The sequence below is a fragment of the Pedobacter sp. Leaf194 genome (assembly GCF_001423945.1).
Lineage (GTDB): Bacteria > Bacteroidota > Bacteroidia > Sphingobacteriales > Sphingobacteriaceae > Pedobacter.
The window spans coordinates 1-57671 of sequence record NZ_LMPU01000004.1 but is presented as its reverse complement, the minus strand read 5'-3'; the positions used below and the strand labels follow the sequence as shown (position 1 = coordinate 57671).

50 protein-coding genes and 1 tRNA gene (1 of these 51 running past the window's edge) are annotated in these 57671 nt (G+C 38.9%); 31 read left to right on the top strand and 20 right to left on the bottom strand.

All coding sequences use genetic code 11. From position 1 onward, the window contains the following. Positions 1 to 78: the end of a hypothetical protein gene (locus tag ASG14_RS07460; protein WP_056870447.1), read on the top strand. 408 nt of this gene lie to the left of the window's left edge; only the last 78 of its 486 coding nucleotides appear in the window; its start codon lies off the left edge, out of view; the stop codon is at positions 76 to 78. A 706-nt stretch (positions 79 to 784) separates the two neighbouring features. On the opposite strand, the gene ASG14_RS20015 is transcribed toward ASG14_RS07460, so the two are convergent. Then, a complete protein-coding gene (locus ASG14_RS20015) occupies positions 785 to 1267 on the bottom strand; it encodes an anthrone oxygenase family protein (protein ID WP_082491438.1) in 483 nt (160 codons plus the stop codon). 587 nt (positions 1268 to 1854) lie between these two features. On the opposite strand from ASG14_RS20015, the gene ASG14_RS07450 reads away from it, so the two are divergent. Continuing rightward, a complete protein-coding gene (locus tag ASG14_RS07450) occupies positions 1855 to 2103 on the top strand; it encodes a hypothetical protein (protein WP_056870445.1) in 249 nt (82 codons plus the stop codon). A 498-nt stretch (positions 2104 to 2601) separates the two neighbouring features. On the opposite strand, the gene ASG14_RS07440 is transcribed toward ASG14_RS07450, so the two are convergent. The 6 genes from ASG14_RS07440 to ASG14_RS07415 all read right to left on the bottom strand — a co-directional run bounded on the left by ASG14_RS07440 (position 2602) and on the right by ASG14_RS07415 (position 10627). Further along, positions 2602 to 3762 (bottom strand): serine hydrolase, encoded by a 1161-nt coding sequence (locus tag ASG14_RS07440; protein ID WP_056870443.1) that lies wholly within the window; start codon positions 3760 to 3762, stop codon positions 2602 to 2604. Between the two features lie 388 nt (positions 3763 to 4150). Further along, positions 4151 to 5512: a DUF3526 domain-containing protein gene (locus tag ASG14_RS07435; protein WP_056870442.1), complete on the bottom strand. Its 1362-nt coding sequence runs from the start codon at positions 5510 to 5512 to the stop codon at positions 4151 to 4153. Positions 5513 to 5516: 4 nt separating this feature from the next. Continuing rightward, positions 5517 to 6962 (bottom strand): DUF3526 domain-containing protein, encoded by a 1446-nt coding sequence (locus ASG14_RS07430; protein WP_056870441.1) that lies wholly within the window; start codon positions 6960 to 6962, stop codon positions 5517 to 5519. Then, complete coding sequence (locus ASG14_RS07425; RefSeq protein WP_157274863.1) at positions 6962 to 9469, bottom strand: TonB-dependent receptor; 2508 nt, start codon at positions 9467 to 9469, stop codon at positions 6962 to 6964. The genes ASG14_RS07430 and ASG14_RS07425 overlap by 1 nt, the downstream gene beginning before the upstream one ends. Positions 9470 to 9478: 9 nt before the next feature. Next, entirely contained in the window at positions 9479 to 10174 is a 696-nt protein-coding gene (locus ASG14_RS07420; RefSeq protein WP_056870453.1) for an ABC transporter ATP-binding protein, read from the bottom strand. 84 nt (positions 10175 to 10258) lie between these two features. Continuing rightward, positions 10259 to 10627 (bottom strand): hypothetical protein, encoded by a 369-nt coding sequence (locus tag ASG14_RS07415; protein WP_056870440.1) that lies wholly within the window; start codon positions 10625 to 10627, stop codon positions 10259 to 10261. Between the two features lie 1057 nt (positions 10628 to 11684). Here ASG14_RS07415 and ASG14_RS20385 point away from each other — a divergent pair. From ASG14_RS20385 to ASG14_RS07365, 7 genes are all read left to right on the top strand, one after another. Beyond that, positions 11685 to 12020: a hypothetical protein gene (locus ASG14_RS20385; protein WP_162238716.1), complete on the top strand. Its 336-nt coding sequence runs from the start codon at positions 11685 to 11687 to the stop codon at positions 12018 to 12020. Next, complete coding sequence (locus ASG14_RS07390; RefSeq protein ID WP_056870435.1) at positions 11939 to 12526, top strand: hypothetical protein; 588 nt, start codon at positions 11939 to 11941, stop codon at positions 12524 to 12526. The genes ASG14_RS20385 and ASG14_RS07390 overlap by 82 nt, the downstream gene beginning before the upstream one ends. Then, on the top strand, positions 12516 to 12968 hold the full coding sequence (locus tag ASG14_RS07385; protein ID WP_157274862.1) for a hypothetical protein: 453 nt from the start codon (positions 12516 to 12518) through the stop codon (positions 12966 to 12968). The genes ASG14_RS07390 and ASG14_RS07385 overlap by 11 nt, the downstream gene beginning before the upstream one ends. A 194-nt stretch (positions 12969 to 13162) precedes the next feature. Then, positions 13163 to 14122, top strand: a complete 960-nt coding sequence (locus tag ASG14_RS07380; RefSeq protein WP_056870433.1) for an NADP-dependent oxidoreductase — start codon at positions 13163 to 13165, stop codon at positions 14120 to 14122. Positions 14123 to 14133: 11 nt separating this feature from the next. Next, complete coding sequence (locus ASG14_RS07375) at positions 14134 to 15042, top strand: AraC family transcriptional regulator (RefSeq protein ID WP_056870432.1); 909 nt, start codon at positions 14134 to 14136, stop codon at positions 15040 to 15042. 69 nt (positions 15043 to 15111) lie between these two features. Further along, the gene (locus tag ASG14_RS07370) at positions 15112 to 15489 is read left to right on the top strand and encodes a DUF4260 domain-containing protein (protein WP_056870431.1); all 378 of its coding nucleotides are present in this window, start codon (positions 15112 to 15114) and stop codon (positions 15487 to 15489) included. A gap of 272 nt (positions 15490 to 15761) precedes the next feature. Further along, positions 15762 to 16319, top strand: coding sequence for a hypothetical protein (locus tag ASG14_RS07365; RefSeq protein ID WP_056870430.1), 558 nt, complete (start codon positions 15762 to 15764; stop codon positions 16317 to 16319). Between the two features lie 132 nt (positions 16320 to 16451). On the opposite strand, the gene ASG14_RS07360 is transcribed toward ASG14_RS07365, so the two are convergent. Next, a tRNA-Ile gene (locus ASG14_RS07360) sits at positions 16452 to 16525 on the bottom strand. 303 nt (positions 16526 to 16828) lie between these two features. Between ASG14_RS07360 and ASG14_RS07355 the strand changes: the two genes are divergently transcribed. The 5 genes from ASG14_RS07355 (at position 16829) to ASG14_RS07335 (ending at position 27360) form a co-directional block, all read left to right on the top strand. Beyond that, a complete protein-coding gene (locus ASG14_RS07355; RefSeq protein WP_056870429.1) occupies positions 16829 to 18058 on the top strand; it encodes a Pycsar system effector family protein in 1230 nt (409 codons plus the stop codon). Further along, positions 18058 to 20094: a polyphosphate kinase 1 gene (gene ppk1 / locus ASG14_RS07350; protein WP_056870428.1), complete on the top strand. Its 2037-nt coding sequence runs from the start codon at positions 18058 to 18060 to the stop codon at positions 20092 to 20094. The genes ASG14_RS07355 and ppk1 overlap by 1 nt, the downstream gene beginning before the upstream one ends. 75 nt (positions 20095 to 20169) lie before the next feature. Further along, the gene (locus ASG14_RS07345; RefSeq protein ID WP_056870427.1) at positions 20170 to 21075 is read left to right on the top strand and encodes an SdiA-regulated domain-containing protein; all 906 of its coding nucleotides are present in this window, start codon (positions 20170 to 20172) and stop codon (positions 21073 to 21075) included. A 79-nt stretch (positions 21076 to 21154) separates the two neighbouring features. Continuing rightward, the gene (locus ASG14_RS07340; RefSeq protein WP_082491442.1) at positions 21155 to 24760 is read left to right on the top strand and encodes a BamA/TamA family outer membrane protein; all 3606 of its coding nucleotides are present in this window, start codon (positions 21155 to 21157) and stop codon (positions 24758 to 24760) included. Between the two features lie 194 nt (positions 24761 to 24954). Continuing rightward, positions 24955 to 27360: a GAF domain-containing protein gene (locus tag ASG14_RS07335; protein WP_056870426.1), complete on the top strand. Its 2406-nt coding sequence runs from the start codon at positions 24955 to 24957 to the stop codon at positions 27358 to 27360. A gap of 32 nt (positions 27361 to 27392) precedes the next feature. Here the strand turns inward: ASG14_RS07335 and ASG14_RS07330 are convergent, their stop codons facing one another. Then, positions 27393 to 29339 carry an LTA synthase family protein gene (locus ASG14_RS07330; protein ID WP_056870451.1) on the bottom strand — a complete coding sequence of 649 codons (1947 nt, stop codon included), beginning with the start codon at positions 29337 to 29339 and terminating at the stop codon, positions 27393 to 27395. Between the two features lie 124 nt (positions 29340 to 29463). Then, positions 29464 to 30066, bottom strand: coding sequence for a GIN domain-containing protein (locus tag ASG14_RS07325; protein ID WP_056870425.1), 603 nt, complete (start codon positions 30064 to 30066; stop codon positions 29464 to 29466). 246 nt (positions 30067 to 30312) lie between these two features. Between ASG14_RS07325 and ASG14_RS07320 the strand changes: the two genes are divergently transcribed. Next, complete coding sequence (locus ASG14_RS07320) at positions 30313 to 30669, top strand: two-component system response regulator (protein ID WP_056870424.1); 357 nt, start codon at positions 30313 to 30315, stop codon at positions 30667 to 30669. Here ASG14_RS07320 and ASG14_RS07315 read toward each other — a convergent pair. Both ASG14_RS07315 and ASG14_RS07310 read right to left on the bottom strand, forming a co-directional pair. Next, positions 30666 to 31973 (bottom strand): AarF/ABC1/UbiB kinase family protein, encoded by a 1308-nt coding sequence (locus tag ASG14_RS07315; protein WP_056870423.1) that lies wholly within the window; start codon positions 31971 to 31973, stop codon positions 30666 to 30668. The two genes, ASG14_RS07320 and ASG14_RS07315, sit on opposite strands and share 4 nt — an antisense overlap. 3 nt (positions 31974 to 31976) lie before the next feature. Further along, positions 31977 to 32630 carry a TetR family transcriptional regulator C-terminal domain-containing protein gene (locus ASG14_RS07310; protein WP_056870422.1) on the bottom strand — a complete coding sequence of 218 codons (654 nt, stop codon included), beginning with the start codon at positions 32628 to 32630 and terminating at the stop codon, positions 31977 to 31979. A gap of 203 nt (positions 32631 to 32833) precedes the next feature. Between ASG14_RS07310 and ASG14_RS07305 the strand changes: the two genes are divergently transcribed. The 4 genes from ASG14_RS07305 (at position 32834) to ASG14_RS07290 (ending at position 38770) form a co-directional block, all read left to right on the top strand. Beyond that, the gene (locus ASG14_RS07305; RefSeq protein ID WP_056870421.1) at positions 32834 to 33688 is read left to right on the top strand and encodes an HD domain-containing protein; all 855 of its coding nucleotides are present in this window, start codon (positions 32834 to 32836) and stop codon (positions 33686 to 33688) included. Positions 33689 to 33775: 87 nt separating this feature from the next. Further along, positions 33776 to 33964, top strand: coding sequence for a hypothetical protein (locus ASG14_RS07300; RefSeq protein WP_056870420.1), 189 nt, complete (start codon positions 33776 to 33778; stop codon positions 33962 to 33964). Positions 33965 to 34256: 292 nt separating this feature from the next. Continuing rightward, a complete protein-coding gene (locus ASG14_RS07295; protein WP_162238715.1) occupies positions 34257 to 37751 on the top strand; it encodes a PKD domain-containing protein in 3495 nt (1164 codons plus the stop codon). Positions 37752 to 37753: 2 nt separating this feature from the next. Next, the gene (locus tag ASG14_RS07290; RefSeq protein WP_056870418.1) at positions 37754 to 38770 is read left to right on the top strand and encodes a type IX secretion system membrane protein PorP/SprF; all 1017 of its coding nucleotides are present in this window, start codon (positions 37754 to 37756) and stop codon (positions 38768 to 38770) included. Positions 38771 to 38788: 18 nt separating this feature from the next. Here ASG14_RS07290 and rpoN read toward each other — a convergent pair whose 3' ends face one another. After that, positions 38789 to 40261, bottom strand: a complete 1473-nt coding sequence (gene rpoN, locus ASG14_RS07285) for an RNA polymerase factor sigma-54 (protein WP_056870417.1) — start codon at positions 40259 to 40261, stop codon at positions 38789 to 38791. A gap of 167 nt (positions 40262 to 40428) precedes the next feature. Between rpoN and mscL the strand changes: the two genes are divergently transcribed. After that, complete coding sequence (gene mscL / locus ASG14_RS07280; protein ID WP_056870450.1) at positions 40429 to 40878, top strand: large conductance mechanosensitive channel protein MscL; 450 nt, start codon at positions 40429 to 40431, stop codon at positions 40876 to 40878. A 39-nt stretch (positions 40879 to 40917) separates the two neighbouring features. Here mscL and ASG14_RS07275 read toward each other — a convergent pair whose 3' ends face one another. Next, entirely contained in the window at positions 40918 to 41790 is an 873-nt protein-coding gene (locus ASG14_RS07275; protein ID WP_056870416.1) for a ChaN family lipoprotein, read from the bottom strand. Between the two features lie 130 nt (positions 41791 to 41920). Between ASG14_RS07275 and ASG14_RS07270 the strand changes: the two genes are divergently transcribed. The 7 genes from ASG14_RS07270 to tsaB all read left to right on the top strand — a co-directional run bounded on the left by ASG14_RS07270 (position 41921) and on the right by tsaB (position 46405). Next, complete coding sequence (locus tag ASG14_RS07270) at positions 41921 to 42685, top strand: LiaF domain-containing protein (RefSeq protein ID WP_056870415.1); 765 nt, start codon at positions 41921 to 41923, stop codon at positions 42683 to 42685. Positions 42686 to 42900: 215 nt separating this feature from the next. Then, a complete protein-coding gene (locus ASG14_RS07265; RefSeq protein ID WP_235528537.1) occupies positions 42901 to 43962 on the top strand; it encodes a sensor histidine kinase in 1062 nt (353 codons plus the stop codon). Then, on the top strand, positions 43940 to 44674 hold the full coding sequence (locus ASG14_RS07260) for a LytTR family DNA-binding domain-containing protein (RefSeq protein ID WP_056870414.1): 735 nt from the start codon (positions 43940 to 43942) through the stop codon (positions 44672 to 44674). Before ASG14_RS07265 ends, ASG14_RS07260 begins: the two co-directional genes overlap by 23 nt. 150 nt (positions 44675 to 44824) lie before the next feature. Next, complete coding sequence (gene rpmH, locus ASG14_RS07255) at positions 44825 to 44983, top strand: 50S ribosomal protein L34 (RefSeq protein ID WP_010601723.1); 159 nt, start codon at positions 44825 to 44827, stop codon at positions 44981 to 44983. Between the two features lie 67 nt (positions 44984 to 45050). Next, a complete protein-coding gene (locus ASG14_RS07250; protein ID WP_056870413.1) occupies positions 45051 to 45449 on the top strand; it encodes a ribonuclease P protein component in 399 nt (132 codons plus the stop codon). Continuing rightward, positions 45433 to 45663: a membrane protein insertion efficiency factor YidD gene (gene yidD, locus ASG14_RS07245; protein ID WP_056870412.1), complete on the top strand. Its 231-nt coding sequence runs from the start codon at positions 45433 to 45435 to the stop codon at positions 45661 to 45663. Before ASG14_RS07250 ends, yidD begins: the two co-directional genes overlap by 17 nt. A gap of 55 nt (positions 45664 to 45718) precedes the next feature. Next, positions 45719 to 46405, top strand: a complete 687-nt coding sequence (gene tsaB, locus ASG14_RS07240; protein ID WP_056870411.1) for a tRNA (adenosine(37)-N6)-threonylcarbamoyltransferase complex dimerization subunit type 1 TsaB — start codon at positions 45719 to 45721, stop codon at positions 46403 to 46405. Between the two features lie 3 nt (positions 46406 to 46408). On the opposite strand, the gene ASG14_RS07235 is transcribed toward tsaB, so the two are convergent. Together ASG14_RS07235 and ASG14_RS07230 are read right to left on the bottom strand one after the other, a co-directional pair. Continuing rightward, positions 46409 to 47818, bottom strand: a complete 1410-nt coding sequence (locus ASG14_RS07235; RefSeq protein ID WP_056870410.1) for a DUF5723 family protein — start codon at positions 47816 to 47818, stop codon at positions 46409 to 46411. 27 nt (positions 47819 to 47845) lie between these two features. Then, entirely contained in the window at positions 47846 to 49414 is a 1569-nt protein-coding gene (locus tag ASG14_RS07230; protein ID WP_056870409.1) for a hypothetical protein, read from the bottom strand. Positions 49415 to 49506: 92 nt separating this feature from the next. Between ASG14_RS07230 and ASG14_RS07225 the strand changes: the two genes are divergently transcribed. Further along, complete coding sequence (locus ASG14_RS07225; protein WP_056870408.1) at positions 49507 to 49893, top strand: DUF423 domain-containing protein; 387 nt, start codon at positions 49507 to 49509, stop codon at positions 49891 to 49893. Beyond that, positions 49893 to 52373 carry a primosomal protein N' gene (gene priA / locus ASG14_RS07220; protein WP_056870407.1) on the top strand — a complete coding sequence of 827 codons (2481 nt, stop codon included), beginning with the start codon at positions 49893 to 49895 and terminating at the stop codon, positions 52371 to 52373. The genes ASG14_RS07225 and priA overlap by 1 nt, the downstream gene beginning before the upstream one ends. Here the strand turns inward: priA and ASG14_RS07215 are convergent. Beyond that, on the bottom strand, positions 52370 to 53056 hold the full coding sequence (locus ASG14_RS07215) for a hypothetical protein (protein ID WP_056870406.1): 687 nt from the start codon (positions 53054 to 53056) through the stop codon (positions 52370 to 52372). The two genes, priA and ASG14_RS07215, sit on opposite strands and share 4 nt — an antisense overlap. Before the next feature lie 190 nt (positions 53057 to 53246). Here ASG14_RS07215 and ASG14_RS07210 point away from each other — a divergent pair, with 190 nt between their 5' ends. After that, positions 53247 to 53903 carry a protein-L-isoaspartate(D-aspartate) O-methyltransferase gene (locus ASG14_RS07210; protein WP_056870405.1) on the top strand — a complete coding sequence of 219 codons (657 nt, stop codon included), beginning with the start codon at positions 53247 to 53249 and terminating at the stop codon, positions 53901 to 53903. Between the two features lie 59 nt (positions 53904 to 53962). Here the strand turns inward: ASG14_RS07210 and smpB are convergent, their stop codons facing one another. Beyond that, the gene (gene smpB / locus ASG14_RS07205) at positions 53963 to 54412 is read right to left on the bottom strand and encodes an SsrA-binding protein (RefSeq protein ID WP_056870404.1); all 450 of its coding nucleotides are present in this window, start codon (positions 54410 to 54412) and stop codon (positions 53963 to 53965) included. A 214-nt stretch (positions 54413 to 54626) separates the two neighbouring features. Here smpB and ASG14_RS07200 point away from each other — a divergent pair, with 214 nt between their 5' ends. After that, positions 54627 to 55103, top strand: a complete 477-nt coding sequence (locus ASG14_RS07200) for a redoxin domain-containing protein (RefSeq protein ID WP_056870403.1) — start codon at positions 54627 to 54629, stop codon at positions 55101 to 55103. Here ASG14_RS07200 and ASG14_RS07195 read toward each other — a convergent pair. Both ASG14_RS07195 and ASG14_RS07190 read right to left on the bottom strand, forming a co-directional pair. Then, complete coding sequence (locus ASG14_RS07195) at positions 55093 to 56955, bottom strand: Nramp family divalent metal transporter (protein ID WP_056870402.1); 1863 nt, start codon at positions 56953 to 56955, stop codon at positions 55093 to 55095. The genes ASG14_RS07200 and ASG14_RS07195 overlap by 11 nt on opposite strands. Then, complete coding sequence (locus ASG14_RS07190; RefSeq protein WP_056870401.1) at positions 56942 to 57604, bottom strand: metal-dependent transcriptional regulator; 663 nt, start codon at positions 57602 to 57604, stop codon at positions 56942 to 56944. The genes ASG14_RS07195 and ASG14_RS07190 overlap by 14 nt, the downstream gene beginning before the upstream one ends. Positions 57605 to 57671 lie beyond the last annotated feature (67 nt).

Here is a 57671-nt window from a genome sequence, read left to right as displayed (position 1 = left end):
ACTTCAACATGGAAACAGGCGAGCAGCAACTTCAAGATAAGATTACCCATATATCAAAACTTATTTATAATCAGTTAATTAACATATTTTTTGCTAGTTTTACTAAAACATTTCTATGATGGTCAGAACAGGGATAATTCGCTAATATAATAGATTTGCGAAAATCGGTATTATTGAAGACGGCAACAAACAAAGAATTAAATTCTATTCTAATTTAGATACTTTATCCTTTAAAATTGGTGACCTCGTTCATTTCGAGATTAACCTGTCCTGAACAAAAGATATATTGAAGTTGGTGCTTTTGTTACCGCTAATATAATAGATTTGCGAAAATCGGTATTATTGAAGACGGCAACAAACAAAGAATTAAATTCTATTCTAATTTAGATACTTTATCCTTTAAAATTGGTGACCTTGTTCATTTCGAGATTAACCTGTCCCAGAATGGCCTATATGCAATTAATGTTTTGAATATAATCGAGATAAATGGCATATAGGTCAATTTGAGTTAAACCAATCTCATTCCGGTTGGGTCACCTTGAGCTGTAAAATCCTCAATTAGTTCTTTTTTTGAGACGGAAAATCCTTAAGTACTACTCTAATTTACATCACCGACCAATACTGCTTTCAAAAAATTCTCTTTAGTATGTATTGATTGTATTTGAGTAACATTATAATTACACTTTCATCCATCTAGGAATAAAGTCGAAAAGTTATAAACTTATAGCGTTTTATTGGGTATTCTCATCGATTTTTTACTCATCCACCTTTTTTATCGTTCTATTTATTTACCCTCAGCTTTGGGTAAATAAAATTTATCAACAGCTGCAAAAGAGCATATTACACCAATAAAAAGCACAAACGATCTAACCCAATTCATATTGCTCCATTCAGAGGATAATATCTTAAGGGTTTCTGTATCTGGTGTCGGTTCAGACATCATCAGGTCCGTCCTAGGATGAAAGTAGGTGAAAGAAAACACATCTCCCAATACATAACAAATTAAAGCGACCCCTAGATGGAGCCTAATGTATTTTGATTTTTGCCAGCATAAGATCAATGATAGTAATGTCAAAACCTGGGTTACAGGAGAAAATAATCTAAAGAAATTTCCAGGATTTATAGTCTTAAAAAAGACTTTCGCTGCTAACACGGAATTAGGGATATCACTTGCCGTAGCATTTGCAATAATCAGAGAGTTGAAAATATTTGCGAATAAGACTCCGCACGCTAAGGCAACTGAACTTAGCAAGATTACTTTTTTCATGATTTACGATTTCGATAATTTGAAATTAGTTAAAATATTTAACAGTTTAAAAATCAACGTTCCCGATAAATTGAGATGATGGTCAATTGAGCGAACAAACCCCGGGTATCAGAATTTAATTCAATTGTTACCGTTCAAGAATGTGCTTATTAAATGTTTTATCTTGTGAGACAATTTTTCTCTTGGCCGTAATTGGTGCAATTAAACTTACAGCTAAAAGAAAAATATGCATAGGGGATGAATACTTTCGTTTTTTGAGGCAACTATTTAGTTTTTCCCTGGTGTTCTATTTATATAATAACTTACAATCATATGATTGCTTTGGTTGCAAAGTTTAGGTAATGAGCTTTAATTCTAGTTAATGCATTTATTTTGACATAATATTTTCTAAAGATGATAAAACCGACTATAAAGTTATAGAGGAATTGAATAACAAAAGTTGTAAGTAAATGAGTAAAAATGCTATTCATAAGGAAAGAAAAACCAAATTATATATCCATCCAGATATTGCAAGCAAGATTTACTATATTTAAATCTTAGTTATAACAATTAAATAGCAGACAGTCCAATCTTTAAATATTTAAGTTATGAAATTCGGTCAATTTTTTTTGGGTTTAATAGTTGGTGGGATAGTTGTTTTTTTATTGTTAAAATACAGTACGAATGCTATGAATTCTCCAGTCATAGCCCGAGAAACATCAGCTGACACCCTTTCCGCATCAGGAAATTGGATGTGGCCAGATAGCTTGGATGCCATGGTAGCTGCACCAAGTAATCACAGTTTGGTTTATGAAGACAGCAATGTTCGAGTTTTGATGGTAAAACTTGATAGTTAGAAATCTGAACCAATTCATACTCATAAATGGAGCAGCATAATGTGGATTGCTAAACCTATAGTTCCATGTCAAATAACCAATTATAAAAAAGCTAATGGAAAGCTAGTTAAAACAGATAGTTTGTTAATTAAGGAAATGCCAATCAATTTGGGCCAATTAATCGGGCCAGAAGCTCCAACTTCCATCACTAATCAAAGCAATTCGAATGGTGAAGCGTACAGAATTGAATTTAAAAAAGACTTTAAAAAATAAATTCTTTTTAACGCTTGTTTCCACTATTCTTTTTTGTGGCAATAGAGCGAACTTTTGTTGAAACTCAGGCGTAAGTAGCCTAGGAAATCAATATTTTCGTTTTCTGAGACAAATTTGAAAACTCCTAGCAGGTCGATTTTCTTCCCTTCCAATATTAGATGTATATATTAATACAAAAATAGGTAGGCAACCTACCGAGTGCATACAACGAGATAAAATCTTGTTATCGGTAGTTTTCTAGTTGCGTCAGTGAATCGTTGTCCGTTGTGCTTTTATCTTCTTAGCCCAGCACTCATAAATAGGATACCAAACATGGTCACCGTTAGAGCCATTGCTAAGCAATACTAATCCACTTTTTGTCGGTAAATGCAAAAACATGGCAGCGCTCCAGCCTTCGTTCTCACCGGTGTGTCCAATCGTTCGAAAATTGTCATAATTCAAAAACCGGTATCCAAGACCACTTTCTCCTTCATTAGATGATGGGAGAATAGGTTGTTCCATTAATTGTATTGTCTCTGGTCTCAAAACATTGTGTAATTGCCTGGAATTAGTTGTAATAGATAATTCGGCGAAGTGGGCTAAGTCTACCACCGTTGTTTGTAATCCTGCTGCTGCCTGTTCTGTAAATATTCTATTTTTTATCGGATTACCCAAAGTGTCGTAAGCGGTTGCAGAACTTTTCATCATTTCTTCTCTCCATTCATAACTTGTATGATTTAATCCTAAAGGTTTGAAAACATTTCTTTTCATGTAGCCTGCAAATTTTTCTTTTGTCTTTTCTTCAAGAAGTAACTGCGCAAGAGTATAACCTCCTCCAGAATAGTCCCATTTTGTTCCTGGCTCGTTTATAAGTCGTACACTTTCTCGGTTTCTTTTTGTTTTACCATCAAGAGATTCCTCCAAACTTAACAATTGTGTTCCCTGTTCAACGCCTCCGTAGCCATGTACAGAAAGTCCTGCTGTATGACTTAATATTCTTCGTAGTGTTACCTTTGATACATCATATGAAGATTTGGGTAATTTCCAACGGGTTAAAGATTGATCAACAGGGTCATCTAATTTTAAAAGCCCTTTTTCTGTCAACTGCATAAATCCCCACGCAGATATTACTTTGGATATTGAACCAATGTTAAAGATTGTCTGAGCAGTTACAGGTTTTTTATTTGCCACATCAGCATATCCAATACACTGTATCCATGCAACTTTTCCGTTTTGGATAACAGCCACTGCCATCCCAGGAACATTGTTCTTTTGGGTGAGGTCTAAACCAAGTCTTTGGATTTCGTAATAGAGTGAGTCTGATTTTTCGTGTACACCATTTTCTTTAATGGTCTCTTTCGTTGTCGAGCAAGAAAAGAGAGTTATAATAAACGCTACAAATAAGAATTTAAATTTATTAATGCTCATTTACGCTTCCATTTATTTTGTAATACTTTATGGCCTCAGTAAATATACTGTTTTAAGTAAAGATAGGATCTAAGAATGACCGCTAACGCAACATTCGCTGGTTTTATCACCCTTCTTTTTGTGAGACATTTTCAATTTGTGCTAATTGTTATTTAAAGCTTATAGCTGAAAGTAATACATATGAATACGGATAACATCTATTGTAAAATAAATACGCGGAGACTATGACTTTCGGCCACAGTCCCTTATCGCATTTATTGAATCATTCGAAGGTAAGCATTCGAAATACGTTTTGCATGCTCGGACCGGCTGCACGAATACCAGTCATGACTTCGAAACTGATCGTAATGATTTTTTAACCTTGTTTACCATGGAATGCATATCAGAATTATTTAACAATTTGGATTTCCCTGAGATTTCTCAACGTCAATGTCAGAAACAGTATGGTGAGCAAACTCAATGATGCCAATCTTGTCCAATCTTTAATGGTATCTGGCGTAAATGCCTCAAGTTTAGTGGAGCTTACCTTAGTTGTTTCTATTCCATGTTCTAAAAATATTGCAGGGTAAAACTGTAGTCTGGTTTTCTCGTGAAAAGATCGGTATGCTTCCTGGAATGCGAGATGAGCATTCAAATCTGTTCCGGCAACCTCATCGATTCCCAGTTGAGTTTGAACGGTTGGTAGAAAAAGTGCTGCAATTGAAGTAAAATGCTGCCTTAGCTTAAGCTTTTGGGCTACTGATTTTCGGCTTTCAAAAGCCTGATCATCGCCCATCTGCTGCATGCCATAATACCAAAACCAGCTAAACGTCTCATCAGCGGGAAATGGATATTGCTTCAATTGAGGGTAATGCTCAAAAAATGGTTTCATGGTGACCTCTTTTGGCATGTCCCATTTTTCATGGTAACCCTCACGCTGATTGATCACATTTTGCAGCGCTTCGGGAACTGAATATCTCTGGGTTAGTGCCAGATTCAAACTGGCGGGCAATACCACACATAATAATACCCACATGGCAACCAAAACGGAAGCGTTGTAGCTGGAAGACTTGCTTAAACTAACCACAAAAAATGAAACGGCGAACCAAAAGGCGAGGTACAGCCAGGTAATAGCGGTTACTGCAAACAAATTTTGATCAATCGGCAAATGAAGGAATATTAGGGCGGCTAAAAACAAAACGATAGAAGTTAAGTAAATCGTCACCATCCTGACCATAAATTTTTTCCAGATTAACTTAGAAAGTTGATTTGTCTGGGATTTCAAGAGTGGCCAGATTCCCGACTCACGCTCTTCAGCGATTAAGTTGTACACTAGAGCAATAATTACCAATGGAAAAAGATAGATGAACACGAAACTCAGATCCATATTGCCAAATAATAAGCTCACAGGATTGCTGATTTCGGTATCATAAAGTTGGCCTTCCAGAGCCAGCATCGTGGCAGAAATGAGGTATGGATTTACATCCCGCTGGCCATTGGCAAATGCTGCCCATGGCTGAGGTACATTAGCCATTGAAAACTTATTGTGAAAAAAGAAAAGGCCAATGTCATTACCAAAGTGTTTTACATTATTTTGGGTATTCTTCTGCTGCAGCACTGCGGCCTTTTCGATTGCCCGGTTTTGCTTATCGATAAAGGTTTTGCCAAAATACAAGCCAGCAAATCCGGTAACCAGCAACACCAATATGCCAATCCATGCTGAAGTACTTCTGAAAAAAAGTTTGAATTCTAAATTATAGGTATTTTTCATTTTGCTAAACTGTTTTGATCCAACGAGGGGAATATTGAAGTAAAAGAATAACCATTACTAGCCAAAGCGCCAGGGCAGCAAGAGCAACGCCTTCCTGTTGCACTACCTTTCCGTAAAACTTAAACTTATAATTAAAATCAGGCTGTTCTGCCCAGTTAGAGCGGCTGATGGAAAGCGGTTTATCGTGTTCACCCGGCTTCTCATTACTGATCTTATCGATTTGAAGTTTGTTCATTTTTTGCGCCAATCCATAGCGGTAAGCTTCGGCCTGATTCTGGAAATCTACGAAAGTCTCAAAATCTGAAGCAGTTAAAGCCATTGAAACCTGCTTTAAAGCCAGGTATGGGTTAAGCAAGGCTACCATAGCGGTAATGCTGTTTTGCCGCTGAAATTTTTTGTTCAGTTTTTTTTGGTGAGCCGAGTAGATACCTGAGGTGATCCGTTCTCCTTCTGCCATAATCAAACCGCCGTAATTAAAAGGCAGCTTTTTCACGTCATCTACACGGTAAGCTTTGAGCAACGAATCTTTTATTCCGGAATAGTGAGGGTCATTTGCATCATGACTATCACCTTGCTTTTGAACATCGGAGCTAATCTGGTCCAAAAATTCAAGCTTGGATGGAACCGGAAAAATCCTGTTCCCAACGGCCTGTGTAATCCTCGGAACGATGATGATCAGCACAATCCAGGCAGCAAGCAGCGAAGTTAGTACCGTTCTGGAGCTTTTGGAAAATGCAGAAACCAAAACGGTTATCGCTACTATGATGAAGAAATATGCGGAGTAGCAGATAATCAATATCAGCAGCCTAATGGCCGAATCGCCGCTTACTGCCCAACCGCTTAAAGATGCCCATAGCAATATGGTCAATAGAATCAGCGGAATAAATATAGAAAGCACTACGGCTAAAATTCCAAAGGTTTTACCCCATAAAAGTTTTTTCCAGCTTACCTTTTGGCACAGTAAAATCTTCAGCGTTCCTGATTCCCTTTCTGCAGCAATGCTATTGTATCCAAGAAAAATAATCAGCAGCGGAACAAGAAGCTGCAGCACCATGGCTACGCTTATTTCGCCAAATCGCAGCATACCGTTGGAAAATCCAGCTTCGCTAAAGTTGACCGTGTTTTGTTTGTGTGCCTCCAGGAAAATAGAAACACCGGCGAAACTTTCTATTCCAAAATCAAAAAAGCTCAGTTCATGCTTTTCCCTGAAAGCAAGATATCCGTAATGGGCCATCCGGTGTGGATGTTTGTCCGGCTTGGCCAGCCATTGTGCCCGAACAAGTTGTTTGTAATGCAGACGCTGGCTATTTTGCAATTTAAAATTCTGCCATCCTACATAGGTTGCCAGGCAAAGCGAAAGGCCGAGCAGAACCGCTAAGGCCAACGTTGCCCGATTGGCTATTATACTTTTGTAGGTTTGCCGGGATATGGTAAAAACAATATTTTTCATTAAATACGATAAGTTATATTAAACATCACATTTCTTGGTGTACCTGGAAAAAGACGCAGGTAATTTTGTGCACCCACCCAATAGGTTTTGTTCAGGATGTTGTTCAGGTTCATAGAAAGTTGCACCTTCGATGTATTTGGTGAGTAATAAACTGCAGCATCAACCACGGTATAAGCAGGCAGAGTAAAATCTCGTATGTAAAGCGGCAGTTTGTTGCCGCTATACTGTAGCCCTGCACCAAAACCCAGGCCTTTAAGTTTTGCCTGGCGAAGATCATATCTTGTCCAAAGGCTTGCGCTGTGTCTTGGTGTATTCTGAACACGCTGACCGATGAGCAGGGAATTAAAATCATCTGTTACAATAGCGTTTACATAGCTATAGCCAATATTAAACTGCCAGTTATCTTTGAGGAAACCCGAAGATTCGATCTCAATCCCTCGGGTTCGCTGTGCACCCCTTTCGATAAGACGATTGACGTCCAAAGGATCATTGGCGTTCATAAGCAGGTTTTTTTGGTTGATTTCAAATGCGGCAACATTGACCATCAAATTTCCATCGAGCCATTCTGATTTGATGCCGAATTCGCGAAGATCGCTTTCCAATGGTTTGAAATTTGAGCCGGAAGGCGGAGGAGTAATGACCAGCGAAGAGGTATTGCCCTGTGGCTGATAACCTTGCAGATAGGTTGCGTAAGCATTTATCTGTGGATTAATGCGGAAAGTTGCGCCCAATCTAGGAAGCAGTTTCGCAAAGTTTATTTTCTGCTCGGCAGCCAGCTGATAATTGGCATAGTCTTCATACCATTCCTGCCTTAAACCTATGGTAAGTGTAAACCGGCCCACTGTAGCCTGATCCTGAAGATAAACGGCATTTACCAGATAGTATGCCGGTGCGATTTCTGTTTTGGTAAAGATATAATCGCTTAGGTTTTTAAGTGTGTAGGAGGGATTAAGCAGGTTGAAATGTTCTACATTTGGTACAGGCGCATTTACACCATTTACAATGCTAAACTGGTAAAGGTCTTTTTTTGCTGCATCATATCTGGGCGTTACCGTACCATCTTTCAAACGGTATCCCTGCGCGGTGTTCGACCCACCACCACGAAGTTTTTGTGTGCTGATGCGATCGTAGCCGGCAACAATCTGATGCTTAATGCCAAAACTGTTGGCTGAAAGCGAGAAATATGGACTCAAGTTTTCAGTACTAAACTTTTGTTGTCTCTGTACGGCAATCATTCCTGCCAGACTGCGGATAGGCTGGCTATTTTCGTCGAGCGCAAAGGCGTTATTTGTGCGGTGCTCCACCAGATCTTCGTTCCAGTCCTGTTTCATGTAAGCTAAATTGAAAGATAGGTTTTTACCCAGCTTATGAGAAAAGTTGGCCATCAGCATTACATCACGCGTGTTAAACTTATCATTGCTGGCACCCATATTAAAGCGGATTGGTGTGCTGTTCAGGTCTGTTAGCCCGGCTGTGGCACCGAAAATCGCTTGCCCGCGATCAAGCCTCGAATCACTATTGTTAACCACCACTTCAATACTTAAACTGGTTTTCTCATTTGGGATATAGGAGAACGAGGGTGCGATAATGTATCCTTTCCTGAACTGGAGATCGCGAAAGCTTTTGCTGTTTTCATACCCGACATTAAGTCTGTACAACAGGGTTTTGCCATCATCCAGCGGGCCTGTAAAATCAAGGGCACCACGGAAGGTGCTAAAGCTACCGCCTGAAATGCTGATTTCCCGACGTTGTTGAGGCAACGGCTTTTTGGTTACCAAATTAATACTTCCTCCAGGATCTACGCTTGAGAATGTAGCGCTTGCAGGTCCTTTTATGATCTCTATCCGTTCCAGATTACTCGTAAGTGGCTGGTTGAAATAATTTTGGCGGGTACGCATTCCATTAATAATTACGCCTTCTTCATTCTGATTAATTCCGCGAATAGCGAATTGATTGTAAAAGCTGCTTTGTGATACGCTCGTTACATTCTTAATGGCTTCAGAGAGCACGCCTGCCTGGCGATCGGCAATTAACTCTTTAGAAATTGAGGAGATAGCCTGTGGGATATCCTTGTTTAAACTAGCTGTTTTAGTGGCAGAAAAGGAGTAGTTACCATAATATTTTTTACCGTTGGTACCCACTATTTCAACTGTTTGGAGCTCCTGGTTGGTGGCATCGAGCATTATTGGATTTTTGATTAAGCTATCAGCCGCTGCAACTTTAATATTTACCTGGTAGGGAGCAAAACCCAGTGCCGTAATACGGAGCTGGTAAGTACGGTTGTTCTCCAAAGCCATCGAAAACAGGCCAAGGGTATCGGTACTGGTAACTAACTGTATATTGTTTTTGTTGAAAAGGAGCGTTGCACCCTTAATTGCTAATCCCGTTCTGTCGATTACCTTTCCGCTTAGTTTCGATTGCGCAATTGCCGACGGTAAAATTGCCAGCAGCAAAACTGAAGTAAAAACGAATTGCAGTAAATAACCTGATTTATTTATTTGATACATCTTAAAGCTTTAAATGGTTTGCAGATACAGTTTTTGAAGGTCAGTTGCAGATATTTCATTTGCTTTAAGAGTGTGGATCAGTTCTCCCTGTTTCATAATCCCAATATGCGTCGCGATCTCCACTGCATTAAAAATATCATGAGTAGCCATTAGGATAGAGCGGCCTTCATTTGCCAGTTTTTTAATCAGCAAACTAAATTCGGCAGTTGCTTTTGGATCAAGGCCACTTGTTGGTTCATCCATCAGAATAATTTTTGCATCTTTTGCTACGGCTATTGCAATTCCAACCTTTTGTCGCATTCCTTTGCTAAAACCGTTTAAGCGCTTGTTGTGAGCAGCTTCTTGTAACCCGCTTTCGGCTAATAATGATTGCAGATGACTACGGCTATAGTTAAAACCAGCAAGTTTTGAAAAATAGTCGAGGTTTTCTACAGCACTCAAATTTCCGTAAAGCATCACCACTTCCGGGATATAGGCAAGATGTTGTCTTCTTAACTCATCACTAGAAGATACAGACTGTTTATTAATTAATATTTTGCCTTCAGATGGCTCTATAAATCCCAGAAATAAATTGATGGTGGTGGTTTTACCTGCCCCATTCTGGCCAAGCAAGCAATATACTTCGCCTGCATTAACAATGAGGTTTAGGTTTTTCAGGGCATGATAGTCCCCATAGTTTTTAGATAGTGAAATAGCTTCAAGCATAAAAATAATTATTAACGCATACGCGAATGCCATGCATTTGTTAAACCGAAAAAAAATAAAATGAAATAATTAGCTTTTTAAAAGTTAGGCAGGTAAAGCGGGCGGACCTTTATTGGCCGCAGAAAGAATATAATTAGCCGTATGGCCAAAAAGATAGCCAAAAATATGACCAGGGTATTTAGCTGTTTTTGCTGCTAAAACCGGAACATTTGGTGAATCAAATTCATGCGACTGATTTTTGATGAGGTCGCAGAGTTTACAACTTGTTTTGGCTGTTGAATACTTGAGCAATACCGAAGTTTTTTCTTTGCTGGGAACATTTTGCTCAGGAAACTCCTGCTCATGATGGTGTAAACCTTGCACTAATAATGCACCCACAAACAGAATCAGTAGCAGAAATGCCCTAACGGAGGATGGAAGAAACTGGTGATATGTTGTGGATGAAATTGCCAATTGCAGCAAATATACATTTAAAAAAATTGATCGACTTATGTAGGGAAATTAAAATAAGAGATTGGTGGCAATATTTGCTGGATTGATTTTACCGCACGCATATTATCTAAGCATTTTGGATAATTTAGTAAAGTCTTCGTTTTTTGATACAGAATATCATTATGAAGCTTTGATGGTCAGAACAGGGATAATTCGCTCATATAATAGATTTGCGAAAATCGGTATTATTGAAGACGGCAACAAACAAAGAATTAAATTCTATTCTAATTTAGATACTTTATCCTTTAAAATTGGTGACCTNATATAATAGATTTGCGAAAATCGGTATTATTGAAGACGGCAACAAACAAAGAATTAAATTCTATTCTAATTTAGATACTTTATCCTTTAAAATTGGTGACCTCGTTCATTTCGAGATTAACCTGTCCCAGAATGGCCTATATGCAATTAATGTTTTGAACATAATCGAGATAAATGGCATAAAGGTCAATTTGAGTTAAACCAATCGCATTCCGGTTAGGTCACCTTGAACTGTAAAATCCTCAATTAGTTCGTTTTTTGAGACATTCTTCGTTTTTTGAGACATTTTTCGTTGTGCTCCGCTTATCTGCAAAAAATACAGATTAAAGAAAGATATACGGTAAACGATGGATAACTTAGATTTAAAGGAGAAATGCTATAATAACTGGATCCGATGTGGCAAGGTTAGCGATAAGAAAATCAACGTTGGTAATATGAGAATAATTAATAAAAAAACGGTCCTTCCATAAGTTTGTTTAATATTCTCCATCTTAGTTAGTGCTATAATATAGGTATCCCCACCAAACAATTTTCTGCTTATATATATTTGATAAACTACAAATCCTAACCAAAGTATAATTTCGATACGTTGTAATCCTACAAACTTTCTAAACAAGAAAATAAATGCAACAAAATGTAAAAGGATTATGACATTTGTTATGCGTACGAGCAAATTCTTTTTCGAATTTGCCCATCTTTTGCCAAACACTGCCTTTTCTGCGGAAAAAAGCAAAAAAAAATAAGTCTCAAATATTATTTGCATAGTACAGGCACTGCGCTGGCTTTTATTACAGCCGTTATAGGGCTTTGGTTCGCCCTACCGATATTGCTCAAAATGGCCGACCTAACCATTGGCCTTGTCGACGGGGCCGTTTGGCAGTTGCTGCTCTTTAGCATCATCAGTTTTTTAAGCCTGCTGATCCTAGCCGGCGCCATTGCTGCCTGGCTCTTCAAGTTGCTCGGCATACCATTGACTAATAAATTTTGGCTACAATTTAAAAACCTTTCCTTATGGCAACAATTCGCGTTTTACTGGGCATCATTTGCCTTACTGCTCTTAGCGGGCATCGCCTGTCTGGCGAGCATTATTTAATAAAGTCTGGCAACAGTTATCATGCTTCTTCAACCCAGCCTGCCCTTCAGGAATTGGAACTGCTTGATTGTGCCCGGAAAGAAGTTGGTGTGAAGGAGCAAAACGGACAAAACGACGGCCCCGCTGTTGAGCGATACCTGAGCTATGTTGGTTTGAAAAAAGGCGAGCCCTGGTGCGCCGCTTTTGTAAGCTGGGTGTTTGGGCAGGCAGGTTTTTCACAGCCGCGAACGGCCTGGAGTCCGGCATTGTTTCCGCCTGATAAGCTACAGCAGAAGCCAGCTTCAGGACTTGTTTTTGGTATCTATTTTCCTGAATTCCGGCGCATTGCACATTGCGGTTTTGTAGAGCGGGTAGCGGGTAGTTGGCTGGTTACCATAGAGGGAAATACCAATATTGCCGGTGGCAGAAACGGTGATGGGGTATACAGAAAATGGCGCCATCAAAAAACGATCTATGCTTATGCCCGCTGGGTAGCAAAAAGGAAAGGAGCGGGAAATGCACATTAGAAAAACGCTTGTATTTATCATGATGCTCTGTAGTTGCAGCAGCATGCGTGAAAAAGCGGCACTGAGTCGATACGACAAAAACTCGGAAAGAGAGACGCTGATGCTTGAAAATACCGGCAGCTTATACGAGGACCTGTCTTTTCACCAATCAGAACGAAATGTCAGCCGGCACATTTTCGAAATCAAGCCTAAAGGTGTGTTTTCTTTTACGGCTGATGGTGGTTTTAAAGGTGAAGCGAGCTATATTAAAATTATGGAGCACAGCACTTCGACAAAGAACCTGGATTCGAGAAATAAGGCAACGCAATCGGCAGGGCGAAAACTGCAAACCAAAGTATTGGCAAAGCAGGAGCAAGGCTTTAAGGCGACGGAAATAAAAACCAGGAAGCCGCTGTTTAATGGATTTAACCTGTCTTTTTTTTTGTTGTGTTCCTGCTGTTGATTTATGCTGGGTTTAAACTTTACCACCGGTTTATGCACTGAAAAAACGCCCGGCTCCCGGGCGTTTTTTGTTATCAGTGCCATTTATGAGATAGGCGCCCCACGATAATATGGACTATTGACTAAGCAAAAGCGTATTTGCACTAAATTAAGGTGGCGGTTAATCTACACCTTTGATAAATAAAATAACAGCATATGAAAGCAGTAAGGATTAATGAATTTGGTGGCCCGGAGGTCATGAAAATAGAAGATGTCGCCCGGCCAGTTCCTGCACCGGATGAAGTTTTAATTGAAGTGCATGCAAGTGGTGTAAACCCGGTAGATGCGGTGATTAGAAGCGGAGCAAACGAAAGCCTGCGTGGATTTCTCACCTTGCCACTCACTTTAGGTTGGGATGCTGCCGGGATTGTGATAGAAGCCGGTAGCGAGGTTACTTCCTTGAAAGCAGGCGACGAGGTTTATGGTGTTCCAAACTTTCCGGGCGATGGGAGTTACGCGGCGTATTGCGTAGGCAAGGCGAGCCAGTTTGCCTTTAAACCGAAAAGCCTGAGTTTTACCCAGGCGGCAGGCGTGCCGTTGGCCGCTTTAACCGCCTGGACGGCGATGTTCGGTCATGGTAATTTCCAAGCAGGGCAGCGCATTTTTATTCAGGGCGCTTCCGGAGGTGTAGGAAGCTTTGCAGTTCAATTTGCAAAAGCCAGGGGTGCATATGTTATCGGAATGGCATCTGCCGATAATCTTGACTATGTAAAACAATTGGGGGCAGACGAGGTGATAGATTACAGCACACAACGCTTTGAAAAATTGCTGAGTGATGTTGAACTGGTGCTGGAAGCTTCGCCAATCCGCGACAATGGCGAACGAATAAAAGCCATTGGTATCCTGAAAAAAGGCGGTAGCTTTGTGAGCGTTAACACTGATTTTGCATTTAACCAGGAATTGATTGCATTTGCCAGGGCCGCAGAAGTAAACTGCAGCTTAGCCGCCAACGAGCCAAAGCAGGAATGGTTGGCAGAAATCGCCGGATTAATAGATGCAGGGGAGGTTAAGGTTTTAATTAATAAGGTTTTTCCTTTGGAAGAGGTTGCCGAAGCACACCGACAGATTGCAACCTGGCATGTACGGGGCAGGCTGGTTTTAGACATCAGGCATTAAGCGTAAACTTTATGAAGCATTTTAAAACGATTACCGAGTTTCATCAATTTGTGGAAATACCACCGCCACTTCATCCGCTTATCAGCGTGGTGGATGTGGCTACGGTGCCAGACCGGGAAGTGCCCGGGCCGATGAGCATGGCGATGAATTTCTATTCCATCTCTGTGAAACGGATGGTGAATTTTAAAGTGCAATATGGCCAGCGTTCCTTCGATTTTAATGAAGGGATTATGTCTTTTCTATCGCCTAATCAAGTTTTAAAAATCGAAGTAGACGACAAAACGAGAGTGACCGAAAAAACAGGGTGGGTGATCTACATTCACCCTGATTTTCTATGGAATACAAGGCTGGCTACAACAATTCGTGACTATGATTTTTGGGATTATTCGCTGAATGAATCTTTATTTCTTTCTGAAAAGGAGGAGGCGATGATTAACAGCATCATCCAGAACATTAGCGAAGAGTATCAAGCCAATATTGATAAGTTTAGCAAAAACATTATTATTTCACAGCTCGAAACCTTACTCCGGTATTCGGATCGTTATTACCATCGTCAGTTCATTACCCGCGAGAAGTCGAATCACCAGACCGTTCAAAAAGTGGAAAATTTACTCCTCAACTACTTCAACAATGATGAACTTACTTCTGTGGGCCTTGTAAGCGTAGCCTACCTGGCCGATGCGATGAACCTTTCGCCGAAGTATTTGAGTACTTTGCTGAAAGTGCAGACTGGCATGAATGCGCAGCAGCACATACATGAAAAGCTCATCGAAAAAGCCAAAGAGAAATTGTCGGCCAGCGAATTATCGGTTAGTGAGGTGGCCTACAGCCTCGGCTTCGAGCATTTGCCTTCTTTTAGTAAATTATTTAAAGCTAAAACAAACCAGTCACCACTTGAGTTTAGGGCAGCATTTAATTAATTTAAAGTTAGGATTTAGCATAGAATTACCGGCCTGCAACGCCTGCATTTAACGTTAAAACACAAATATATGAACCAGGAAAGATTGATGGACTTTACCATCAAAAGTGAAGAAGCGGCGCTAACAGCAGTTGGCATTTATTTTTTATACATACATAACCTTGGCTTGCCAGCCTGGGCATGGGCTTTTCTTTTTTTTAGTCCTGACCTTTCTATGCTCGGATACCTCTTTAACGCCCGTGTAGGTGCCTTCACTTATAATCTGGTTCATCATCGTGGGCTGGCATTGGCGCTTGTGGCCATTGGCTTCCTGATGCAGCTGGATACGGTGATCACCCTGGGTTTGTTATTGGTAACACATTCCTCATTCGATCGCATGTTGGGTTATGGACTCAAATATTCTGACGATTTTAAGCACACCAGTTCTGGCTGGATCGGGAAAAATTAGTTATCTGATTGAGCTTATTATCAGGCATTCAGCTGTATTACTCTGATCATTTCGCAAAGGGCTAGTTCGAGCGAATTAAATACATTTAGTGGAACGCCTTATTGATTTCGAGCAAGAGGCGTTTTCCAGTTTGCTTCGAAGCTAGGACGGGTTCCCAAAAAATGATTTCCGTCGATGTTTTTCACGCTTTCAACGAGCGAATTGGCTGTTTCGTTGAATAGCAATTGGCCTGAAAGTGCCTTCGCTTTAGTTTTACGAAAAACTCAAACATTATGGAAATTAAGCAAACACCGGAAAACACCCTCTCTCATTCAAAAGTGACAGCAATTATCAATGCGCCAATTGAAAAAGTTAATATAGCAGACTGGCTTTTAAATCTGCCCGATGCAGAATATCAGCGTTGCTCAACGCAACACATTGGTGCGGCAATCAGCACCACTTATGATGGAAAACCTGTATCACTTAATGTGGAAACTATTGGCGATGCACTAATTGTTCAGCACTATGTAGCAGATGTTGCCCAACCTGATAATTGCCGTATGCTTTCCATTTCCGATTCAATAACCAAAAGCGGCCGTACCACTGTCCAGGTTTTATGGGAGCTAAAAGCTACTAAGATTGATGATAAAACGACACTTTACACAAACGAAATACATGCTACTGCTACACCTGAAATGCTCACCTATTTCCAAGAAAAAGGCATAAAGTTAAAAGATGCAGCAGCAGCAAGACAGGATGCATCAGACACTCACAACCACGAGGAAACGCCAAACTTTGCAAAAAGCATTGAAAACAAAGCGCTTACGGGTAAATACAACCAACCGTTTTAATAAAGAATCTCATTATACCTCTTTCCATACAGAGCCATGGAGGGTTCCAACAAAGCTGTTTCTATAGTTAGTTGGGAAGCTGAAGGCACAAAAAAGCCCCTCGAGTTTGTCTCAAGGGGCGATTTTTGTTTGTGGGCCCAGCTGGGCTCGAACCAGCGACCAAAAGATTATGAGTCTTCTACTCTAACCAACTGAGCTATAGGCCCTGAAAAAACTTGCGTTTTTTGCGAGTGCAATGTTACAAATTTGATTTCGATTTTCGAAAAAGTTTTCGCTAAAAATTTAAATTCTAATATTTCCGATTCATTTTCAAATAATTGCCTTTTTTTAAAACAAATGTTTAAAAGATTCATTTTAGCTTACGTATTTTAAACTTTAAATGCTTTTACTTTTCCATAGAAAACAAGCGTTCAATTTTTATAAAAATTAGCGTAGTTTAGCTAATTAAATGCGGCAAAAGTCAGCAGGGATGATTTTCGTTTAATAATTTAATATTTAGCATTACCCACATGAACTATAAGCAACTACAAACTGATGTAGAAAAGCACGTAAACGATTATTTTAATACACACCACGATTCAAGGTTGGTTTACCACAATCTTCAGCATACCAAAGATGTGGTGCAGGCAACCCATCAAATTGCCAATCATTATCAGCTAAGCGACGAAGATTTTTTCATTGTAACGGCTGCCGCCTGGTTTCATGATACAGGATATTTCGAAGATGCAATGGATCACGAAGTTAAAGGCGCCGGGCTGGCCAACACTTACCTCGAATCCTTAGGTGTTAAAGCAGACGTTCGCGAAAAAGTTTCTGCCGCTATTTTAAGCACCAAAATTCCTCAACAACCAAAAAATCAGCTTGATAACATTTTGTGTGATGCAGATCTCTTTCATTTAGGAACAGAAGATTTTCGCAAAAAAGGTAAAATGATGCATAAAGAAGCAGAGCTGATTTATGGAAAAGACATCAGTAAAAACGAGTGGCGCATCAAGGATATACAGTTCTTAGAATCGCAGCATTACCATACAGATTACGCCAGGTTATTACTGGAGGATCAAAAGCAGCGAAACATTGAGAAAATAAAAAGTAAACTTTCAGATCAGAAAGAACAGGTTGTTTTTGATGAAATCCCCGTTGAAATGACGAGTTCTGCGGTGGTTGCCAAAGATGGAAAGAAAAAAGATAAGAAGGATAAGTTGGAGAAACCTGATAAAGGCATCGAAACCATGTTCAGGATTACCTCGGCAAACAACCAGCGCCTTAGTGATATGGCTGATAATAAAGCGCATATATTGATAACGGTGAACTCGATTATGCTTTCTTTAATTGTGAGTTTACTGCTACGAAGGCTGGAAGACCACAGCAATCTGATTATCCCGACTTTCATTTTGCTTTCCGTAAGCTTAACCTGTGTGGTCGTATCAATTTTATCGACTCGCCCATCCATACCTCCCGGCATTTTTACCCCTGAAGATATCGATACCAAAAAGGTGAATCTTCTGTTCTTTGGAAATTTTTATAAGATGTCGTTACCCACCTATACAGACGGGATGCTTAAAGTAATGAATGACAAAGACTTTTTATACGGTACGTTAATCACTGATGTATATTCTGGCGGTGTTGTATTGGGGAGAAAATATAAGCTGATTAGGTTGGCATACAACATCTTTATGTTTGGTTTAATTGCAGCAGTTTTAGCATTTGTTGTTGCGTACGCAGCTTACGGAAAACTTTAATGGAGGCGCAAACAAATTCATCTTTTTTCAACAGAGATCTGAGCTGGCTCAAATTTAATGAGCGTATTTTGATGGAGGCAGAGCGGGATACCGTTCCGCTTTTAGAGCGAATTAAATTCCTGTCGATTTTTTCATCTAATCTGGATGAATTTTACCGGGTCAGGATGCCTGTATTGCTGGCGCTTGAGAAATTAAGCAACCGGGAAGACAACGATATACAAATTGAGGCAGACCTTTTGCAAAGTGCAAATAATATGATTGCCGGCCAGCAGCAGCGATACGGTAAAGTTTTAAAGGGAGACATCATTCCGGGTTTAAAAGAAAACGGCATCAATTTTATTTATGGAAATCCGTTTCCGGCAGCTATAGTTAAAGAAACCAGCAGGTACTTTTTGAGCCAGGTTCTGGCTTTTATGCAGCCGGTTTACCTAAACCGGGATACGAAATTTTTCCCCTCAAATAACGAGCTTTATTTTCTGATCACCCTGAAGGATAAGGATGATGAAAAGCAGGTCATTTTAAATATCCCTTCTAATGAACTGCCCCGATTTTATAAAATTGACCATGCGAAAGAGTCGTTTGTGGTTTTTCTGGATGATATCATCCGTTTTAACCTGAACTCGATTTTCCGTGATGCAGAAATAACGGGTTGCTTTAGTTTCAAGATTACGAGAGATGCCGAAATCGACCTGAAAGATGAATATTCAGGTAGTTTATCAGAGCAACTGGAAGCTCAGCTTCAAAAAAGAGATGCCGGATTGGCGACACGCTTTTTGCATCAGCCCGGTATTCCCGGGTCGGTACTGGTTTTATTAAAAAAGTTATTCAACCTGAAAAAAGCAAGTATGGTTGAAGGTGGTCAGTACCATAACTTAAAAGACTTTATCGGTTTCCCGGTTAAAAACCCGGATTTGTCTAACGCCGCATGGCCCAAAATCTGCAATACCGATACCATTACCGGAACGCTGACCGAGGCAATCCTAAAAAACGATATTATCATCCATACACCTTATCAAAGCTACGATAGCGTATTAAGATTTTTTAACGAAGCCGCTGTAGACCCTGATGTTCAGGAAATTTACCTTACAATTTACCGGGTTGCAAGCGATTCAAAAATCATTAATGCCTTAATAAGCGCTGCCCGAAACGGCAAAAAGGTGTTTGTTCTGGTTGAGCTCAAAGCCCGCTTCGATGAAGCCAACAACATCAAATGGGCAAAGAAGATGAAAGCCCAGGGCGTAGAAATTGTGTACAGTGTTACCGCATTAAAGGTGCACGCGAAGGTCGCTTTGGTTAAGCGGAAAATTGGCGACAGGTTACTATACACCGGGTTACTTGCCACCGGTAACTTTAACGAAAGTACCGCATCATTCTACACCGACCACATTTTAATGACTGCTAACAAGGCCATTCTCCGCGAGATTGAGTTGCTTTTTATCTTTCTGGCGAAGCGGGTAAAGCCTTCATCGTCTGATTTGATTAATTTTGAACACATCTTAGTTGCCCAGTTTAACCTTCAGCAAAAATTTATAGCATTAATTGACCGCGAAATTGATTTTGCGAAATCGGGTAAGGAAGCCTCTATAACCATTAAACTTAATAATCTCGAAGAAAAAGTGCTGATTAATAAGCTTTACGAAGCTTCACAGGCAGGCGTACAGGTTACCATGATTGTACGCAGCATCTGCAGGTTAGTTCTAGGCCTGAAGAATGTGAGCGAGAACATTAAAATTATTAGGATTGTGGATAGGTATCTGGAGCATGGGCGAATTTTTATCTTCAATAATTTAGGGGCAAACGACGTTTATTTAGGTTCTGCCGACTGGATGAACCGCAATATTTACCGAAGAATTGAAGTCTGCTTTCCGGTTTACGATGAAAAAATCAAGGCAGAGATTCTGGATATTGTTAATATTCAAAAACAAGATAACCTCCAGGCAGTTATTATTGATGAACAGATGGAAAACGTTCCAATAAAAGAAACAAAACCGCTTATTGCATCCCAACAAAGTATTTACGAGTTCCTGAAAGCTTAATCAGTTTATTTTCAGGAGCGCGTGGCTAGCCGGGGCAATTAAAAGTGGACTTTAACAATTAATAAACAATTACCAATGAAAAATTACAAGCTTTATACCTTTTCAGCAGTTAGTGTTTTGCTGCTGGCTTTCTTTTGCATTTCCTGCGTTAATGGAAAGCGTGATGAAAATGCTGATGCTGACACCAAGTCGGCCAGTACCGAAAAATCTGCGTTACCTTATGATTTGGAAAACCCAACGAAGTATAATATGCCCCAGAATCTTTTCGAAATTTCGGGTATAGTGTTTCATAACGGTGATCCAAAACAGGTTTTTGCCATTCAGGATGAAGATGGCGACTTGTTTTATCTGGGTTTAAACGATAAGGAATCAAAATATACGAAGTTTGGTGGCAAAGGTGATTATGAGGATTTAACCATTATTAAAGATCAGATAATTGTGCTGAAAAGTAATGGCGAACTCCATATGTTTCCAATTGCCGACATTAACAAAGCCGAAGTGGATAATGTGGTAAAAATAAAAGATTTGGTGCCGAAGGCGGAATACGAGGGCATTGCAACTGATGAAAAGGCCGGAAAAGTTTATATCCTGACAAAGGGAAGTAAAGACGATGAAAAAAATAAAGCGACGAGTATTTATGCCTTCGATTTTCAAGAAGACAATTCCTTGAAAGCTTCGGGCACATTTAACCTGCCTTTTGATGAAATCGAAAAAATATCAGGCGAAAAGAAAGTAAAATTCAAGCCTTCTGCCTTAGCAAAAAATCCAGCGACCGGCGAGTGGTACATTTTATCATCCGTAAATAAATTATTGGTTGTAGCAAATGCTGATTTTAAGATAAAAGCAACTTATCCATTAAAAGGTGGCAATTTCAATCAACCAGAAGGTATTGCTTTCGATAAAGACAATAACTTATACATTTCAAACGAAGGCGGCACCTTAGCCGCAGGCGATATTCTTGCGTTTAAACTTAAAAAGTAAATCAATTCAACGCTGTTCCCTTTTTAGGGAGCAGCAAAACCTGTATCTTGGATACATATTCGGATTCCAAATAAAAAATATGATTAAAAACTTTACTCTTTTTCTATTTTCATTACTTGTCAGCCTTTCAGCATTTGCACAAAGTGATGTAAAATATCGTGTCATTTTATTTGGAGATGCCGGAGAAATGAATCCCGCACAGATGCAGGATCTAAAGAATGCCGCTAAACAGATAATTCCAAAAAAAACCACCGTCGTTTACCTCGGCGATAACATATACCCAACGGGAATGGGCCTGCCAGGCAGTTTGGAGGAGGAAGATACCCGCAAAATTCTGCAGTCGCAGTTTGCGCCCATGCGGGAAAAAGGTGCTGCCGTTTATTTTGTGCCAGGCAACCACGATTGGGACAAATCCGGTCCGAAAGGCTTAGCTAAAATTAAGGCTCAGGATGATTACCTGAAGGCACAAAATGATCCGCTTCTTAAGCTTATTCCTGCAAATGGTTGTCCGGATCCTGTTGCAATTAACCTAACTGATAAGTTAACAATTATTGCATACGACAGTGAATGGTGGCTATTTCCTTACAACAAATCCAATCCAAATGGCGAGTGCGAATGCCGCACCAAAGATGAGGTGTTGGTAAAAATGGAGGATTTGCTGGATAAAAATAAGGGAAAGGTGATCTTGCTTGCATCGCACCACCCTTTTCAAAGTTACGGTCCGCACGGAGGCTATTTTAACCTGCGCAATCACTTATTCCCTTTAACCTCATTAAATAAAAACCTGTACATCCCAATGCCGGTTATCGGCTCTGTTTATCCGCTGTTGCGCTCAACCTTATTAAGTCCTGAGGATTTGAACCATCCGGCTTATAAAGACATGATAAAATCTGTAACAGGTGTATTCGGCGACTATCCTAATGTAACTTATGTTTCTGGTCACGAGCATGGCCTGCAACTCATAAAAGGGAAACAGCTTCAGGTTATCAGTGGTTCGGGTTCAAAGGTATCGCCTAATAAAGAGGGCAAAACATCGTTGTTTCATGAAATGCAGCAAGGTTACGTTATTGCAGATCAACTTATGAATAATGATATGCGATATGAATATTACATATATGCAGACACGGGTGTGAAGCAGGTTTACACCTACACAAAGAAGTTCGAAACGATTAATCAAAAGGTTCGAAACCGGGATAAGCCTATTTTGGCCGATAGCATTACTGTGCAGATTAAGCCTGAATATGATAGCGTCGGGCGTTTTCACCGCTATATTTTTGGCGAAAATTACCGGAAAGAATATGCCATGAAAACCAAGGTTCCGGTACTCCGGGTTTCTCAAATTGCAGGCGGATTAAAAGCAACACAAAGGGGCGGTGGAAATCAGTCGAGATCTTTGCGCCTGGAAGATAAGAACGGAAAGGAATATGTGCTGAGGAGCGTAGAAAAGTTTCCTGAAGTACTTTTGCCCGAACAGTTGCGGCAAACTTTTGCTAAAGACATTATAAAGGATAACATGTCGGCACAGCATCCGTTTTCTGCATTGGTTGTACCAGAGCTGGCAAAAGCCGCGGGCATTCCACACAGTAATCCGATCATTGGTTGGGTTTCACCGGATGATAACCTTGGCGAGTATGAATCGGCATTTGCAAATACACTATGCCTTTTAGAAGAACGGGAGCCGGTGGGCGAATCAGACAGTTCTCCGAAAATGGATAAGCAATTGACCGATGATAATGACAATACGCTGGATGGACCCGCCTGGGTAAAAGCCAGAGCCTTTGATGTTTTATTGGGCGACTGGGACAGGCATGAAGACCAGTGGCGTTGGAAAGAAAGCAAGAAAGACGGCGGTTCACGCTATACTCCGGTGCCACGGGATAGGGATCAGGTGTTTTTCAGATCAGACGGTTTACTGCAGCGTTATACCCAATCATCGTCATTATTGCCAATGATGCAGGGTTACGAGCGGGGAATTAAAAATATAAACTGGTTTTTATGGGAAGGGCGGGAGCTGAGCAGCCGCTGGACAGCCGATATTAGTGAGGAAGAATGGAATAAAATAATTAAAGATTTCTGCGCAAGTTATAATGACGAGGTATTTGAGCGGGCATTAAGAAAACTGCCTGAGCCAAGCTACTCGCTACACCACGATGCCTTGCTGGCGCAAATGCGCTCCCGGATTGCTGCACTCCCGAAATTGATGAATGACTACTATCACTTTTTTAACAAGGTTTTAGATATAGAAGTAACCAATAAGAACGAGCTGATTCAAATTACAGATGCACCAGACAAAGGGCTAAAAGTTAAAATAAATAAGATTTCCAAGGAAGGTAATATTAAGGATGAATTGTTTAACCGCGTTTTTGATGCAAAAGTAACCAGGGAAATCAGGGTTTACATGCATAACGGAAACGATAGTTTGATTTTGGATAACAAAACATCAGCGATAAAAATCAGGATTATTGGCGGGAAGGGAAAGAAAGTGTACGATTTTGCAAATAGCAACGGTACTGTAAAGCTTTACGGAAGAGAAGATAAAGCAACCTATCTTGGAGATGCCGACAAAAAAATCAACAAAATAATTTCTAACGATACCTCCAATTTCAGTTACATACCTAAAGATATGTACACCAGAAAATCGTATAATTTAAATGTTGGTTATAATAATGATGACGGAATTTTACTGGGTTTAGTTTACAAACAAACCAACCCTGGCTTTAGAAAACAGCCTTATGGAAACGCTCAGACGGTTTCGTTTTTACATTCTTTTTCAACCAAAGCATTTAGGTTTAATTATAAGGGAGAATGGCTTAAGGCTATTGGCAATGCAGATTTTATTTTAAAAGCTGACGCCTATGCGCCAAATAACACGCAAAATTTCTTTGGCTTAGGTAACGATACCCGTTTCGACGAGCATGGTGATGACATCAGGTATTACCGGGCCAGGTTTAATCTGTATCAGGTCGATCCGTCACTTAGGTGGCGCCGGCCAAAATCGACCATCACCATTGGTCCTTCGTTCCAGTATTACAAATTAAACCAAGAAGATAATGAGGGCAGATTTATTACCAGTGGCGCTCCTTTAGGCTCTGCAGATAGCCTGAATGTCCGCAACGAAAAAATGTTTGCAGGGGCCGTTATTGGCTTTACAAACAACACGAGAGATAACGATTTACTGCCAACTTTGGGTAGCTACGTCGATTTTAAACTGCTTGGCTATAAAGGGATAAACAAATATTCAAACTCTTTTGGGCAGTTTACGGCAAGCATTGCATTGTTTAAAAACCTCGATGGCAGAAAAGCATTCATTCTTGCCGATAGGTTTGGTGGAGGGATAACGGTAGGAAAACCAGCCTTTTACCAGTCGCAGTTTTTAGGCGGGCAGGGAAACTTGCTGGGCTACCGTCAGTTTAGGTTTGCTGGCGAAAACAGTTTTTACAACAATCTGGAACTTCGAGCAAAACTCGGCGACCTTGTAAGTTATGTGCTTCCGGGCCAGCTTGGCTTGCTCGGCTTTTATGATGTTGGCCGCGTTTGGAGCCGAAATGATGTGTCGAACACATGGCATCATGGCGTTGGTGGAGGCGTTTATTTTGCGCCTGCATCACTGACTGTTGTGCGTTTTGTGATGGGGCACTCTACAGATGGCTGGTATCCGTATGTATCCTTAAATTTTAGATATTAATACGCTTTCTCTTTCGCAGGAGTAATAAATCAATTTTTTTTAAACTAAAAACCACTTTCTAACGTAAGTTATATGTAGGTGTTGTAAAAATAGTATTACGTTTTGAAGACTAATTATCGCTTAAGCTGTTTGTATCTTTGTTAACTATACTATTTTTTAACTATTAATTTCACGTCTATAATAAATTTTTACCCATGAATACCAATGTAATACAAATACATAAAAACGAATGTATTCATTGCCAGGTTAAATCGAACTTGTCTTTCAGGCCTTTAGTAAACTACCTGAAAAACCGCTTAAAGACCGAGAAAACGGTTAAGTCTGAGTTTTACAGGTTTCTTTTAGAGAAAATTGAAAAAGAAGATGCTTTACTCGGCAATATCACCGCACAAGAGTTAGCGAAGCATAAAGAAACGCTCGAACTGATATTTACTATTCTTACGCCCTTAATGGCGAATGAAAACGAATTATTTTGGGCATTAAGCACACCCGTGCCCGACGAGATTTTTTTCAGTACCAACGCTTTTTACCAGTTTTTTAAAGATCACGATCCTAAAAACAAAGTCAATAAGGACAAGTCGAATGATTCTTCAGAGATGAAGCACTTAAAGTTTATCTACAATTTAATTTTAGATAGATTTTACAATTTCACATCGGTGTTGAAAAATGAAATCATCTACGCCCATGTTAATCCTGATAATAAATTAATACAGTACTACAACATTCAAAATGACACGCAGTTTATCGATATTCAACATAAAGGTGAGTTGCCTGAGTTAAATTTCGAGAGCCTGGCACAGCATTTTCAGGAAGGTAATGAGATTGATTTCCTGGTTGAACAACTGCCGTTAAGCAAATTCACTTTTGAAGGCTTTAGCGTTATTTCTATAACGGATGTAACGTTACAACATGCCATTGAGGGTATTAGAAATGCCCTTGTTGATCATAATTATCAAACTGAGGCTTACAATCACGTAATTCAGGCTTTGAAAACACTAAGCGGTAATGGCGATTTGGAATTCGGTTTAATGCCATTCCTGACTGTAAATAACAAGCTGGTTTTCGACAATCAGGACTTTTCGCAAAGCATGCTTATCAATTCGGCCAAAGCTTCTAATATGGAAGAAGAGGTTTTTTACTCTCTGGTTGATAAATACAAGGAAGATCCACGACCAATTTTTGTGAGCTCGATTAATGAAGATCAGATGGCCAAAGATCCGTTTTTACGGGTACTGAAGACTGCCGGAGTGTGTTCATATTCTGTATTGCCAGTTTACTACAATACCCAGCTTGCGGGTGTTTTAGAAGTATATTCGAGTAAAGAAGTTGTTGTAGACGATAAACTTTTGTCGAGATTACGCCCTGCGATGCCTCTAATAGGGCAGCTTTTTCAATACAGCATTGAGGAGTTTAATGCCAAAATGGATGCCGTTTTGATGGATAAGTTTACGGCATTACAGCCTTCCGTACAGTGGAAGTTTAACGAGGCGGTTTGGCATTTCATCCAGCAGAATAAACAAAACAAGAAACATAAGCAGATTGAAACGGTTACTTTTAAAAATATGTATCCGCTTTTTGGCGCTGTAGATATTAGAAATTCGACCACCGAACGCAACCAAGCTTTAAAAGAAGATATGCATGTTCATTTATTGAACATCATTAAGACGCTGAAAGGCTTACGTAAGTTTGTTCATTTAGAATTAATTGATAAGTTAATTTTTAACTGTAACGACTGGATTGTGCGCATTAGTAATGTTGCTTCCAGTAATGAAGAAATGTTGTTGAATGAATTTTTAGCCGCAGAAGTTTACCCATTTTTCTCCGTTATAAAAGTTAACCATCCAGAGTCGGCGGAAATTGTAGACGATTATTTTGCAGAAATTCTGCCTGAAACAGGTTTAGCTTACGAAAACAGACGCAAGCTTGAGGTTTCTATGCAGCTTATCAATATGGAGGTGAGCCAGTATCTGGAAACTGCGCAGGCAAATCTCCAGGCTTCTTATCCTTGCTATTTTGCGAAATTTAGAACCGATGGGGTAGAGTATGATATTTACATCGGTCAGGATATTGCCCCAAATAAGCCCTTCGATTTGCTCTACCTGAAAAATATCAGGTTATGGCAACTTACATCCATGGTCGAAATTGCAAGGTTATCTAAAAGTTTAATTGGCGAAATGCCTCGTCCGTTGGAAACTACACAACTGGTTTTTATACATTCAAACTCTATCGACATCAGTTTCAGAAATGATGAGCGTAGATTTGATGTGGAAGGTGCGTACAACATACGCTACGAAGTTGTTAAGAAACGAATTGATAAAGTTTTGATTAAAAATACTTCGGAACGTTTAACGCAGCCAAATAAAATAGCAATGGTTTATTTTAATGCTGAAGAAGCGAAAGAGTATATCGAATACATTAAATACCTGCAGGATTTAGGCTTTTTGAACGATGATTTGGAGCAGTTGGATTTGGAAGAATTACAAGGCGTTTCCGGCTTGAAGGCACTTCGGGTTGGTGTTAAATACCAGGCAAAAGGAAAGCGTAAAGAAGTAGAAAGCGCTAAAGCAGCAGATTTAAGCTTAAATCTTAACGAAAATTAAATAGAAGCGGAATTGGCATAGCTGGTTCCGCTTTACTCTTTTAGTCCTCCGTTTTTAAACAATTCAAAAGCAGTCTGGTAGTTGGCAATTGCCTGGTTTGCGAAAGCATCCGGGAATTTGGCCTTGTTTTGTTCGTTTTTAGCCTTGTTGTAAATATAATGCTCCATTTTATGTTGCGGACTCAGTACAACCATGCTATCATTGCGCATGTAAACAAGTTTTTGGTAAGTTCCCAAAACCACCCTCGGTTTATAAGATTCGTCTAAAACATTTTTGCTGAAAAATCCATTGGTGTATTTCCAGCCCAAAAGATGCCATAACGTGGCAAACAAATCAATTTGCGAGGTCATTTTACTGATGTTTAAAGCGGGCTGATTTTTTAAGTTCAAAATCATGCAGGGTATCTGGTATTTTGAAATGTCGATTTCATTTTTACCCGCACTGCTGGCGCAATGGTCTGCCACGATAACAATTACCGTATTATTAAACCATGGTTTGCGCTTAATTTTTTTGATAAATTGCTCAATCGCGTAATCAGTATACCTAACAGCGGCCTCCCTTGTACCCGAAGGTATATTTATTTTATTCGCCGGGAAGGTGTAGGGCCTGTGGTTAGAGGTGGTCATGATGAAATTATTAAACAACTGGTGCGCCTTATATTTTGCATCAGCATCTTCAATCACCACATTAAAAATATCTTCATCACAAATACCCCAGGCATTTTCGAAGGTTACTTCCCCATCTTTAATAATTTTCCTACTTCCATCAAAAGTTTCGTTCAGCAGTTTTCGTCCTCTATCAACTATGTTGTAGCCATTGTTGCCAAAAAAGTGGTTCATGTTATCAAAATAGCCATCGCCGCCATAAAAGAAGGTGTTTACATAACCTTTCTTTTTAAAAACAGCACCTACAGAAAAGAGATGTTCGTTATCCATTCTCCTGACAATGCTGCTACCTGGTGTTGGCGGAATACAAAGTGTGAGCGCTTCCATACCGCGAACGGTCCGGGTACCGGTTGCATACATGTTACTAAAAAAAACGCTGTTGTCTGCAGTTGAATCCAAAAAAGGCGTTAAATTTTCTTTATTTCCGTAGTGCGCTAAAAAGTCAGCGCTCAGGCTTTCTACGGTAATTGTAATCACATTTGGTTTAAGCTCCTGCTTATCATTAGCCACAAATCTTTTTATGGATAAGCCGCTGCTTAAAAATTTAGCATTTGCTTCTGCAAGCTCTTTTCGCATTAAATTAAATGCTTCTTTATCATCGATAAGGTTGTAGAAGTCTTTATAATTTAACTCATTATTTTTGAAGGCGGCAAAAAAGGAATAAATGCCTGCTTTACTTAATTCGTTTGCGTAGCGGTTATTTCCATGTTCGGCCCAGCTGTTTTTGACTATAAAACAAAAGGTTAGTGAAATTGCGATAAGTGTTGATGAAAAAATAATCCTTTGCTTAAAGGGAACGGTACTTTCAAACGTTTTTTTAAAAATTTTTAACTTATAAAAGAGCAATGTTATGGCTAAGGCAATAAGTAAAACTGCGGAGATTAGTAATGGCAATGGATACGATTCGTTAATGTTATGAATAACTTCGTACGTATAAATAAGGTAGTCTACAGCAATAAAATTGAACCTGCTTTCAAATTCCTGCCAGAAAGTTAACTCAGCAAAAAAAGAAAAAAGGGTTATGACCAGAAAGAAAAACAGTACGGCAGGGGTAAAAAACCTGTTCCATTTTTTTTGGTATTTTTTGGTCGGTATTAATAAAAGAAACAAGCTGTACAGCGTTACCAGCATGAGGCTCGTTCCCAAATCGTAAAATAAGCCCAACACAAATATTTTTAGGGTTTCGCCCAGAGAAAATGCTACATGCTGAGCCGAGGCGTTAAAAAGTGCAATTCGAATTAAAAAGGAAAAAGTAAGGAAGTAGATTATAAAAGCGTAAAGAACAGCGTATCTGCCCTTAAGTAAATTCATCATTTTTTTTGATTTTTTGCAATTTACATTTGTAATCTGAAGAAATACTGAAGTTGCCTGCGGTGCAAAAAAAGACAAAAAAAAAGCGACTAGAATTTAGTCGCTTTTATGGGAAGATTGATTAATCTTATTTTATTAATGCTACGGTTTGATTAATGCTGGCTTCGCCTGAGCTCATGTTGGTTTTTAAAGCCGCGAACCTGTCTATCGTTAATTTTGGTGTCTTTCCCATCACAATTGTATGGTTGTCTGTAGCGCCGCTCAATTTTAAATCTGAATAATCTTCAATTACGGTGTAAAGTCCTTCTGTGGTAGAATTGATTTCTGCCTGCGCATTACCTCTTAAAAAAACCTGTAAATATTTAGTCCTGATTTTTCCGTTTGTTTTTACAACTGCGTTATCTGAGGCATCGATTCTGAAAATATCGGCAACGTACACCGTGATTTTTACCAAATCCTTATCGGATGATGAGATTTTTAAAATATTTCCTTCCTGCATAATTTTCGCTTTACCCGTGTTGTCATCAGTATAGCTCACACCTTCTTTTGCGCCCTGAATGAGCGTAACTTCTACATTGCCTTTGATAACAATTCGTTTATAGTTGCTTGCTGAGTTTACAGAGGTAGTTGGTTTTTTCTCTCCGGCATTTGCATCTGCTGCAAAAATTGAAGATGTTAAAACGATTGCGGTTAATGATGTTGCGATTAATGTTTTGATTGAGGTTTTCATAATGCTTTATTTAAAATGATTTATTTATCGGTTTATGTTTTTTATGTTATTGTTTGTTGATAAGACGCCAGGTGGGGAAAAACGTTGCAGCCAGAACGGCCCTTTTATACGAGAATCAAAGACTAATCGACCAACGCCACGAATTTCCGGACGAACAGCATCGGCGCCAGACATAAAAAATGAAACACTATGTTATGGAACTGTTCTTTTTCTTATATTTAAAAAGAATTAAACGTGTGAATTTTTATGAAGAAAAAGGTTGTTCTAGTTCAGGATAACAAGGATATTCTGGATATTATGGACCAGGTATTGGACGAGGAAGGATTTGATGTAACAGCTTCACTATCAACAGATCCTATTAAAAATATTGATAAAATTGATCCTGATGTTGTGGTAATAGACGACAATATTAAAGGAACTAAGAAAGGTTCAAAGGTAATCCAGGAATTGAAATCGGAACCTGAAACAGAAGATATTTCTGCCATTCTAACCTCTACATCTGATAAGTTACCCCAAATTGCAGAAGAAAGTAAAGCCGACGATTTTATTCAAAAACCGTTCGACTTAGATCATATGATCGATGTGATAAAGAAAAATGCTTAGCTCTTCTCGATCGCAGGCTTAAAGGTATCGGTTTTAACTACTGCCTTAAGTTCATGCAAAATGGTATAAAGACCGAAATTAGTTCGGTTTACATAAATGAAGTGCTTTACACCGCGGGCCTGCTTAAACTCGGGCATTTTTGAAATTTTTTCGCCGTAAGCATATAACTTTTCGAAAAATTCATTCTTGCTGAAATCAAAAACAGGGTTGATGTAAGGCTTTGCGAAAAGTTCAATCATCTCCTTATAAGATTTATAGTAAAATTCCACCTGACTTTCAGTGTCATCTTTGTGAATCATATCCAGCTTACGAAATGCTTCGATTGTTTTTTGCTTGTCGCGAATCACATCTGAGGAAATCAACGAGAAAAAAGGATAATAAAAATCATCGGGCATTTCTTTTATACAGCCAAAATCTATAACGCCAAGTTTTTCATCTGGCGTAATCATGAAGTTACCAGGGTGCGGATCTGCATGAACGGCTCTTAATTCATGCTGCTGAAAATTGTAAAAATCCCACAGCGCCTGTCCGATTTTATTTCTAAGTTCCTGTGACGGATTGGTTTGTAAAAACTCTTTCAAGTGTAAACCTTCAATCCAATCCATGGAAATAATCCGTTTGCCGGAAAGTTCCGGATAGTATTTTGGGAAAACTACATTATCCAGGTTTGAACACGCTTCTGAGAATTCAATAGAACGCTTAACCTCCAGTATATAATCAGTTTCTTCCAGCAAACGCTCTTCAACTTCTTTAATATAGATGTTCAGTTCTTTTTCAGACATGCCCAATAATCGGAAAGCAAAAGGCTTAACAAGCCTCAAATCTGACGATATGCTATCACCAACGCCGGGATACTGAATCTTTACGGCCAGTTTTTTGCCGTTTAAAGTGGCCTGATGTACCTGCCCGATTGATGCAGCATTGGTTGAATTTATATTGAAGCTGTCATAAATTTTATCAGGTGTTTTGCCGAAGTTTTTTGTAAAAGTTCTTACAATTAACGGCCCTGATAGCGGAGGTGCATTGTATTGTGATTGCGTAAACTTATCCACGTATGATTTTGGAAGTATGTTTTTATCCATACTTAACATTTGCGCTATTTTTAAGGCACTACCTTTTAACTCGCTCAGTGATTTATAAATATCTGTGGCATTGTCTTCATTAAGCTGCTCTCTATCCAACTCAGGATTAAAAAGTTTTTTAGAATAATGCTTAATGTAATTTCCACCGATTTGGAAGCCTGTTTTAACAAATTTAGCTGAACGCTCTACTTTAGTTACCGGAATACTGTTTTGTTCTTTCATCAATTAAAACCCCATACGCTCTTTAAACTGCCCGTTTCTACTTAGAAATTTTCCGTACTCAAATAAATTGTCGATAGGAGAGTGTTGAAACAAATCAAAAGTTACATTAATCCCTTTTTCGATGGCCTCATCCGTTTTTTCGAAACCGTCACTATCATCATTTATCCAAAAATTAAGAATAAATGCAAATTGAATCCATAAAGCATCCTTATACCTTTTGCTTAGAAAGCGACGCTCGGCAAGTTCACCATTTTCTAAACCTTCATTGATGATTTCTTCTGCAAAGTTTTCAAAAATTGGTTTAACCCCGGCCAGTACATTTGGCGTAGAGAACTTCCCTTTATAATTCTTTAAGCTATAAATTATGAAGCTGCGCTGGTTTTTTAAATTTTCTGCGTAGCTGTAGAAAAAGGAAAGCATTTTTTCTCTTGAGGAATACTGAAGCCAAACTTCCTGCTGCTTAATGGTATTGATTGTTTCGAACGTTAACTCAAACCAGATGTTCTTTTCTATGCTTTCAAAAGAAGCATAAAACTGGTAAAAATCTGCTTCGGTTATTTTAAGTTTTTTGGTGAAACTGTAAACCGATTTAGGTTTTTCATTGTTTGTTAAAACATAATCAAGATAAGCAGTACGAATTTGTTGAGCAGTTGCCATATAGCTGTTTTTTACAATGATAACGTTAATATCATATCCTTGTTTTTCTAAGCAGTAATTTGTTAATCATGTTAATGTAATAATCACTTTCAAAATATTTGAAAGTTGGTTTTCTGGCTAAAATCTATAGTTATTTAGTTTTATCAACTGCCTTATAAAACTAAAAAAATTAGTATAATTATAAGTTATTTAACGAAACTGACATGATTGAACTTAATGATATGCTCTATGGGAAAATGGAATTTTCGGCGGTTTTTGCGGCACTCCTGGAAACAGATGCGCTGAAAAGGTTGGCGGGTATTCATCAGAGCGGTGCAATATTTCTGGTTAATCCAGACATCTGTCATACCCGGTTGGAGCATGCAATTGGCGTTGCCATGCTGATCAAGAAACTTGGAGGTTCCGAACTCGAACAAATAGCGGGTTTGCTTCATGATGTGTCGCACACCGCGTTCTCTCACGTTGGCGATTATGTATTTGAAAATGCTGATGAAGATTTCCACGAGAAGGTATTTGCCGAGGTGTTATACAAATCTGAGATACCTGATGTTTTAAGGAAATATGGATATGACGTAAATGAGATTTTGTACGGGAAGTTCGAGATTTTAGAGCAGCCTTTGCCCTTGCTTTGTGCAGATAGGTTAGATTATACGTTAAGAGATGGCATTTACGCTGGGATTATCTCAAGGCAAAAAGCAAAAACTTTTTTAGCGGCGGTGGTACTTAATGAAGGGCGAATTGCAGTTAATAATCAGGCAGAGGTATTATGGATTAATGAAACCTTTATTAAGCTTAACGAAGAGTTTTTCAGGTTGCCGCTTTATTTATACGCGAATGGTAAAATGGCTGAACTGATTAAGGAATTAATTGTTAAGGGGGTATTAACCGAAGGTGATTTATTTAAAACTGATACGATGTTATTAAACAAGATAAGGAGTCACTCTTTTGGATACAGTGCCATAAAAGCTATAAAACAATTAAAAGGTGTTGGTGAATTTATCAGGCATGGAGCGGTGCCAAAAGTTAAGGCCAGGACTTTAAACGCCTTATTGGCTTAATAATTTTCCTGTTATTGCTTTTAGCTAATAATTATCTGATGGAAAACATTATCGTAATTGTAGATGTTTCTAGTTAAAATCCTGCACATGGAAACGTCTAAAAGCAAAATGAATAGGCCACAAAATAACCCGGAAACTAAATTAGATGATTGGAACGACCGGTTGGAAGAAAATCTTGAACCGGCGCATCACAATGATGTTGATGCAGATGAAAAGGCGAAACTATTTTCCGAAAAGTTTCAAAATGAAGAAGATGTGGATGATAAGACCGAATAGCTTATTGTAACTAAATTTAAAGCCTATCTTTCTTTTGGTTTGTCGGCATCAATTTAATTATGTGCCTGCAGATGATGTTTTACAACATTCAGATTTCTAACAATTAGTAGTAAATCATTTTCGGCAACAAAATAATTTTACATCAACCTGCTGTTTTATTACATCAAATGTAAATTCATTGATGAAAAAACGTTAATTTTTGCCTCTCGTCTTTTCTTCTATGTTCTTAAATAGTATATTGCCTTACTATTTAAGAAGAAATGCAAATTATCTCCGAATCAAATTAGTAGCTATGAAAAGGGCTGCTTTTTTAGTTTTTACTATACTATTATTCTCTCTAGCCAATAAAACCTTTGGACAAAATGTTTCCAACGAGGGAACTGACTTTTGGTCCGTGTTTCCTACACATGTGCCTAGCGGCGGTGCGTTGGCAAATCTTGCAGTATTTGTAACTTCTAAATCTGCATCAGAGGTTACGGTAAGTTGTGGCACATGGTCTGAAACTAAAGCGATTATTGCAAATACTGCAATCCGCTTTGATGTACCAAGAAGTAACGCCTATGTTGATTTGACCGAATCGAATACTAATCTTGTTAATAGAGGCATCCATATTAAAGTTAAAGATGGTATGCCAAAGGTTTCTGCGTATACACATATTTACGGTAACGCCAGGTCTGCCGCTTCATTGATTTTACCCTATGAAACGTTAGGCCAAACGTATTACTCCATGAATTACACTCAAAGTGCAAATGGGAATAATTTTCTGGCGATTGTTGCTGTAGAAGACAATACAACTGTTTTATTACATGAAAAAACCGGCGGCGTTAAAACAATTAAGCTGCTCAAAACAGGCGATGTTTATGAATATATCTCTGGTTCCGATGATTTGACTGGTGTTTTCGTCGAAACTGATCCATCAACATCCTCTTGTAAAAGATTTGCTGCTTTTTCAGGAACGTCGGTTATCTCGATTGCCTGCACCGGTTCACAAGATCCTTTGTTTCAACAATTATATCCAACGGTTAGCTGGGGGAGAAATTATGGGATCGTGCCTTTTGCGAAAAGAAAGTATATACTCAGGATTCTGGCTCAGGATGATAATACCAAGGTAACCTACAACGGACAAACTTACACCATAAACAAAGGGCAATTTATTGAGAGCGAACAGCTTACTGAATCTACTTTTGTTACGGCCGATAAGCTGATAAGTGTTGCTCAATATTCATTAACACAGGGATGTTCTTCGGCGGTAGGCGTACAAACAATCGGCGACCCGGAAATGGTTATGTTAAATCCAGTAGAGTTTAACATTAAAACGATAACCGTTTTTTCGTCAACGCTTCAAAATATTACCGAGAGATATATCAATGTGTTGATGTTAACTAGTAAATCTTCAACATTTAAGGTAGACGGCGTTGCGCCTGCAACACCGTGGCAACCGGTAATCGGCAATTCATTGTACTCTTTTAATCAGATTCCCGTAACAGGAACTTCAAATAATTCTACTTTTAAAAGCTTAACGTTAAATGCCGATGATGGATTTAATGCAATTGCCTACGGCTTTGGCCAGGCTGAATCTTACTCTTATTCTGCCGGGACGAACCTTTCCTCGAATAATTATTTAACTGTTATTAACGAAGCAAATAAAGAAGAAAGTCAGAATGGTTGCATTAATTCGAAGGCCAGTTTTAAGATAAATTTACCTTACAAACCCGATAAAATTACATGGACTTTAGATGCGGAACCGGCCATTGAAACGACGGATGCACCAGAAGTAAAAGTAATAAACGGGCAAACCTTTTACACCTACAAATACCCTGCTGATAAGATCTATTCTGTTGCCGGCGACCATAAGTTAAATGTAATTGCTCATGTTCCCAACAATGAAACCAGCTGCCAAAACGGCGATCTCGAAACCAATTATATTTTTACAATATATGATTTGCCGACTTCAAATTTCGATGTCGCGGCTAGTAGCTGTGCAAAGTCTGAAATTGCTTTTACAGACAAAAGCCTATCAAACTCCGTAGATTTCGCGGTAACGGGCTGGGCTTGGGATTTCGGCGATGGAACTACTTCCCCTGAGCAAAATCCTAAACACGCTTACGCAAAAGAGGGATCATATAAAGTGAGTTTAGCTGTTAAATCCGGAACTGGTTGCTATTCTGACCCGTTTATTAAATCGATTAAAATCAACCCGTTGCCGGTGTCAAACTTCACGGCATCACTAAATACCTGCATAAATACTGATTATGTAGTAGCGGACAACTCTACGATAAGCGTTGCGCAAAGTCCAAACACAATTGTAAACTGGAGTTGGGATTTTGGAGATGGAACCAAAATTGATAAATCTACAAAAGCGCCGTTCGCCTATCAATACAAAGCAACAGGAAGTTATACGGTTTCGTTAATAACGACTTCGGCAGAAGGTTGTGTAAGTGCTGCTTACACCCAAAATGTATTAGTGACTGATTTGCCGGTTGCCGATTTTACCACGCCGGCGGTTTGCTTTGCTGATGGTTTAGCGAAGTTTACAAATACATCCAAAAATATCAGCGGCAGCAGCAATGGCCTAACTTACGAATGGAATTTTGGCGACCCAAATTCGCCTGCTAACAAATCCACCGATATGGATGGAAAGCACACTTTTTCAGCAGCAGGCGATTATACCATCACACTCAAAATTAAAAATGAGAACGGTTGCGAAACTACAACTTCAAAAGTTTTTACGGTAAATGGCCAGGTTCGGGTTGCAGATTTCTCTATTCAGAATGAAAATAATTTATGCAGCAACAAGGATGTTGTAATAAACAATCTCTCTGTAGCGGTTTCCGGCTTAATTACTAAAATCGAAATTTATCAGGATTTTGCGGCGAATCCTAATCTGCCACCAATCATAATAAACTACCCCAAAGCAGATGATATCCACTTAACTTATCGTCCTTTTGGTGGTAACGCAAACCGGAATTTTACCATTCGCCTCGTTGCGTACTCTGGCGAAACTTGTTTCCTGGAAACATCAAAAGTTATTGAGCTTAAGCCTTCGCCAATATTGGAGTTCGCTGATATCCCGGCAGCCTGCCAAAATGATGGGTCAGTCGTTATTAATCAGGCTAGAGAAACTTCGCTGATTTCAGGAACGGGAACTTACTCGGGAGAAGGGGTAGACGCAGAGGGAAATTTCAATCCAAAGTCTGTAGATGTTGGTCAGCATTTAATTACGTACACTTTCGTTCCAACAAGTGGTTGCACGGAATCGATAACCAAAACCATAAACGTTTATAAATCTCCAACTGCAGATGCGGGGGCAACCCTCTACATTCTTGCCGGCGGTCAGGTTACCATCCCAGCAGTTGCAGAGGGTTCGATGTTAACTTATAAATGGTCGCCATCGCTCGGCCTTGATCATGATAATGTACTAAATCCGGTTGCATCGCCTGAAAAGGATACTAATTATCAACTTACTGCCACCACTAGTGATGGCTGTAGCGTAATTGTGCCGGTAACAGTGAAGGTTTTGCAAGCCTTGGTTCCGCCAAACTCCTTTACGCCAAATGGCGATGGTGTTAACGACCTTTGGACGGTAAAATATTTGGAAAGCTACCCAAAGGCTACGGTAGAAGTATTTAACAGAAACGGCATGCGGGTTTTCTTTAGTAATGGATATAAGACCCCATTCGATGGAAATTATCAAAATGAGCCCTTGCCTGTTGGCGTTTATTACTACCTTATCAATCCACGAAATGGCAGAAAAACAGTAACCGGACCCTTAACTATAATTCGATAAAATTGAAAAAATATACGATAATTTTCCTGACTTGTTTTGTTTGTTTTAAGTTGTCTGCTCAGCAGAAGCCGCAATACACGCAATACATATTCAATCAATATCTGCTTAACCCGGCACTATCGGGAATCGAAAATTATATTGATTTTAAGGCTGGTTTCAGGAAACAATGGTCGGGCATTACCGATGCGCCGCAAACTTCATTCGTATCAGCACATTGGGCGCTCGGCGACAACCACCTTTGGAGTAATGCTTTAACCTCGTTCCCCGAGCAAACCGGTGATCCAATGGATAGAAATTACACACAAAATTATACTTCATCGCCAGCGCATCATGGTATGGGTGTTACGGTTGTTCAGGATAAAGCAGGGCCTTTGTCGCGTTTGGACGCAAACCTGACTTATGCTTATCATTTGCAGCTTAGCAATTCCTTTAATTTATCGGTTGGCGCTGCTGCCGGTGTATCCAGCATTAAGCTTGATGTTAATGCATTAACTTTTCCTGATAGCCAAACCGATCCGGCGCTTTCTAATGCAATTGTGAGCCAGCTAAAGCCCGACTTGAGTATTGGCATCTGGTTATACGGGGCGAGGGTGTTCGCCGGTATTTCTGCACAACAGGTTTTAGGACAACGCCTAAACTTTACCAATTCAGATAATTACAATCTTGGGAAGGAGGTGCCACATTTCTTCGCAACAGCTGGTTATAAATTCTTTTTGGATGATCAGATTGCGGCAATTCCTTCTGTAATGGTTAAGTACGTACAGCCCTCGCCTGTTTCTTACGATCTGAATCTGAAGATAGCCTTTAAAGATAAGCTTTGGTTGGGCGGAAGCTACAGAAGAGATGACTCATTTGCTGCTATGGCCGGGTTCAACATTGGTAAAATGGTTAACCTTACTTATTCTTATGATTTTACCACGTCAGAATTAAACACGGTAAGCAACGGCAGTCATGAAATTGTTTTGGGGCTTTTGCTTAACAACATCTACAAAGTACCATCGTACATTAAAATGTGGTAGTAAAACAAACCAAAAAGCCTAAAGTTCCTTCCTCAACCGGGCTACCGGAATGTTCATTTGCTCACGGTATTTGGCAACAGTTCTCCGGGCAATGTTGTAACCACGGTCTTTCAAAATTTCAGTAAGCTTTTCATCAGCAAGTGGCTTACGTTTGTCTTCATTGCCGATACAATCTTCGAGTATTTTTTTAACCTCTTTGTTTGATACTTCCTCTCCGTTTTCAGTTTGAATTGCTTCAGAGAAAAAAGATTTTAATAAGAAGGTTCCAAATTCTGTTTGCACATATTTCGAATTTGCAACCCTGGAAACAGTCGAAATATCCATGTCTATTTTGTCAGCAATATCTTTCAAAATCATTGGGCGCATTTTACGCTCATCTGCTGTTAAAAAATATTCGTACTGGTAATGCATAATCGCATTCATGGTTTTTAACAGCGTTTGCTGCCTCTGTTTTATTGCATCTATAAACCATTTCGCAGAATCAAGCTTTTGTTTTACAAACTGCACGGCTTCCTTTAGCTTTTTATCTTTTGAAGATGCTTTATCGTAATGCTCGAACATTTCCTGATAAGAACGGCTAACTTTAAGTTCAGGCGCATTTTTAGAATTCAAAGTCAAAATTAACACACCATCATTATTGCTGATGTGGAAATCGGGAATGATTTGCATTTGTTTGGTGGTTACCTGATTGGCATCACCGGGTTTTGGGTTTAAACGAAGTATCTCATTTACAACTTCTTTTAATTCCTCACTGTCAAGGCCTAAGCTTTTCTCTAATTTATCGTAGTGTTTCCTTGTAAATTCGTCTAAATAATTTTCGACAACATTCATTGCTTTTACAATAATCGGGTTGCCTGCATCTTTCCTTTTCAGCTGTATTAATAAGCATTCTTTTAAATCTCTCGCCCCAATGCCCGGAGGGTCGAAACTCTGGATTAGTCTTAACATTTCTAATACATCCTCTTCCTCAACCATAACGTTCTGCGAAAAGGCTAAATCATCAATCATAGAGCTTAGCGGCCGGCGTAGGTAGCCATCATCGTCTAAACTGCCAATAATTTGTTTTCCAATGATAAAATCCTGGTCGGAGAGTGGAATTAAGTCTAATTGCTCTTGTAAACTTTCAAAAAAAGTGCTTTCTATAGCGATGGGTGTTTCCTTCTTTTCTTCATCATCATCACCATTGTTATAGCTGGTGCTGTAATCATTCGTATTATCGTCCTGAAGATAATCATCTACATTAAACTCATCCATGCTGGTATCTTCTGATGATTTCTCATAATCGTCAGGACCATCATTTAAGTCATCGTATTCACCTTTTGGCTCATCTGCTGTCATTAAACTTGGATCTTCCAACGCCGGATTTTCTTCAAGTTCTTCTTTTACCCTTGTGTCTAAAGCAACTGTTGGCACCTGCAACAATTTGATAAACTGTATTTGTTGCGGAGATAATTTCTGTAATAATTTTTGTTGTAGGTGTTGCTTTAACATATTTTATATAAAAGGGTAGGGCAAAAATAAACAAATCATATCAGATATTTTCGACAATCGGTAGCAATGGTTTGTATAATTTGGCGAAATTATTTCGACAAACGTTTGTTTGGAACGTAATGTTTGCTAAATTCGTTAGAAACCATTCTAAACTTAATCAAACTATTATGAGTATTGTAAAAGAATTTAAAGAGTTTGCTATAAAGGGCAATGCATTCGATTTAGCCGTCGGCGTAATCATTGGAGGTGCCTTTGGTAAGATTGTAACGAGCGTTATCGATGATTTAATCATGCCAATTGTTGCGGCAATGGTGGGTAAACCCGATTTTAGCAGCATCTATTTTGCTATGGGAAAGGGTGCGGAGCTTATTCCGAAAGGTGCTTCACTAGCTGATGCAAAAAAAGTTGCTCCGGATGCGGCCATATTTGCATACGGTAACTTCATAACCGTTGCCATTAATTTTTTACTCTTGGCTCTGGTTGTTTTTATTATGGTTAGAGCAATCAATAAGATGAAGAAAAAGGAAGAAGCTGCCGCAGTAGTTGCACCGGTTGTTCCAACAAAAGAAGAAATGCTCTTAACTGAAATCAGAGATTTACTGAAAACAAAAGCTTAAATATTAGACAAGGTTCGCAGGTATTGCGAACCTTGTTTGCTAATAACTCCTTTTAACCTTTGGGTCGGTAACGATAATGTAATCCCCAAGGTTTTGAAATTTCCCCCAGTTCGGATTATCAAAACTTTCATCTGAAAATGCTGAAACGTTTAAAATGTGCAGCTTCGGTGCATATTTCTGGAGTTTCGCAAGCGCTCCAAGTTTTTCATCGCTGTGGAAACGGCCATTTATTTGCAGCACTTTAATCCCTTTATGCTCTTTAAATAACCTGGCTATAGACCAGGCCATTGTTGCATCCCACAGGTTTTGTGTTTGATAAATTTTCATTGGTCCCATGCTGTGGCCACCCAATGTTTCCAAAAACTTTTCGTTATAGCGTCCATTAGCCGTATCAATAGGTAAGGGCGGTAGAAATGAAGCGCTGCTTTTTGGTAAATTTTTCAAAACATCCAATCCATCCATGGTTACGGCATTGCTGTATCGCGTGGCAGCATTGGCGCCAATTACCTTTATTTTATTTTGCCTTGCATATTCAATCAGCGGACGATAATCTTTATAGTTTGGCCACGCTCTGCCTTCTTTTATAAAATTTTTTTCGGATATCAAGCCCGCCAGATACTCGTCAATAACCGGCTGTGTATCCGTATAAAACATTTCCATAGTCAATACAGTCTTTTTTGGAAAAGCTTCACATAGTTTTTTAAAAATTTCGGATTCTAAGTAATGTCCGGTAGAATCGTTGTGGTCTTCACCATAAAATAACACGTCGGCTGTGCTCATGTCTTTTATGATATCCGCTAAAGAAATTAAGCTTTGCTTTTTAACATCGTAAATTTTATAGGTTGTGCTGTTTATTTGTGCCGAAAGTGTTGTCGAAACGAGTAAAATGATAAATAATAACGAAATCTTCATGACCTCAAAATACTAAAATATTTTTCACCGACGAAATAATGCAGCTTACCGATTGTTTGCTGATTTTCGAAGATTTGCGATGAATTAGCTTAATGCTTATGAATACTTTTGATTATTAAAATTTACACAAATGGAAAATTTAAATAATAATATAACAACTAACCGCTCTGGCAGAATGCTGAGTGGATTAGTGATTGTAATAATCGGGCTTGCTTTTCTTTTAGATAATATGGGCTTCGACATTCCTCATTGGGTATTTAGCTGGCATACATTTTTAATTGTGATAGGGATTTTTGTTGGCGTAAGGCGCAATTTCAAGGGAATAGGGTGGTTGATAATGGTTTTGATTGGTACGTACTATACCATTGATGACATTACAGGACTTGATTTTGACGCATCAAAATATGCTTTGGGCGTTGGGCTGGTGGTTTTGGGTGGTTTCCTGATATTGAAACCTAAGGGTAATGGTTTCAAGAAAAGACGCAGAGATGGCCTGGGAGATAATCTCGGTGCCGGAACAGAAAACTTTTCTTCGGGCAACAAAAAATCAACCAGCGAAGATTTTGTGGAGGCGACAGCAATTTTTGGTTCGACCAACCAGGTTGTTTATTCAAAAAACTTTAGAGGGGGAGATGTTACGGTAGTTTTTGGCGGTGCAGATATTAACCTTACCCAGGCAGACTTTGTTCAGGACACCGTTTTTGATGTTACAGCGATTTTTGGCGGCGTTAAATTAATTGTGCCGGCAAACTGGATAATCAAAACCAACGGAACACCAATATTTGGTAGCATTGAAGATAAACGCGGTCACTTAATGCAAACGGGAGAAGTGCAAAAAACATTAATTATCGACGGAACAGTGCTGTTCGGTGGGATAGAAGTTAAAAGCTTTTAAAGCTGGCGGCGTACATGCTGCATTTTTAATGAGATTCTGTGTGCTTTTCGAACTTGCTGTAACAAACTGCCAAATGCATGTTAATTATATGGCGAAAACAGTGTAAATAAGAAAGACATCCAACTCAGTTTTGACCATTTTAAATTGAATGCCTGTAACTGCGGTTATAATTTAAGAGTCCCTAAAAAACGTTAACTGAACTAAATAAATAAGTTTTGACAACAAGACCTTTATCAGTACCTCAAATTAAAAAAACTGCGCTAAGCATAGCATTAGCATGGCTAATTTTATGTGCCGTTGGGCTCCATTATGTGGTAAATTTTTCATGGTTAATTTCATTTACCGATAGCACAATAACTAATCTGCTTTTGGCTTTGGCCTGTATAAGTGTAAGTAATATGCTCGGGTACTATCAACCAAAAAACGAGCGGATTTTATATGTGTTGATAATTACCTTGGCCTTAACGCTGGTTATCATTTTTATAGCCAAATATGCGCTCCTGTATATTTTTACGGATTTTAAAGAATATAAAGACTTCTATAACTTTTCTTTTGCATTTCGTGGATTGATATCTTTTATGTGCCTTGGCTGGTGCGCCCTTGCCAACATCTTGTGGTATCGGTTGGAAGAACAATCGGAAACCCAGGGCAGGCTTTTAACTGCGCAAAACCTGGCTAAAGAGGCCGAATTAAACAAACTTCGTCACCAGTTGCAGCCACATTTTCTGTTCAATAGTTTAAATTCTGTTTTCGCCCTTACCATGGTTAATCCTAAGGAAGCGGGGGTAATGATAACCAAACTTGCCTCATTTTTACGCGGTACACTCAAACGCGATGATGAACTCTGGGTTTCGGTTGAAGAAGAAATGGAATACATTCAGTTGTACCTGGATATTGAGAAAGTTCGTTTCAGTCATCGTTTAAACATAGAAGTTAATGTTGAAGAAGATACATTAAACCTCTGCCTGCCTGGAACATTACTACAGCCTATTGTTGAAAACGCCATAAAATTTGGGTTATACAATACCTCATCAGCCATTACAATAAAAGTTGATGTTTGTGTTGAGCAGGATGTTTTGCATTTAAGGGTACAAAATCCATTCGACCCTGACATGCGGGCAACAGGCGGCACCGGCTTCGGTTTAACAGCAATTAAGCGTAGATTATATTTGTTATTTGCCAACCCACACCTTTTGCAAACAGAAATTGAGGCAAATAATTTATATATTACGACTCTAAAAATTCCGCAGAAAAATGATCAAAACCATATTAATTGATGATGAGCCTTTAGCACGAGATATTGTAAAATTCTACCTTTCGGAACATAAAGAAATTGAAATAGTGGCCGAGTGCTGCGATGGTTTTGAAGGTTTGAAGGCGATAACGCAACATAAGCCCGATTTAATTTTTCTGGATATACAAATGCCGAAAATCAGCGGCTTCGAAATGCTCGAACTCGTTGAAGATAAGCCTGCCGTAATTTTTACAACAGCCTTTGATGAATATGCCATTAAAGCGTTTGAGGTTAATGCGGTGGATTATCTGCTTAAGCCAATTGATAAAGCGAGATTTGATTCTGCCATCAAAAAATTGCCCTCACGGTTAAACCAGACTGAAAATACTGAAGCAGTTTTAGATGCAGCGGCTATGAGTCCGGCGCAAAGCAGCAGGGTCGTGGTTAAAAAAGATGGCATAATTAAAATAATTCCTGTCGCCGATATTAATTATCTGGAAGCAGATGATGATTATGTAAAATTGAGTACCGCTGATGGAGCTTTTTACAAGAATAAAACGATGGCGTTTTTTGAGCAGGCGCTTGATGCTGGGCAATTCATTCGCATCCATCGTTCCTATATCATTAATCTGGCACAGGTAACAAAAATAGAGTTGAAAGAGAAAGATAGTTATGTGGTATTATTAAAATCGGATATCTGGTTACCGGTAAGCAAAACCGGGTATGTTAAGTTAAAGGCGGCTTTGGGTCTGTAATGCCTTAGCCTTCTAAATTTATTCTGAAAAAGAATCATTACATTTGCAATCTGGTAGAAAATAAAAAATTAAACACACTTGCAATTGTAGAGAAATCGCTTTATATTTGCACCTCTTAATTTTGAAATTACAATAAGATAATATACAGTCATGAAAAGAACATACCAACCTTCGCAAAGAAAGAGAAGAAACAAACACGGCTTCCGCGAAAGAATGGCAACAGCTAACGGCAGACGAGTATTAGCATCACGTCGTGCTAAAGGAAGAAAAAGATTAACAGTTTCTGACGAACGCAAGCATAAAGCATAATTTTTGATTGCTTTTCCGATTAGTCGGAACTGGCAGATCAAAATCTGCAATTATCAATCAAAAATATATGTACACATTCAGGAAAGAAGAACGGTTATGCAGCAGAAAACATTTAGATCTGCTGTTTAAAAACGGTTCTTCTTTTTTATTATATCCATTTCGTATTTCATATCTTTTTGTTAATGCTCCGGCCGAAGTTCAGGCACAGGTTGTAATTAACGTTCCTAAAAAGAGGTATAAGAGAGCGGTAGACCGCAATTTATTAAAACGCCGCATTCGCGAAGCCTACCGCTTGCACAAGCAGGAAAGCTTATATTCAAATCTTCCGGAAAGCAACGGCTTACTGTTATTTTCAATTCAGTTTGTAGGAAAAGACAAGTATGAGTTTTCTTTTATAGAGAAGAAATTAATAGCAACCTTTAAGCGCTTTCATAACCTTATCGCACCTGATGAAACTGGTAAATAAAATATTTGGCTGGTTCTTTTTAGGCTTGATAAGAATTTATCAGTATGCCATATCGCCAATGCTTGGTGCGAACTGCAGATTTACACCAACCTGCTCACAATATGGCATAGAAGCCATAAGAAAGTACGGGCCATTTAAAGGCGGATGGATGGCTTTGAAGCGTATTGGCCGTTGCCATCCATGGGGAGCGCATGGACACGACCCCGTTCCGTAGTGTCTCAGCATGTCCGGATACTTTTACGTTTTCATCTTTTAGCATATCTTTGTGCATGCCAAAAATACTTTTGTTAGAAACTGCTACTTCTTTTTGTTCTGTTGCCTTATCCATAAACGGAGAAATTATCGCGGTTAAAGAAGCCTTTGGTCAGAATCTGCATGCAGGTAATCTCACTTTGTTTATCGAAGATGTTATCACCAGGTCCAATTTAAAATACAATGATCTGGATGCGGTTTGCATAAGCAAGGGGCCAGGCTCTTATACAGGACTTAGGATTGGTGTTTCTACCGCTAAGGGTTTGTGTTACGCCCTGGAAAAGCCCTTAATTGCTTTAGAAACGTTGGAAATGATGGCGGCGGGTTTCATGATTCAAAATCCTGATTACACAGGATTGATTTGCCCCATGATAGACGCAAGAAGAATGGAAGTATACACATCTGTTTTCGATTCCAAACTGCAGCTCGTTGAGCCAACTTCTGCAAAAATTATTGACGAACCTAGCTTTGAAAATTTATTATCAGCGCACAGGATTACTTTTTTGGGCGATGGTGCAGCAAAATGTATTGAAACGCTAAAGCATGAGCATGCATTTTTTAGTGATGCAAATTTCAATTCGGCAACTAATATGGCCCAATTAGCCGAACAAGCTTTCAGCGAAGCTAAATTTGAAGATGTTGCCTACTTCGAGCCATTCTACCTTAAAGATTTCGTGGTTACGCAGCCCAAAAAAAAGGTTTAATCTTTATTTCTTTTTAAAAACAGAAAATAAATTTTTAAAGAAGCTACCGCCCTCATTATCGTTAATGCCTGGCATCACATCGCTAAACTGAGGATGGTTTACAACGTTGCCGAATTTAATTCCAACACCCATATAAAATGAGGCGCCGTTTGGACCGCTTCCAATGGTATAATCGTTTTTCAATACTGCAGATGCGGTACTGGCACTCGAGATTAAGTTATCGGTACCCATAAAAATTTCGAAATTTGGTGTTTGATATTTGCCTTGTAAACCAACCATAAATACATTGTTTAGGTTGTAAAGTGGGGTTATGCTTCCAGACAAATCATTGTATCTGAATGTGTTTACGAAAGCTAAATCCCCGCCGCGGTAAAATAAATTTTTCGAAATGGCTAAAGCAGGCTTGTAAAAACCATAGTTTTTTGAAATATAGATGTCGGCTTTGGCATTTGTTAAAGCCAAAAATTTGTCTGGCTGCTCCGAAAGTTCGAAAATATCCCTGATTTCCCTGTTTGTATTGGCCTGATTGAAAGCAATGTTATCGATGTTTTTCAGGGTGTTAACCGTTGTGCTGTGTGTATTATTTCGCCACCAGATAAAGCCGAGGTCTTTAACATTGGCCATTAAAAAAAGTCCCTTTTTAGTCGTGTAGTTTGTGCTGAAACCAATTGATAAGCCAGGATTCTTGAATGTCGGGATAACGGTATTGCGATTAATTTTATTTTCGTCGTTAAAGTTGCTCGAATATGTTCCTGCAAGACCAATATTTAGCGAATTTGTTTCCGGGCTGACATACATATATGAATCGGAAATGTTTAAATCATTGTATATTATTCCACTCAGTAAACTCGCTTTTAAGCCGAAGGCTAATCTTTTATTATAGTTTTCACGATAGGTAAAGCTAAACTGGTGATAGGATTGTTGGTAGCCTTTTGCGTTGAAGATATCATTTAATTCGGTTTGCTGTGGAAATCTTGTATAGGAATCGAACACGGCAATGCTTTCATTTGGATAATCTACTTGCGCATCAGAACGGATTTGCCAGGCAAAACCCATTTCTTTCTGGTATTTATAGGATTGGAATATTCGTAACGTCAGCACATAAACATTGCTGTTTTCGTATATATGATTAATGTTCCCCGTTCCGAGCGGCAGCGTTCGTGTATCGTTTACGCCATCAACAATTAATCGACGCACAACCGATTCTGCATCACCTTTATTGGCACCATTTACCCCAAAATAGGGCAGAAAAAAATTCGATGAAAACCTTCTCGATGAATCCAGGGTAAACGATTTTTGGGATGGATTTTCAAAGGCATCAAACATGGTTTTTGTTCCAAATAGCGCATATTGTTGAGCGAAGGAGTTACTGAATGAAATAAAAAGAATGAGTACAAGTAGAAGTTTCTTCATTTAATTTGCGTTTTCCTGGTTTTGATATTAACGATTGGTGGTTGAATCTGGTATTTCGGCCTGTAAATATTTGTTTAAAAGCACGTTAGTGATGAATTTGTTTTTGTCGGCACTCATCTGATAATAAAATGTATCGAAATTTTTCAAGCCGCTATCCGCCCGAAGGTGTTTGTAGAACGGCGTTAAAACATTGCCCCTGAAGATTTCAGCTGAGGTTTTTGTGTTAATATAATAACTAACATTTGATGTAGTAGAAAGTTGGTTCAGCGCATCCTGATATTGCGGCAACTCAATTAATAACCGGTTATTCTTATAGCTGCTTAGAAAAGACTGCACTGTGCTTGCGTTATTCGCGAAAACTAAATTGTTATCAATTATTGTGTAATATGGCCGACGAAATTTTTTAAAAGGCTCTCCAAAAAAGGCATATAATATGTCTGATGATTTAAGGATCTTGATTTCATCATTATAATCTGCGCTAACATCTATAAGCAACTGCTTCACTTTTTCTCCGTTCGATAGGGCGATAGCGCCCAGTTTTTCGGAAGTGCCGAGCTGGAAACTGATAAATTGATTTTTTACGTAAGGCTGGAAAATCGAATTTAAGTCAACTCTGTATTCATTTTTTACCGATTTCAATAAGGCATCAACTTTCGTTGTTTCTTTCTTGCTCAACTGCCAGGCAACAAGTTTTTGTAGCCAGTTTTTGTAGTTATCATAAGCAAACAGACTGTAGTTTGCGGTATTGTCTGGCAACAGATTAGTAATGCTTATTGCCTGTGCGGGTATTTGTTCAAAAAGCTTTAAATAATTATCGCCCGCTTTTAGTTCGGTATTGCCATTGAAAAGTATTTTCTCTTTACTGAAATTGTAGTTCAGCGAAGCAAAACTGTTTTGTTTCTCAAAAAGCGACAGCTCGCCATTTATTTTGCCCGCCAAAATGGTTTTTAACAAGAGTGGCGCCTGGTTAAAATTGATGTATAAATTTGCCAGTACATTTTTATTTAGCAAACTGTTTTCCTTAATATATTCTGTAAATGGATTTTCATCCAACCGAACGGCAGCATCATCAATTAATTTTTTCGATGTGGAAATTGTTAGTACCTGATCCTGAACGCCCACGAAAAAAGTAGTGTTTTTACTAAAGTTGATGGTAAATAATTGATCTGTTTCTTTAGAAACTGCTTTCCTGCTTTTTAGATAGTTAAAAAACTGACGGTAATTTTTATCTTCCTGTAACTGAACCGTAATTAAAAAATTAAGCTTTTTCTCTTCATCGGGTAGAACGCTCAGGTAAATTTGTTGTTCTGAAAAGTAGCTGTTTAAAACATTATCGTTAACAATATTTTCTTTCAGGCTTTCGAGTAAAGTCAGCTTTTCTGTTCCTAGAACCTGCTGTAGTAAGGTCTGGCCTTCCAAAATCTGATAAAAGCTCTTATCGTTCTGAAAGGAAAATATTATCGCCGCATTATTAGTTGCCGATTGCAGTGCTAAATCTTTGGCGTTGTTCTCATTATTTAACTTAGAAAAATACAAGTAAGCCAAAAACGCTACGCCTGTTGTTAATGCAATTACTAGAACTAAAATTTTTCTCATCTGTTTGTGAAACAAATTTAAATTATTACATCCATTTGTACGAAGTTCTTACTCAATTTATTAATTTAGCAATTGCGTTAAGCTAAAACAATATGAACAAACGTATTATCCTTACTGCTTCTTTTTTTGGTGCTGTTGCTGTTTTATTGGGTGCTTTTGGTGCGCATGGTTTAAAGGCTTTGATTGATGCGCCTTCGTTGGAAATCTGGCAGAAAGGCGTTGATTATCAATTCTATCATACATTTGCCTTACTTTACCTTTCTACCTTTGCCCGTTATCGAAACAAGCTCATTAATATCGCTTATTTTTGTTTCACCTTTGGTATATTGTTGTTTTCTGGTTCGCTGTATCTACTTGCAACAAGAACGCTTTTACAGCTGAGTTTTGTTGATGTTTTAGGCCCCATTACACCAATTGGAGGTTTGCTTTTCGTTTTAGGCTGGATAATGTTATTCTTCGCTGCTTTTAAAGATAAATAATGAACACATTCGAACCTGATATTTTTGCAGAAAGAGAAACACTTTTTGTTGAAGTTATTTTGCCTTTATCGCTGGCAAAAAACTATACTTATCGGGTGCCTTTTGATTTAAATTCGCAGGTTGAGATCGGAAAAAGGGTAGTTGTTCAATTTGGAAAGCATAAGATTTATACAGCCTTAATTAGAAATATTACAACTAAACCACCCATTGCTTATGAAGCAAAATACCTGCTTGATGTTATAGACTCTGCTCCTTCAGTAACTGCTACCCAGCTAAAATTCTGGGCATGGATGACAGATTATTACATGTGTAACGAGGGAGATGTGATGGCGGCAGCTTTGCCTGCCAGCCTTAAGCTAGCTAGCGAAACAATACTTATTCTCCGTGATGAATTCGATGAAGCTGTAGTTCTAACCGAAAAAGAAGAACTAATTGTCAATGCCTTAAAAAAGCAACAAAAGCTCACCATTAACGATGTTTCAAAATTACTGGGCCAAAAAACAATCTACCCGATTATAAATCAATTATTAGATAAAGAATTGATTTTGGTGGCCGAAGAGGTAATTCAAAAATACAAGCCACTTTTGAAATCGTTCATTATTTTAAATGAGTTTTATAATGAGGAAGAAAATCTTAAACAACTTTTTTCAATTCTAGATCGGGCACCAAAACAGCTTGATGCATTGCTTGCCTATTTAAAATTAAATAAACAGGGTTTGCCGATTGCGAAAGATGAGCTACTTGAGGAAAGCAATTGTGGTCAGGCAGCTTTGAAATCGTTAATTGATAAAGATATATTCACCGTGCTTAAGCGCCCGGTTAGTAGGCTCGCCTCCAATGCTGATGATTTCAGTATAAATTTTACGCTCAATACCGGCCAAGAGAATGCCCTGGAAAAAATAAACACTTTTTTCGAGGAGAAAGATGTTGTTCTGCTTCATGGCGTTACCGCATCTGGCAAAACACAGGTTTACATAAAACTAATTGAACAGATAATAGAAAACAGTGATGGACAAGTCCTGTTCCTACTCCCTGAAATTGCCCTAACCACGCAAATTGTAGAACGTATAAAGCAATATTTTGGAAATTCAATTGGTGTATATCATTCGAAATTTAACAATAGTGAACGGGTAGAAATTTGGAATAAAGTTAAGCATGGTGCTTTCAAAGTAGTTTTAGGTGCCCGCTCTGCCGTATTTTTGCCGTTCCAAAATTTAAAACTAATTGTAGTTGATGAAGAGCATGAGCCATCTTATAAACAATACGACCCGGCACCTCGTTATCAGGCAAGAGATTCTGCAATTTATTTAGCTCATCTTCACCAGGCAAAGGTTGTTCTGGGCTCCGCAACACCATCTTTAGAAAGTTATCACAATGCTCTGATAGGCAAATACGGACTTATTGAAATGAAGGAACGTTTTGGCGGTGTTCAATTGCCAAATCAGCAAATTGTTAGCATTGCTGAAGAAACAAAGCGAAAAACGATGGTTTCGTATTTTTCGAGTGTATTAATAAAAGACATCGACCTGGCACTTAGTAAAAAAGAGCAAATTGTGCTCTTTCAGAACAGACGGGGCTATGCAACCATTTTAATTTGCGCAACATGTGGTTATACGCCAAAGTGTGTGAATTGTGATGTAAGCTTAACCTACCACAAAAGTAGTGGTAAACTTCATTGTCACTACTGCGGCTATCAGCAAAGCAGCGTTAATATTTGTCCGGCTTGCGGCTCGGTACACGTAGAGCAGAAAGGTTTTGGTACCGAGCGTATAGAGGAAGAACTTAAATTGCTGTACCCAGAGGTGAGCATTGCCCGCCTGGATATGGACACCACGCGAACAAAAAATGGTTTGCAACAGATTTTAAGCGATTTCCAGGATAAGAAAACCGATATTTTAATCGGCACACAAATGGTAGCTAAGGGGCTGGACTTTGACAATTTAAGTTTGATCGGCGTAATAAATGCCGACACCCTGCTTGGTTACCCGGATTTTAGGGCCTACGAACGCAGCTATCAGTTGCTGGCACAGGTTTCGGGCAGGGCAGGGCGCAGGGCCGATCAGGGGAATGTATGTATCCAAACTTATGATGCAGAAAACAGAATCATTAAGCAGGTTGTAGATAATGATTACATTGGAATGTACAATGACGAGATTGCCGAGCGTGAAAAATTCCTTTACCCGCCTTTTTCAAGAATGATTTTTATTGCTGTGAAACACAAAGATTTTAATGTTTTAGACAAGGCTGCAATGTTTCTGGCACAAACGCTTAAGGCAAAATTTGGTGCCCGGGTTTTAGGGCCTGAGCAACCATTAATAAGTAGGGTGAGAAATCTTTACATTAAGCAAATCATTATCAAAGCCGATAAGCATACTGCAATACAAAAAGTTAAAAACGTTTTGCGGGAAACACTTACAGAATTTAATGCAATGAAAGAATATAAAAGTGTCTTAATTCAGATTGACGTAGACCCTTATTAGTTTTTGCTGTTAAAATTAAATTGTATGCCTGCAGAAACAGGATTCAACAAAAATTCCCACTTATTATACGTGTAAATATTTCTGGCAGCAAGATTTGGCTGGGTAATGTCTTGCTTTTCATACGAGTAGTTAAAATCAAGACTGCTTTCTGCAAAAATTGAAAGATTCGGGATTATATTTATTTTAACGCCTAAAGATGGTGTCATCACTAAACCGTTTTTAGTTGCATCTGCTGATTGACTTGTTGAAGCAACCATAGAATTTGCCGGAGATAATGTGCCGGTGAATCTATTTGACCTATATCCAATATCAAATGCAAAGTATGGTTGAATCCTTGAGTAATTGAAGTTTTTTTCAAAACCGATTTTGAATGAATAATCCGTTACTTTTCCTTTCGCTATTTCACAGCTTTCGCAGGTATTCTGGAATTGAACATCTTTATCGCGGAAATAGTTACCGCTTATTCTATAACTGATTTGATTATCGTTAAATTTTAAGATGGCACCATTACCAGCCATTTTAGTGTAATCCTGCGTATTTGTTTGATTTAATATTTTTGGCAACTGCATTAAGCTAAAACCTCTTAAAGCAATTGAATAATTATAATCAGCACTGGTTTGAGCAAATAATTTAGTGGTAATGGCGGTGCATAAAATCAATATGCTAATTAGTCCTTTTTTCATTTAAGCGGAGATAGATATTTAGTAAAAAGATATGTCCTCAAAATTAGAAATAAATATCAATAACGAACAAATAATTATTTTCGTCTTCAAAAACGCCTTCTATATTTTTTAGTTTTGATTTTCTGCCACTTACAATCAGGATGAAATTTTTATCTTGTTTCAACGTATAAAAAACCTACTTTTGATACTCATGGCCTACAAATTTGTTGATAATTACCGGGAAAGAGGAGCGAGAAAAAAACTTGTCGAGTTGTTATCATCTCGCGGTATTGAGGATAAAAACGTGCTTCAGGCAATCGGCAAAGTACCTCGTCATTTCTTTTTTGACGAAACATTCTGGAATCAGGCTTATAAAGACATCGCTTTCCCCATTGGCGACGGGCAGACGATTTCCCAACCTTACACTGTTGCTTATCAAAGCGAACTCTTACATATAAAGAAAGGCGATAAAGTTCTGGAAATCGGGACTGGTTCTGGCTATCAAACTTGTATTTTGATGGAACTCGGCGCCCGGGTTTTTACAATCGAACGACAAGAAAATATCTTTAACAGAACCATTCAGGTGTTGCCGGGAATGGGTTATAAGCCTACATTTTACTGCGGCGACGGCTCAAAGGGGATAGCCGAAAACGCACCATACGATAAAATAATTGTTACCGCAGGAGCACCACTTGTACCCGAAATTTTACTGAAACAACTTAAAGTCGGCGGTATTTTGGTTATTCCCGTTGGAGATGAAAAGACTCAAAAAATGGTTACCGTGCTGCGGGTGAGCGAACATGATTTTGAAAAAATCGTATTGGATACCTTTAGGTTCGTTCCACTTGTGGGCGACCAGGCCTGGTAGAATAGTCGTATAGTTTTATGATTTGTTGCAGTAGAGGCGATTAGTGACAGAATCTTAGCTTATCGCTTCATCGCTCTGTCGAGTTCACGTTTGGTATCTCTATCTTTTATACTGTCGCGTTTATCAAACTCTTTTTTACCCTGCGCCAGTGCAATTTCAATTTTCGCGAAACCCCGTTCGTTCATAAAAATTCTTAGTGGTACAATGGTGTAGCCTTTTTCTTCGCCTTTTGCTTTCAGTTTTTTTATCTCCCTTTTTTGTAAAAGCAAGGCTCTGTCTCTTTTAATATCGTGGTGATAAAAGGAACTGTGGCTATATTCGGAAATGTGTAAGTTGCGCACGTAAAGATTTCCGCCAATAAACATGCAGAAGGCATCCGTCATGTTTGCCTTTCCCTGCCTTATTGCTTTAATTTCGGTTCCTAATAAGGCAATACCGGCTACATACTTATCAATTAGATTGTAGTCGAAATAAGCCCTTTTATTTTTTATATTGATGTCGTTTTTCAAAATGTACTGCTGTATTTAATTAGATAATGTACTGGCCATTGAGTATGGTGGTGTACATCGGGCTGCAAATATCTTAAAAAATGGGCTAATATCATTTTTTAATTGCAACATCTTGTTATCGCCTGCAAAATTTTTGTTCATCTTATGTAAAACATAAAAAATTCTTACCCTTCTTCGCAATTAAAAAATTATGTTTGAGTTTAGATCAATTTGTATGAAGTTAAGAAACCTGTTTTTAATTGTCGCTATTTTATTTGCCGTAAATGTGAACGCTCAGCAACCAGCGTTTTTGCCACAATTTAAGTTCTTTAAGTTAGATGGAAAAGCGTTTTCAAATGTGAACATTAATCAATCGAAAAAGACACTTTTTATATTATTTGATTGTACATGTGAACATTGCCAACGTGAAGCAAAAGAGTTAAATAAGGTTTATGCTAAGCTTAAAAATGTAAACATACTGATGGTAACATTAGATGAATCGATATCCATTCAAAAGTTTTTTGGTACCTACGCACCTGGCCTAAACCTTAAGCCAAACGTAACGGTGCTTCAGGATAAAAACAGAACATTTATTCCAACATTTTTGCCTTCTCAATACCCTGCAATGTATTTGTATGGTTCAAGTGGAAAGCTTATTGTTTATAGCAATGGCGATGGTGGAATAAATAAAGTTCTAAAATCTATCGGATAATCAGCACCGGTATATTCACTTTGTGTCTAACGGCATCAACTGTTGTTCCGAATACCAGATCTTTTAATCCACGATGACCGTGGGCGCCCATTACCAATAGCTCAAGTTCGTTTTTGTTGCTGATGTCGGCAATTGCTTTCGCAGTGCCCCCGAATCCGATAAATAAGGTTGCGTCATAGCCTAAATCGGCAAGGTTGATTTTGTATTTTTCCAGGTTTTCGGCATCGCTCTGTGTTTCGTGGTCCATCACAATATCGCCATGGTAGCGGGCTGCGGCAGTTTCTACAACATGAATAAGGTAGTAATGAGCATCTTTCCCGCCCTGAATTAGTGCATGTCTAATCGTATTCCGGTCGTTTTTAGAAAAATCGACTGCAATTCCAATGCGTTGGTAGCTAATCTTATCAATCTTGCCAATGTCGAGCGCATTGCCATGAGGAACCATTTGCCTTTGCAAGTTTCGCTTGTCAATAAGTGGGTGAAAGAAAACATAAAGCAGCAGGAGAATGATGACGATTACTGCCGGGAAAACGAACACATAAATCCACCAGGTGTTTGCATCTTTAGTCCAGCCGGAGATTTCTTCAATTACCAGTTTTACATTTAACGCAATAATTAAAGCGGCGCTACCCCAGGCTAAGACCTTAACCCAGGTTTTTATGGCGAAATCCTTCATCAGTTTCTTATCTGATGTAAAGTGAATTAATGGGATAACTGCAAAGCCAAGCTGAAGACTCAACACAACCTGACTGAGCACGAGCAATCCACCCAAGGCATCATCGCCATAATGGAGAATGGTGAAAAATGCCGGTATAATGGCTAACAAGCGGGTTATTAATCTCCTCAGCCAAGGCTGAATTCTTAAATTAATATGGCCTTCCATAATAATCTGGCCAGCCAGCGTTCCTGTAACTGTGGAGCTTTGACCGGCGGCAATTAAGGCAATAGCGAACAAGGTTGGGGCAACGCTGCCGAAAATATTAGAAAGTAACTTGTGTGCATCCTGTATTTCTGCAACTTCGTGAAGACCATTTTTAAAAAAAGCAGCAGCTGCCAGAATTAAAATCGCCGCGTTAACAAAGAAAGCAAGATTCAGCGCAACGGTAGTATCAATCAGGTTAAATTTTAATGCTTCCTTTATACCTTTATTTGTTCGTTCTATTTTTCTGGTTTGCACCAGTGAGGAGTGGAGATACAGGTTGTGTGGCATTACGGTGGCGCCTATAATACCGATGGCAATGTAGAGTGCGTCGCCACCAAGCAAAGAAGGCTCAAAACCCTTCGCAACCTCTTTTAAAGATGGCTCAACGATAAACATTTCAACAAGAAATGAAATGCCTACGATAAATACCATAGAAACGATAAAACCTTCCATTGCCCTCATTCCTTTATTTAGCAGGAAAAGAAGAAGTATAGTGTCGAAAATGGTTATTGAAATGCCCCAGATTAGTGGTAAACCAAAAAGCAATTGTAAACCTATCGCCATACCTATAATTTCTGCTAAATCGCAGGCAATTATAGCCAGTTGTGCCAACCCGAACAAGGGGATGTTTGCCCAGCGGGGATAGGCATGTTTTGAAGCCTGCGCCAAATCTAAACCCCGAACAATTCCTAACCTGGCACTAAGTGATTGCAATAGCAACGCAATCAGGTTCGACATTAACAACACCCAGATAAGCTGGTAGCCGAACTTACTTCCACCGGCTAAGTCCGTCGCCCAGTTTCCGGGATCCATATAGCCTACGCTTATTAAGTAGGCCGGACCGATGAAGGATAGAATTCTTCGCCAGCCTTTACGCTTATCGGTATTTACACTCTGATGAACCTCACTTAACGATTCAGTTTTTGCCATTACTGCTAATTAAAATATGTTTTGCAACTTCTCTGCTAATATTGATTTGTTTTTCGGCTACTAAAATTTCAACTGAGCCATCGAAATCGGTAACATCTGAAACTTGTATTTGTTTTCCGAGCGTTAAACCCAGTTTTTCAAGGTGTTTTAAAAACGGAGAGCTGTGCTGGCTAACGCCAGTTATGGTTCCGCTGTCGCCAATGCCAAGTTCGATAAGTTTTATAAATTGTGTTTTCGCAAAACGTCCGTTTTTGTCCGGAATTGGGTCGCCGTGAGGGTCTGATTTAGGAAAACCTAAAAACTCATCTAAACGCTCAATTAAATCTACCGACCTTATGTGCTCCAGTTCTTCTGCAACATCATGCACCTCGTCCCATTTAAAGTTAAGCTTATCCACTAAGAAGACTTCCCAAAGGCGGTGTTTTCGAACAATGTCTACAGCGGCATGCTTCCCCTTTTCGGTTAAGGTAACGCCCTGATATTTAACATAATCCACAAGACCTTTCTCCGCCAGTTTTTTAATCATGTCGGTTACAGATGCGGGTTTGGTTTGAATTTGCTCGGCTATTGCATTTGTTTGAACGTTACTGGTTTTTTCGGCCAGGTGGTAAATAATCTTAAGATAGTTCTCTTCGGTAAAACTTTGCATTTACGTTTATCTAATTTTATTTTTAGGTAAATCTAAAAATTTTAATTTAAAATATATATGATAAATT

What these genes read in the sequence shown, in the direction of transcription:
- ASG14_RS20015 (WP_082491438.1), bottom strand. Translation starts at nt 1,267, where the DNA reads ATGAAAAAAGTAATCTTGCTAAGTTCAGTTGCCTTAGCGTGCGGAGTC.
- ASG14_RS07450 (WP_056870445.1), top strand. Translation starts at nt 1,855, where the DNA reads ATGAAATTCGGTCAATTTTTTTTGGGTTTAATAGTTGGTGGGATAGTT.
- ASG14_RS07440 (WP_056870443.1), bottom strand. Translation starts at nt 3,762, where the DNA reads ATGAGCATTAATAAATTTAAATTCTTATTTGTAGCGTTTATTATAACT.
- ASG14_RS07435 (WP_056870442.1), bottom strand. Translation starts at nt 5,512, where the DNA reads ATGAAAAATACCTATAATTTAGAATTCAAACTTTTTTTCAGAAGTACT.
- ASG14_RS07430 (WP_056870441.1), bottom strand. Translation starts at nt 6,962, where the DNA reads ATGAAAAATATTGTTTTTACCATATCCCGGCAAACCTACAAAAGTATA.
- ASG14_RS07425 (WP_157274863.1), bottom strand. Translation starts at nt 9,469, where the DNA reads ATGTATCAAATAAATAAATCAGGTTATTTACTGCAATTCGTTTTTACT.
- ASG14_RS07420 (WP_056870453.1), bottom strand. Translation starts at nt 10,174, where the DNA reads ATGCTTGAAGCTATTTCACTATCTAAAAACTATGGGGACTATCATGCC.
- ASG14_RS07390 (WP_056870435.1), top strand. Translation starts at nt 11,939, where the DNA reads ATGGCAACAATTCGCGTTTTACTGGGCATCATTTGCCTTACTGCTCTT.
- ASG14_RS07385 (WP_157274862.1), top strand. Translation starts at nt 12,516, where the DNA reads ATGCACATTAGAAAAACGCTTGTATTTATCATGATGCTCTGTAGTTGC.
- ASG14_RS07380 (WP_056870433.1), top strand. Translation starts at nt 13,163, where the DNA reads ATGAAAGCAGTAAGGATTAATGAATTTGGTGGCCCGGAGGTCATGAAA.
- ASG14_RS07375 (WP_056870432.1), top strand. Translation starts at nt 14,134, where the DNA reads ATGAAGCATTTTAAAACGATTACCGAGTTTCATCAATTTGTGGAAATA.
- ASG14_RS07370 (WP_056870431.1), top strand. Translation starts at nt 15,112, where the DNA reads ATGAACCAGGAAAGATTGATGGACTTTACCATCAAAAGTGAAGAAGCG.
- ASG14_RS07365 (WP_056870430.1), top strand. Translation starts at nt 15,762, where the DNA reads ATGGAAATTAAGCAAACACCGGAAAACACCCTCTCTCATTCAAAAGTG.
- ASG14_RS07355 (WP_056870429.1), top strand. Translation starts at nt 16,829, where the DNA reads ATGAACTATAAGCAACTACAAACTGATGTAGAAAAGCACGTAAACGAT.
- ppk1 (WP_056870428.1), top strand. Translation starts at nt 18,058, where the DNA reads ATGGAGGCGCAAACAAATTCATCTTTTTTCAACAGAGATCTGAGCTGG.
- ASG14_RS07345 (WP_056870427.1), top strand. Translation starts at nt 20,170, where the DNA reads ATGAAAAATTACAAGCTTTATACCTTTTCAGCAGTTAGTGTTTTGCTG.
- ASG14_RS07340 (WP_082491442.1), top strand. Translation starts at nt 21,155, where the DNA reads ATGATTAAAAACTTTACTCTTTTTCTATTTTCATTACTTGTCAGCCTT.
- ASG14_RS07335 (WP_056870426.1), top strand. Translation starts at nt 24,955, where the DNA reads ATGAATACCAATGTAATACAAATACATAAAAACGAATGTATTCATTGC.
- ASG14_RS07330 (WP_056870451.1), bottom strand. Translation starts at nt 29,339, where the DNA reads ATGATGAATTTACTTAAGGGCAGATACGCTGTTCTTTACGCTTTTATA.
- ASG14_RS07325 (WP_056870425.1), bottom strand. Translation starts at nt 30,066, where the DNA reads ATGAAAACCTCAATCAAAACATTAATCGCAACATCATTAACCGCAATC.
- ASG14_RS07320 (WP_056870424.1), top strand. Translation starts at nt 30,313, where the DNA reads ATGAAGAAAAAGGTTGTTCTAGTTCAGGATAACAAGGATATTCTGGAT.
- ASG14_RS07315 (WP_056870423.1), bottom strand. Translation starts at nt 31,973, where the DNA reads ATGAAAGAACAAAACAGTATTCCGGTAACTAAAGTAGAGCGTTCAGCT.
- ASG14_RS07310 (WP_056870422.1), bottom strand. Translation starts at nt 32,630, where the DNA reads ATGGCAACTGCTCAACAAATTCGTACTGCTTATCTTGATTATGTTTTA.
- ASG14_RS07305 (WP_056870421.1), top strand. Translation starts at nt 32,834, where the DNA reads ATGATTGAACTTAATGATATGCTCTATGGGAAAATGGAATTTTCGGCG.
- ASG14_RS07300 (WP_056870420.1), top strand. Translation starts at nt 33,776, where the DNA reads ATGGAAACGTCTAAAAGCAAAATGAATAGGCCACAAAATAACCCGGAA.
- ASG14_RS07295 (WP_162238715.1), top strand. Translation starts at nt 34,257, where the DNA reads ATGAAAAGGGCTGCTTTTTTAGTTTTTACTATACTATTATTCTCTCTA.
- rpoN (WP_056870417.1), bottom strand. Translation starts at nt 40,261, where the DNA reads ATGTTAAAGCAACACCTACAACAAAAATTATTACAGAAATTATCTCCG.
- mscL (WP_056870450.1), top strand. Translation starts at nt 40,429, where the DNA reads ATGAGTATTGTAAAAGAATTTAAAGAGTTTGCTATAAAGGGCAATGCA.
- ASG14_RS07275 (WP_056870416.1), bottom strand. Translation starts at nt 41,790, where the DNA reads ATGAAGATTTCGTTATTATTTATCATTTTACTCGTTTCGACAACACTT.
- ASG14_RS07270 (WP_056870415.1), top strand. Translation starts at nt 41,921, where the DNA reads ATGGAAAATTTAAATAATAATATAACAACTAACCGCTCTGGCAGAATG.
- ASG14_RS07260 (WP_056870414.1), top strand. Translation starts at nt 43,940, where the DNA reads ATGATCAAAACCATATTAATTGATGATGAGCCTTTAGCACGAGATATT.
- rpmH (WP_010601723.1), top strand. Translation starts at nt 44,825, where the DNA reads ATGAAAAGAACATACCAACCTTCGCAAAGAAAGAGAAGAAACAAACAC.
- ASG14_RS07250 (WP_056870413.1), top strand. Translation starts at nt 45,051, where the DNA reads ATGTACACATTCAGGAAAGAAGAACGGTTATGCAGCAGAAAACATTTA.
- yidD (WP_056870412.1), top strand. Translation starts at nt 45,433, where the DNA reads ATGAAACTGGTAAATAAAATATTTGGCTGGTTCTTTTTAGGCTTGATA.
- tsaB (WP_056870411.1), top strand. Translation starts at nt 45,719, where the DNA reads ATGCCAAAAATACTTTTGTTAGAAACTGCTACTTCTTTTTGTTCTGTT.
- ASG14_RS07235 (WP_056870410.1), bottom strand. Translation starts at nt 47,818, where the DNA reads ATGAAGAAACTTCTACTTGTACTCATTCTTTTTATTTCATTCAGTAAC.
- ASG14_RS07230 (WP_056870409.1), bottom strand. Translation starts at nt 49,414, where the DNA reads ATGAGAAAAATTTTAGTTCTAGTAATTGCATTAACAACAGGCGTAGCG.
- ASG14_RS07225 (WP_056870408.1), top strand. Translation starts at nt 49,507, where the DNA reads ATGAACAAACGTATTATCCTTACTGCTTCTTTTTTTGGTGCTGTTGCT.
- priA (WP_056870407.1), top strand. Translation starts at nt 49,893, where the DNA reads ATGAACACATTCGAACCTGATATTTTTGCAGAAAGAGAAACACTTTTT.
- ASG14_RS07215 (WP_056870406.1), bottom strand. Translation starts at nt 53,056, where the DNA reads ATGAAAAAAGGACTAATTAGCATATTGATTTTATGCACCGCCATTACC.
- ASG14_RS07210 (WP_056870405.1), top strand. Translation starts at nt 53,247, where the DNA reads ATGGCCTACAAATTTGTTGATAATTACCGGGAAAGAGGAGCGAGAAAA.
- ASG14_RS07200 (WP_056870403.1), top strand. Translation starts at nt 54,627, where the DNA reads ATGAAGTTAAGAAACCTGTTTTTAATTGTCGCTATTTTATTTGCCGTA.
- ASG14_RS07195 (WP_056870402.1), bottom strand. Translation starts at nt 56,955, where the DNA reads ATGGCAAAAACTGAATCGTTAAGTGAGGTTCATCAGAGTGTAAATACC.
- ASG14_RS07190 (WP_056870401.1), bottom strand. Translation starts at nt 57,604, where the DNA reads ATGCAAAGTTTTACCGAAGAGAACTATCTTAAGATTATTTACCACCTG.